This window comes from Geobacillus sp. FJAT-46040, from assembly GCF_002335725.1.
Lineage (GTDB): Bacteria > Bacillota > Bacilli > Bacillales > Anoxybacillaceae > Geobacillus > Geobacillus thermoleovorans.
The window spans coordinates 562,266-615,381 of sequence record NZ_NISS01000001.1; the positions used below are offsets into that span (position 1 = coordinate 562,266).

A 53,116-nucleotide genomic window follows, 5' to 3' on the forward strand; every position below is an offset into this window, starting at 1 on the left:
GTTCGCTTTTCGAGCGATGTCCGGCGAGGTGATTTTCGCTAACTCTCGCACCCATTTTTTCCGCTCCTCGGGGTCAAAGACGTTAATGTCGTTCGTCCGGGCGAGATGAAGAATTTGTTTCGCTTGGCTTGTCGTGATGGGCAAGCCGTACTCTCGGCTGTACGCAACGAGTTCTTCCGGGGTGATCGTTTTTAATTTTTGCTTGACAAGCTGTTGGTAAATGTTCATCGCAGCCGCCTCCTTGCTTCTGTTCCATCATATGACGTGAATGGAAAAGGCGTGTATGGTATAATAGAAAAAACAAAAAGGGAAAGGGTGGTAGTTTGGCGTCAAAACAGCATAAAAAAGAACCGCTAGGCCATGTGTTGTATCGGGTGTTGATGATCGCCATCGGCGCCTCTTTGGCGGCGTTTGCCATCGAGCGGCTGCTCGTTCCGAACAAAATGATCGACGGCGGCATCATTGGCATATCGCTGATTCTGGACTACTTGACTCCGGACGAATGGCGGCTGCTCAATTTCGCCACGCTCGTCATCCTCTTAAACGCCCCGTTCATGTATTTCGGCTACAAGCAAATCGGAAAAACGTTCATGCTGTCAACGATTTTAGGCGTCGTGATCCTCGGCGTCACCGAACGGCTGTTTCACCATCTTTCCCCGCTGACGACCGAGCCGATTTTAGCCACCGTTTTTGGCGGGTTGTCGCTCGGTCTTGGCGTCGGATTGGTCATCCGTCATGGCGGATCGCTCGATGGGACGGAAATTTTGGGGATTTTGATGACGAAAAGAATCCCGTTTTCGGTCGGCGAGTTTGTCATGTTTGTCAACGTTTTTATTTTTAGCTGGGCGGCGTTTGTGTTTGGCCTCGAGCCAGCCATGTATTCGGTGATGACGTACTACATCGCCTCAAAAACGATCGATGCGGTCATTGAAGGGCTTGACGAGACGCGGGCGGCCTTTATTGTGACCGATCATTATGAGGAAATTTCCGACGCCATTTTGCACCGGCTCGGCCGCGGGACGACGAAATTGCTCGGCAAAGGCGGATATACGGACGAGCAAAAGGAAATCATTTATGCAGTCGTCACGCGCTTGGAAGTGACAAAACTAAAATCGATCGTCAATGAAATCGACCCGGATGCGTTCATCACCATTATGCCGACGCATGAAGTGCGCGGCGCCCGCTTTAAATCAGCGATTCATTGAGGTTTACAAAACGCGGATGGTGGGGTATACTTGCATAGTGAAGCAAATCGGAATGATTCTGAATTAGCAAGGGAGAACCGCCATGGAAAATGGGCTTGTTGTGCAAATTGAGGATGTGTCGTTCCGCTATGAAAACGAGAACGTGCTTGAGCATGTTAGTTTAACGGTGCCGAAAGGGGCATTTTTAGGATTGGTCGGCCCGAACGGCTCGGGAAAATCGACGCTGCTCAAATGTGTGCTCGGCTTGTTAAAACCGAACAGCGGCCGCATTTTTTTGTTCGGCGAGCCGATTGAATCGTTTCGCGAATGGCATCGAATCGGTTTCGTGTCGCAAAAAGCGAACAGCTTCAACCGCAGCTTTCCGGCGACGGTTGAGGAAGTGGCGGCGAGCGGATTGACGGCGAAACGCGGCTTGTTCCGCCTGTTGACGAAAGAAGACCGGCGGGCGGTCACGGCGGCGCTTGAGGCTGTTGGGCTGAGCGAGTTGGCGAAGCGCAATATCGCGGAGCTGTCCGGCGGCCAGCAGCAGCGGGTGTTTATCGCCCGGGCACTGGCGAGCCAACCGGATTTGCTCATTTTAGACGAGCCGACGGTCGGCGTGGATGCCCGCCATGTGCACGAGTTTTATGAGCTGCTTGGCGATTTGAACCGCCGCGGTTTGACGCTTATCTTAGTGACGCACGACATCGGGACGATTACGGAGCGGGTCACCCATATCGCCTGTTTGAACAGACGCCTCTATTTCCATGGAAAAGTTCCATGAGCAATTTTTGCTCTCCACCCGGGCATGAAAATCCCCCTTTTCTTCCCATAATGAAGAATAGGCGCAAACAGTTCAACAGGACGTTATGCTTAATGGTGGCTTAGACCCTGTACGGAAAAGTGTTTGAATCCACTGGGTGCACCACCCATTGTCCGCCCTTTCCTGTGATAGAGGAAAGGTGACGACGAACGGAAAACTGCCGCATTTCTCCCGTGGATTCGCTGTTTGCGCACTCGATCATCGAAAAGGAGGATTTTCATCATGGATGTCATCTATCCTCGCTGCGCAGGATTGGATGTTCATGCCGAAACCATCGTCGCCTGCGCGCTATGGGAAGAAGATGGACACATTCAAAAGGACATTCAAACCTTCTCCACGTTCTCGAAAGGACTTGGCGACCTGCTCGAGTGGCTCGAAGAACATGGGGTCACCCATGTCGCCATGGAATCCACCGGCGTGTATTGGAAACCGGTCTTTGCCTTCCTCGAGGGCTATGTCGACTTGACACTGGCCAATCCGCAGCGGATCAAAAATGTCCCGGGAAGAAAAACCGATGTCTCTGACGCCGAGTGGATCGCCAAGCTGCTCCGCCATGGACTCGTTGAAAAAAGTTTCGTCCCCCCAGCGGATATTCGCGAATTGCGGGATTTTACCCGCCTCCGCAAAAAGTGGGTCGGACAGCTGACTTCGGAGAAAAACCGGATTCAAAAAGTGCTCGAGTCTTCCAATGTCAAACTCGGCTCGGTCCTCTCCGATCTCTTCGGCGTTTCCGGAAAAGACATCCTCGCCCGGCTGCTTGAGAAGGGATACGTGGACAAGGACGAGTTGGATCAATGCCTGCGCGGAAGGCTCAAAAAGAAAAAGCAAGCGGTGTACGATTCGCTGCTCGGCACCTTGACCGAACACGAGCTCCGTCTCCTTCGCCTCTTGTGGAAACACGTTGAGGAATTGGAGCGGCTCATCGAAGAAGTCGACCAACACATCGACCGCCTGCTCGAGCCGTATCGCGAGGAAGTGAACCTGTTGATGACCATGCCCGGAGTGAAAAAACAAACCGCCGCCGTCATCATAGCCGAGATGGGAACCGACATGAGCGTCTTTGAAACGCCGGAACGGGCGGCTTCATGGACTGGATTGTCCCCCGGCAACCATGAAAGCGCCGGAAAGCGAAAGAGCACGCGCACGACAAAAGGCAATCCCCATCTCCGATCGGCGTTATGCGAGGCGGCATGGTCAGCAGCTCGATCCAAGACGCATCCCTTGTCCCGAAAGTTTTGGTCGTTGGCGGCCCGGTGCGGGAAGAAAAAAGCCCTCATCGCCACAGCTCGGCGGATGTTGGTGATCATCTTTTGCATGATCTCCCGCAAAGAGCCGTTCCGCCAACCACAACTTATTTAGTCTAGCCAAAAGGCAGACAGGTTATACGAGATGCCTAAAATCGGGCACCTCTGCTTTCCTATTGCCTTTTTTGGCCATTTTCAGTATACCCTCACGGATCAGGAGCGTATACCGCACTCACCAAGTGGTGGGGATTTTCACGGAAAAGCGGAGGAGTTTGAACAGCTTGGCGACGAAGCCATTTCGCAGTTTTACGGGCATCCGCTTCACGTTCTCTCCCACGAGCACTAGAGGGGCCATATAAACGATTGACGTTGGAGGAATGACACGTGTGGGAAGCCTTATGGCAGTACGAGTTTTTGCGCAACGCCTTCTGGGCCGGGGTATTGACCGGATTTGCCGCGCCGCTGCTTGGCGTGTTTATCGTTGTTCGGCGGCTCTCGCTCATCGCGGATGCGTTGAGCCATGTCACGCTTGCCGGCATTGCCGCCGGGCTGCTGCTCGGGAAGTCCGTGCCGGCGGCAGCCGGATGGAACCCGCTGTACATCGGCATGGGCTTTTCCGTCATCGGCTCGCTGTTTATCGAAAAGCTGCGCGCTGTGTATCGGCATTATGAAGAGCTTGCGATTCCAATCGTGTTGTCGTCCGGTCTTGGCTTGAGCGTCATTTTCATTTCGATGGCCAACGGGTTTACGACCGATTTGTTTTCGTATTTATTCGGCAGCGTGAGCGCTGTCAGCCGCTCTGATGTCGGAACGGCGCTCGGCGTCGCGATTGTTGCTGCCGCCGTCATTTTCGCTTTTTACAAGGAATTGTTTCTTCTCTCGTTTGATGAGGAATATGCCCGCGTTTCCGGCGTCCGCGCCAAGCTCATTCATTTTTTGTTTATCGTGCTTGTCGCTCTCGTCATCGCGGCGTCGATGCGCATCGTTGGCGTGCTGCTCGTTTCTTCGCTCATGACGCTGCCGGTGGCGGCGAGCATCCGCATCGCCAAAAGTTTTAAACAGGTAATCGGGCTTTCGATTTTGTTCGGGGAGCTGGCCGTCATCGCCGGGCTTTGGGCGGCGTATGAGCTAGACTGGGCGCCGGGTGGAACGATCGTCATCGCAGCGGTTGTCATTTTGCTTTTCGCACTCGGATGGAAAAGGGGGCGGCAGCGATGAATATCGACGAAGCGTTGCAGTTGATGAAAGAGAAAGGATTTAAATATACGGAAAAACGGAGACAAATGCTTGAGTTGTTTGCCGAAAGCGACAAATATTTGACGGCAAGAGAAGTGCTTGAGGCGCTTCGTCCCGCTTATCCGGGCTTAAGCGTTGACACGGTGTACCGCAATTTGTCGCTCTTTGCTGCGCTCGGCATTTTGGAGATGACCGAGTTGTCAGGAGAGAAACGGTTTCGGTTCGCCTGCGACGCCCGCCGCCATCACCATCATTTCATTTGCACCGAGTGCGGGAAAACAAAAGAAATCGATATATGTCCAATGGAAAGGCTGGCCACGCAGCTCGACGGCTACGAAATCGCCGACCATAAGTTTGAAATTTACGGCACATGTCCGCAATGTCAACAGAGGGGCTGATCCCAAAACGCATTCGCGTTTTGGATCAGCCCCTTGTTTATGGCCGGAGGCGCTGTTCGATTTCTCGCTTTGCTTCAAGCCAGTTATTGACGCGGATGACGTTTTCGGGGAGCGGGCCTTGGTTGTACGGAGTGTCAAACAAAATGACGGGAATGCCGCATGTTTCGGCGATTTCGCAGGCATTATCGTACTTGTCTTCAAAGAAGGCCGACAGCTTATATTGGCGGACGGCGGCGATTTTGTCGTGCGACCCAATCAGATCAATATGGTGGTAATGGACGCCGTGCCGCCGGAACCAGCGCTCGGTGAGATCGTACAAATGGCGGCCACGGGCGCTGATGTAATACAGCTCGTATTTGTCTTTCCAGCTGTCAATCACCTCAAGCGCATAGCGGGCAAGCGGAGCCCTCTCATAAATATCCGCTTCGTTTTCCTCAAGCCAGCGGTCCATTTCTTCCTCCGCCACGCCGTATAACGGCGCCAAATTGTATTGCGTAATGTCGTTTAATGCGAGCTCTTTGCCGAATGCTTCGTTTAAATACGGAATGAACGTGCTCGGACATGTCACCGTGCCGTCAATGTCGATGCCAAGCCGTTTTTTCACCGCTTCATCCTCCTGTTAGAAAATATTCACACTGATAAAATAACGCCGGTTTCTCATACTAATAATGCTTCTTACTTTAGGAAAGCGAGGGAAGCATATGGCAGACGACCGCGAGCGCACGTATAACGGAAGTTACGTGCAATCGATCGGAAAAGAGGAACCAGAACGCAATTTTATGGAAGAAACAGCGGCGGAAGTCGCTGAACCGATTCGCCGCGGCGACGAACGGGACGAAGAACGCGCGGACGGCGCCGGGCTCGGCTGGCTCGCTTTGGCCCTGTCCATCATCGCCTTGTTTATTTGGCCGATTTTGTTAGGGGCGGCCGGCATTATTGTCGGGTTTATCGCGCGCCGGCGCGGCGCAGAGACGCTCGGTGCGTGGGCCATCGGCATCGGCGTCATCGCTATTCTCGTCCGCCTGTTTATTATGCCGTTTTATACGTAAAAAGCGAGGGTGTCCCCAAGCGGGGACGCCCTTTCTCGTTGTGCAGGAACCTTCCGCTCATTGGGCGGCGTTGCCTTTCAGAGCGGCTTTGTTTTCCTTTTGCTTTGCAAAGTATTCTTCCGCCAGCTTGTCGATTTCTTTTTTCAGCTCTTCCACCATTTGCTCTTCGGGTACTTTTCGGACGATTTTGCCGTGGCGGAACAACAAGCCTTCGCCACGGGCGCCGGCAATGCCGATGTCGGCTTCCCGTGCTTCCCCTGGTCCATTGACGGCGCATCCGAGCACAGCGACTTTGATCGGCGCTTGAATTTTGGCGATATAGTCTTCGATTTCATTGGCGATGCTGATCAAATCGATCTCAATCCGCCCGCACGTCGGGCAGGAAATGAGCGTCGCCGCATTGGAAGCGAGTCCGAACGTTTTTAAAATTTCGCGCGCCACTTTTACCTCTTCAACCGGGTCGGCGCTTAACGAAACGCGGATCGTATTGCCGATGCCTTTGCTTAAAATGGCGCCGAGTCCAACCGCGCTTTTGATCGTGCCGGAAAAAAGCGTTCCCGCTTCGGTGATGCCGACATGGAGCGGGTAGTCGAACGTGCGCGCCGCTTTTTCGTACGCTTCAATGGCGAGGCGTACGTCGGACGCCTTTAACGAAACGATAATATCGTGAAAATCAAGTTCTTCTAAAATGCGGATATGATATAAGGCGCTCTCAACCATGCCGTCGGCTGTTGGATATCCATATTTTTCTAAAATGCGTTTTTCCAGCGATCCGGCGTTGACGCCGATGCGAATCGGTACGCCGCGCTCTTTCGCCGCTTTCACGACCGCTTCGACTTTTTCGCGGCGCCCGATGTTGCCTGGATTGATGCGGATTTTATCGACGCCGCCTTCGATCGCTTTCAGCGCCAATTTATAGTCAAAGTGGATGTCGGCGACAAGCGGGATGTTGATTCGCTTTTTTATTTCCGGTATGGCCTCAGCCGCCCGCTCGTCCGGGCAGGCGACGCGGACGATTTGGCACCCCGCTTCCTCGAGGCGGTGGATTTGCGCCACCGTCGCTTCGACATCGTGCGTTTTTGTCGTCGTCATGCTTTGAATGATGACTTCGTTGCTGCCGCCGATTGTCAGCGGACCGACGCGGACCGGCCGCGTTTTTGAACGATGGATTATGTCACCCACGAACATTCGCTCCTTTAAACCAAATGCTGTCCTGCCCTAAGTTTATCAGTAGTGACAACACGTTAGCAAGAAATACACTACGCTTATTTTTTATATACTGGGATTTTATATGCTTTTCCAATTTGAAGAGCGTTCGCCTTTGTGCCGGGATTCAGCTTCTCAAAGTCGCGGATCAACGTGTCGATTGAAACGGGAAGCGGCCCTTGCTGTTCACGCTCGGCAATGGACAAAAGGGTGTCTCCGGCTTTGATTTTGACCGTCTTGTACACGGGACTGCTGATCCCTTCTTCAGCGATCAGCGGCTCCGATGACGCCGGAAGTGTTCCAGTTGTCAGATCCCGGTAGGCGATATAGCCGACAAGGACAGCTATGCAAACAAGCAGCCACTTTTTCATGATTCCTCCACCGCTTTTTTTATGAAATGTATGCTTGTCCGCGTGAAATATGAGAACAATTCAAAAAAATTACAAAGTATTTACACGGGCTTAATAGTTGGCTGACATAATGGGAGAAGGAGGGGGACGAGCATGAAAAAAACACGAAGAGAGATGAAGTTGCAAAACCAGTTAATCATTTTATTTGTCGGCATTGTAGCCATCTCAGTTGGACTGGTTGGCGCAGTATCGTATGCGAAAGCCAAAAAGGAGACAATGCAAGCGATTGAGCAACGTCTTGAGCGGGAAACGGATATGATGTATGAACTGGTGCAAAACCTTTTATTTATGTACATAGGGGATCAAGAACAGTTTATGGAGCGGGTGAACGAGGGCGTCCGCAAGCAACAAGCCGAATTGATGCAAGATGGGGTGCCGGCTGAATTTTTTCTCGTTGCTGAAACGGTTCGCCCATTCTACATAAGCCGGCGCTCACAGCTTTTGCTTCCGGAGACGCTCACCGAACATATGAAAAAGAAAAGAAATGGGATTTCCTATGCCGTTATAAATGGAAAAGATTATACACTTGTTTACCGGAATATACAGGAATTAAAAGGAATCTATGTTATTGCTGTGCCTACAAGTTCATACATGACGGCTGTGCGCCAAATGGCTGTTTTTATTTTGGCGGCAACATTGATCAGCGCATGTGCGGCCTCATTGGTCATCATCGCGTTTGTCCGAACGGTGATAGCACCTATCGTCAGCCTTCAGCGAGCGATGAAAAAGGTGGCGAATGGAGATTTGAGCAGCGACCTGTCCATCATTTCCCGCACCCGGGAAATTCAATCGTTGTCCGCCAGTTTCCAACAGATGGTTCGCAATATGCGGGAGATGATTTATCGCATATCGGTTACAACAGAACAGCTTTCGGATAAAGGCGAGCAATTAAAAACAGTATCTAAAAAGACAGTGGAGAGTAATCAGGAATTAATGGAAGCAGTCGGAATGGTGAAAAGCGGTGCTGCGGAAACGGCATCTTCTTCAGACGCAACGATTACCTTCTTTCAGCGAATGAAAGAGGATATGGTGCGAGTCACTGACCAGATGGAGATGATCCAAGAAAGCTCCCAACATATGAATACGGCTGCTTTGGAAGGGGGAAGACAAATTAAGCAACTGACGCAGTCCATTCAGGCACTCGAGCAGGAAATTGCCCAAATGGCCGGCGCCGTCAAAAAGGTTGAGAGCTACTCATCGTCCGTTGCCAACATCGTGCAAGTGATTCGCACGATCGCCGAGCAAACGAAATATCTTTCTTTGAACGCAACGATTGAAGCGGCGAGAGCAGGAGAAGCTGGAAAAGGGTTTGCTGTCGTGGCGAAAGAAATAAGGCGGTTAGCGGAGCAATCAGGAAAAGCGGTTGAGTCGATTGCGAAAACAACGGAAGAGATGGTCGATGTCATCATCGCGACAACGAAGCAAGGCATGCTCGTTTCCGAACGTTTTTCTACGTATATGCAGACAGCGTACCGCTCGAAATGTTCCCTCGAGGAATTGCTAAGGGAGATTGCAGTTGTGACAGAGAAGATCGAGGGTATGAAACGACATATGGGAGAGTTGGCAAATTCGGTTCCTCCGATGGAACAGGCAACCATTTCGTTCGTATCAACGGCCCAACAAACATTGGCAAGCGCTGAACAGATGCTTCATTCTTCCCACACACAAACAACAGATATGAAGGCGATGTATCGAATCGGGCTTGAGCTTATTGAGCTCGGCCAAACGTTGAGGCAAAGCGTGAAACAGTTTGAAACGGCCGGATAAAAAGCCGCCAAGGAACTCCTTGGCGGCTAGCTGTTTCGCTGGGCTGAGGCAGGAACTTCCTTCACCGCCAAAAAGAGAACGGCGAGCGAAACGAACCAATGAATAAACATGCCGTATGGCACGATCGTTTGGACGGCTTCCATCAAAGCAAAAAAGACGGTCGATAACGTAATGCCATAGGCTGACATGATCCATGTATGACGGTAGCGAAGCTTTTTGTCCAACATGCCGGCAAAAATAAGGCCGAAAAAAGCGAGCAGGCACACACTAATAAATTTTCCTGCACATGCGAGCACGTATAACACGAGCCCAAAAAGCGGAATGAGCACCGGCAGAAGCGACTGCAAGCTGGTGATAAACGCACGCACGTCTTCGTCAGTAATGACCACATCTGGAAATGCGGCATAGCTGTAATGTTGCGCCTGGTGGCTGGCAACGAGCACCGCTTCATTTTTCAACAACGCGATGGCGTTCGGAAACCGTTCCACTTCTTCTCTCGTCACTTCACCCGTGCTGTCAAAAATGATCGTAAACCCGCCTTGGTCAATATGGATCGGTTCAGCCGCCGCTGAGCGAAGCTCGCCGTTTTCAATCGAAAAAGGCGGCAAGTCGTCGCGCAACAATGCGCCTGTTGTGCGGACACCTTCAACGAGCGATACGGAAGCATAGGACAAGGTTGGAAGGATGGATAAAAATGTAAGTAAAAACACATAGCCGATCGTTTTGCCGATTCCTTGAAAGCGGAAGCGGGCAATATCTTTGGGGGAGTACAAACTTTTCCAAATTTGGGTGAATACATTCATCATGGACACACCTTTCTTTTTCTCCATTTCCATTGTATATGCGGCGTCAACGGAATTCAACTTTGAGCGTTTTTTGGAAACCAGCAGGCAAGCAAATACATTGAAACATTGTGGTAATTTTGGTAAGCTAATTTTGGACGGGTGGTCAGCGCCCGCTTACATAATGAGGATAAAAGGAGGAGATTTAGATGCCATTTGAATTGCCAGCATTGCCGTATCCGTACGATGCCCTGGAGCCGCACATCGACAAAGAAACGATGAACATTCACCACACGAAGCACCATAACACATACGTTACAAATTTGAATGCGGCGCTTGAAGGGCATCCGGATTTGCAAAACAAATCGCTCGAAGAATTGCTCAGCAATTTGGAAGCCCTTCCGGAAAGCATTCGCACGGCGGTGCGCAACAACGGCGGCGGTCATGCAAACCACTCGCTTTTCTGGACGATTTTGTCGCCAAATGGCGGCGGTGAGCCGACGGGTGAGCTGGCTGAGGCGATCAACAAAAAATTCGGCAGCTTCACCGCGTTTAAAGACGAGTTTTCGAAAGCAGCGGCCGGCCGTTTCGGTTCTGGCTGGGCATGGCTTGTCGTGAACAACGGCGAGCTGGAAATTACGAGCACGCCGAACCAAGACTCGCCGATCATGGAAGGCAAAACGCCGATTCTCGGCTTGGACGTTTGGGAGCATGCGTACTACTTGAAATACCAAAACCGCCGTCCGGAATACATTGCCGCATTCTGGAACATTGTCAACTGGGACGAAGTGGCGAAACGGTACAGCGAAGCGAAAGCGAAGTAATCAACAAAGCGGGGCGAAACAAAACGCCCCGCTTTTTTTAGCGACGGAGGGTGCAGGCAAAGGAAGCGGTTTTCTTCGCGCCGGGTGCATAGAGGCTGCGGAAATGGCCACACTACCGGATAGATGAAAAGGGGAGTTTGCAATGGCATTTTTCCAAAAACTAACCGGCCAAGAACAAGTGGACCGCGACCTGTTGCTTTTGCTTTGCATCGGCGGGTTTTACGCGCTCGGTGTTTCCCTGTCGAACACGTTTGTCAACATTTATTTATGGAAACAGACCGGCGATTTCCGCGACTTGGCGCTATACAATTTGGCGGTCGTCACGATGCAGCCGCTGACGTTTATTTTCGCCGGACGGCTGGCGAAACAAATTGACCGCATCCTCGTTTTGCGGCTTGGCGTGTCGTGTTTAGCCGTTTTTTTTGTCACCGTTTTATTGGTCGGCTCTCGCGCTCATCAATATTTGCTTTTTCTCGGCGCGCTGCTCGGCGTCGGCTATGGTTTTTATTGGTTGGCGTTTAACGTGTTGACATTTGAAATTACCGAACCGGAGACGCGCGACTTTTTTAACGGTTTTTTCGGGGTGTTGACCTCATCAGCCGGCATGATCGGGCCGATTGCCGCCGGTTATATCATCTCATCGCTTCATGGAGCGAAAGGGTATACGTTCGTTTTCTCGCTGTCGCTCGGCTTGTTTCTTGTCGCTGTGCTGCTCAGCTTTTTCTTGAAGCGCCGCGCGGCCGCGGGGAAATATTTGTTCGTCCGCATTTTAAAGGAGCGAAATGAAAACCGGAACTGGCGGCTCATTACGAATGCCCACTTTTTTCAAGGATTGCGCGAAGGCACGTTTGTGTTTATCATTTCCGTGCTTGTGTATGTCACTTCTGGAAGTGAATGGGCGCTCGGCAAATTCGGGCTTGTCAACTCGTTTACATCGTTTGTCGCCTATTATGCCGTCTCCCGGCTGATCAAGCATGAATATCGGAAGAAAGCGATTTTGCTGGGAGGAGCGTTGCTATACGGAGCGATTTTTTTGATCGTCTTCCATCCAACCTATCCGCGCCTCATTCTTTATGCCATCACGATCGCCATTGCGTATCCATTGCTGCTTGTTCCGTATTCCTCCTTGACGTTTGACGTCATCGGAAAGAGCTGGAAATCGGCCGAGGCGCGCGTCGAATACATTGTTGTCCGGGAATTGTTTTTAAACGCCGGACGGGTGGCATCGATTTTAGCCTTTTTGACGGCTATGGCGCTCTTTGGTGAAGAGGCTGGCATTCGGGTGCTTATGTTTGTGTGCGGGGCCGGGCATTTGGTGATTTATTGGTTTGTCCGCCGCATTCGCTTGACTGATGGCCATCCGGAGCGGGAGCGGCAAGGGCGGCTTTTGCTTCGGCCGAAGCTGGCCGGCGAACGAGGCCGTTCGCCGGTGTGAGGGGCCAAGTTTTTCCCTAGCCATGACCGACTTTTTCTTTTACAATAGGGGGAGGAGAAGGAGGACCGGGGGATGAAACGGAAAAAGCGAGCACAAGTGCCGATTCGGTTAAACATTTTGTTTTTCTTTGTTTTTTTGTTGTTTTCAGCACTGATTTTACGCCTTGGCGTCGTACAAATCGTCTACGGTGAAGATTATCGGCGCGAAGTGGAGCGAACGCAGGATGAAATCGTCAGCACGCCGGTGCCGCGCGGCAAAATTTACGATCGATTCGGCCGCGTGATCGTCGACAACACGCCGAAAAAGACGATTACGTATACGCGCTCAAAATCGACCCAACCAGAAGAAATATTGGAAGTAGCCAAAAAGCTCGCCCAATATATCGATATCCCGGATGCAGAGAAAAAAGTGACGGAGCGCGATATGAAAGATTATTGGATTTTGACCCATCCGGAAGAAGCCAAAAAGAAAGTGAGCGAACAAGAACGGAAAAAGCTCGCTGACCAAGGGCTGACACAAAAAGAGATCGACAAAAAAGTGTACGAGTGGACGCTCGATCGCATCACCAAGCAAGATTTGGCGCAAATTTCGAAAGCAGAGCTTGAAGTGATCGCCATTAAACATGAGATGGAGAGCGGCTACGCCTTGACGCCGCAAACGGTCAAAAGCAAAGGGGTGACTGACCGCGAATATGCGGTCGTCAGCGAGCATTTGAGCGAGCTGCCCGGCGTCAATACGACGGTGGATTGGGACCGGAAATACGTCTATGACAACACATTCCGCTCTGTGCTCGGCAGTGTGACTGAAGAAGACGAAGGCGTCCCGCGCGAACGGCTCGATTACTTTTTAGCCCGCGACTACAGCCGCAATGACCGCGTCGGCAAAAGCTATTTGGAGATGCAGTATGAAGAAGTGCTGCACGGCAAAAAGGCAAAAGTGAAAAACGTTGTTGACAAATCGGGCAATGTCATCTCGGTTGAGCAAGTGTATCCAGGCGAGCGCGGCAAAGATCTCGTGTTGACCATCGATGCTGAATTGCAGCAAAAAGTCGAAGAGATCGTTCAGCAGGAGATTCTGGCGACGAAGCGCAAAGGCCGATCGCCGCTCTTGGACCGGGCGTTTGTCGTCATGATGAACCCGAAGACGGGCGAAGTGTTGGCGATGGCTGGAAAACTGCTTCGCGATGGCGAGTTTGTCGACTTTGCCATCGGCAACATTACGTCTGCTTATGCGATGGGATCGGCGGTGAAGGGGGCGACCATCCTTACCGGTTTTCAAACGGGAGTGCTCCATCCGAATACGTATATCAAGGACGAGCCGCTGTATATTAAAGATACCCCGGTGAAAAAATCGTGGAAAACGATGGGGACGATCAATGAACTGACGGCGCTCAAGCAGTCGTCGAACGTCTATATGTTCCAAACAGCGATCGCCATCGGGGACGGTGTGTATCGTCCGCACGCGCCGCTTCGCATCAATCCAGAGGCATTTGCGACGATTCGCCACTATTTCAGCCAATTCGGCCTTGGCGTGAAAACAGGCATCGATTTGCCGAACGAACTTAGCGGCTTCCAAGGCCAAGGCACGCTCGGCGGATTTTTGCTTGACTTAGCCATCGGCCAGTATGATATGTATACGCCGATGCAGCTGGCGCAGTACGTCTCGACGATCGCCAACGGCGGCTATCGGATGAAGCCGCAGCTCGTCAAAGAAATTCGTGAGCCGTCCATTGACGGAAAAGAACCTAGCCGCGTCATCAAACGGTTCGAGCCGGTCGTGTTAAACCGCGTCGATATGAAGACGGAATACATTGAGCGCGTGCAGGAAGGGTTCCGCCGCGTTATGCAAGAGCCGGGCGGAACGGCGTATGCGTATTTCGCCGGCGCTCCGTACAAGCCGGCCGGGAAAACAGGGACGGCTGAAGCGTTTTACGACGGGCCGATCAAAAGCCGCCGCAATGACTCGACCTACAATTTGACGCTTGTCGGCTATGCGCCGTACAACGATCCAGAAGTGTCGTTCGCCGTTGTGGTCCCATGGGCGACGCAAGGGGAAAGCGACGGCATTAACAACCGCATCGGCCGCCGTATTTTGGACGCCTATTTTGAATTGAAGGCGAAACGAATGGCTGGAGAGCCTGTTCAACCGCCAGCCGACGGCACCGAAACAACAGAACAATCTTGATGCTGAAGCTGATTCGATAGGGAGAGCTCCTTTTGTCGGATCAGCTCTTTTTATTTTTTAGAGGAAAGAGAAGCTATTGATGAAAAATAATGGATATTGGATATCTGGAGTTTACACAATCTTAACATTCTGTTTAAACCTTATTAACAGCGTCCGTTTATGATAGGGCATGTAAGGAAAAACTAGGACATGTAAAAGAAAACAGTCAGGGGGAAAAGCGATGAGCAAATGGAAACGGCTGATGTTGTCGAGTTTGCTTGGCGGAACAATGATGATTGCTGCCGCCTGTGGAGGAGGAAATGGAGCGCAGGAAAACGAGGCGGACAGTGGATCCGCAACGAAAGAGCTGTCCGGTGAAGTGATCATGGACGGTTCCTCGACGGTATATCCAATTGCGGAAGCAGCTGCTGAAGAATATATGATGGAACAGCCAAACGTCAAAGTTTCCGTCGGTGCTTCTGGAACGGGAGGGGGATTTGAGAAGTTCACGAAAGGGGAAACCGATTTTTCGAACGCCTCTCGTCCAATCAAAGAGGAAGAAAAACAGGCAGCTGCCGACAACGGCATCGAGTTCCAAGAGTTTCAGCTTGCCTATGACGGTCTTTCTGTTGTGGTCAATAAAGAAAACGATTGGGTTGATTACTTGACGGTGGATGAGTTGAAAAAAATGTGGACGGAAGACGGCACGGTGAAAAAATGGTCGGATATCCGTCCGGGCTGGCCGGATGAGGAAATCAAGTTTTTCTCGCCTGGTCATGATTCTGGGACATATGACTACTTTGATGAAGTGATTCTGGAAGGAAAAGAACTGGTCAAAACGGCTCAACTTTCGGAAGACGACAATATCCTCGTTCGTGGGGTTGAAGGGGATCAATATGCGATCGGCTACTTCGGTTATGCGTATTACTTGGAAAATAAAGATAAGCTGAAAGTGGTTCCGATCGATGGCGGCAACGGGCCAGTCGAGCCGACAAACGAGACGATTGAAACCGGGAAATACACCCCGCTTTCGCGGCCGCTGTTTACGTATGTGAACGTCAAATCGTTGAAAGAAAAGCCGCAAGTGTATGACTATATGGAGTTTTTGCTGGAAACAGCCGGGGACTTGGCGGAAGAGGTCGGTTACGTCCGCCTGCCGGAGGAAAAGTATAAAGAACAGCTTGAAACATTGGAAGGATTGAAATAGGTTTCGTTAGGCCGACGACAAGGGATGTCTGTCGGCCTAGACTTGTGACTGCGGTTGGAATAAGTCGGAAAGGAGTTTTCGTTTTATGGGGGTTCCAACGAAGAAAGAACAGCAGTTCTCGGTGCGGGAGATGATCGTTGAAAACCAAGCGCGGCAACATTGGACGAAAAGGATGGAAAAGCTCGCGCCGAAGTTCCTTTTTACATTGGCGGCACTCTCCGTGCTCGTAATGCTCGGCATTTTGTTTACCCTTCTTTTTGAGACGATCGAATTTTTCCGCCGTGTATCGATTGTTGAGTTTGTCACAAGCAAAGAGTGGCTTCCGTGGAATGAGGAACACGGATCGTTCGGAGTCGCTCCGCTTGTGACCGGCACGCTGCTGACGACCGGTATCGCTATGCTTTTGGCTATTCCGATTGGGCTCGCTTCGGCCATTTACTTGAGCGAGTATGCGTCGGAGCGGACGCGCCGAATCATCAAGCCGGCGCTCGAAGTGCTTGCCGGCATTCCGACGATCGTGTACGGGTTTTTTGCGTTGACGATCGTGACGCCGTTATTGCAAAAGGTCATCCCGGATCTAGAGATTTTTAATGCGCTCAGCCCGGGGCTCGTCATGGGGATTATGATCATTCCGATGATCGCCTCGCTGTCAGAAGACGCGATGAGCGCAGTGCCAAACTCCATTCGCGAAGGCGCCTTGGCCCTTGGCGCGACAAAGTTTGAAGTAGCGCTTAAGGTCGTGCTTCCTGCCGCCGCTTCCGGAGTGATTGCCTCATTTATTTTAGGCATTTCCCGGGCGGTCGGTGAAACGATGATCGTCGCGGTGGCTGGCGGATCATCGCCGGAGTTTACGTTTGATGTTACGCAATCGATTCAAACATTGACCGCTTACATCGTCCAGGTGACAACCGGCGACGCCGGCTATGGGACGACGATTTATTACAGCATTTACGCTGTCGGGATGACGCTCTTTATTTTCACGCTGCTGATGAATATATTGGCGCAATACATTTCCCGCCGATTGAGGGAGGAGTATTGAACACATGGAAAACAAATTGGACAAACCGCTCGTTTGGAGACGAATGAAAGGAAGGCTGGTGCAAAACGCCGTCTTGCAAGCCATTTTTTTTGCTGCTACGATTTTTGGACTCATTGTTCTCGCGTTATTATTATCCCGTGTCATCATGCAGGCGATCGGCTGGCTCGATGGTGATTTCTTAAACAGCTTTCCTTCGCGCCGTCCGGAGGAAGCTGGGATTAAATCCGGACTGGTTGGCTCCCTTTGGCTGATGATGATTGTCGCACCGGTTTCGTTTATTTTGGGGGTTGGGACGGCCATTTATTTGGAAGAATACGCGCGCAAAAACCGTTTCACCGCGTTGATTCAAACGAATATTTCCAATCTGGCCGGCGTGCCGTCGATCGTGTTTGGCCTGCTGGGGCTTACGGTTTTTGTCCGTGAGCTTGGGCTTGGGCGCAGTGTCTTGGCGGCCGGGTTGACGATGAGCTTGCTCGTTCTTCCGGTGATCGTCGTCGCGGCCCAAGAAGCGATTCGTGCGGTTCCTCAGCAGTTGCGGGAAGCGTCGTATGCCATGGGGGCGACGAAATGGCAAACGATTTGTCGGGTGGTGTTGCCGGCGGCGCTGCCGGGAATGCTGACGGGGGCCATTTTGGCGTTTTCCCGCGCTATTGGGGAGACAGCTCCGCTTGTGGTGCTCGGCATCCCGACGTTTATCGCCTACCTGCCGGGCAGCGTACTTGATACGTTTACCGCTATGCCGTTGCAAATTTACAACTGGACAGGGCGGCCGCAAGAGGAGTTTCAGCATGTAGCGGCTGCCGGGATTGTCGTCCTGCTCGTCTTTTTAATTTTGATGAATTCGGTCGCGGTATTGATTCGCAACAAGTTTCAAAAGCGGTTTTAACGCAAAAATTTCGGGGAAGAGCGAAAGGAGACCAATCAGATGATGGCAACAAAAACAAAGAAAACAAAACTCTCACCGTTGGTCGAACCGTCTGCGGCAACGCCGGCGGTCGAAGATGTTGCAACAAAAGGCGTTGTGTACGAGACAACAGATTTAAACTTATGGTATGGTGAACATCATGCGCTGAAGCACATTCATTTAACAATTTATGAAAATGAGGTGACGGCAATTATCGGGCCGTCAGGATGTGGAAAATCGACCTATATTAAAACGTTGAACCGAATGGTCGAGCTCGTGCCGAACGTCCGCATTGCCGGCCAGCTCGTCTACCGCGGGCGCAACATTTTTGACCCTTCCTATCCGGTTGAACAATTGCGGACACAAGTCGGCATGGTGTTTCAAAAGCCGAACCCGTTCCCGAAATCGATTTACGACAATATTGCGTACGGTCCCCGCATTCATGGCATCCGCAATAAAAAAGTGCTCGACGAAATTGTCGAAAAAAGTTTGCGAGGGGCGGCGCTTTGGGATGAGGTAAAAGATCGGCTGCACGATCATGCCTACGGGTTATCAGGCGGACAGCAGCAGCGATTGTGCATCGCCCGCTGTTTGGCGATTGAGCCGGACGTTATTTTAATGGATGAACCGACGTCGGCGCTCGATCCGATTTCCACGTTGAAAATCGAGGAACTTATTCAAGAATTGAAAAAACAATACAGCATCATTATCGTGACCCATAACATGCAGCAAGCGGCCCGCATTTCGGACAAAACAGCGTTTTTCTTGAACGGAGAAGTGATTGAATACGCAGAGACGAACAAGCTGTTTTCCAATCCGGCCGACCAGCGTACAGAAGACTACATTACCGGCCGTTTCGGATAAAAAACAAGGGAGGAAAGCCTGAAATGCGTGAAACGTTTGCTGATGACTTACGAGCGCTGCACAACAAGCTGGTTGAGATGGGGCGGTTAACAGAAGTGGCATTGCAACAGGCGATTGACGCGTTTCAAACACAAAACAAACATTTGGCGATGGCCGTCATTGACGGAGACGGCTTGATTGACAAGCTCGAAGAAGAAGTGAACGACTTTGCGTTGTGGCTCATTGCGAAACAGCAGCCGGTCGCGACCGACTTGCGCCGCATCATCGCCGCGATCAAAATCGCGGGCGATATCGAGCGGATCGCTGATTTTGCCGTTAATGTCGCCAAGGCGTGCATCCGCATCGGCGGCGAGCCGTTCGTCATCGACATCCGCCCGCTAGTGTCGATGCACCAATTGGCGGCAGACATGGTATCGGCGGCTATAACGGCGTACGATCGGGAAGATGCATCGCTGGCTGCACAAATTGCCGATATGGATCGTCAGGTTGACGAGCGGTACGGGGAGATGATGAGAGCGCTGCTTGAGATGGAGAAAACAGATAAAGAGGCGTTGGCGCAAATGAACGTGCTGGCTCTCGTCGCCCGGTATATTGAACGGACGGCGGATCATGCGACCAACATCGCCGAGCATCTCCTTTATCTCGTCAAAGGGAAGCATTATGATTTGAATGATTGATGCAAATACAAAGAAGGAGGCAGTCTTTTCATCATTTGCCTCCTTCTTTCCGTTATGGTTTAGCAATCAAGCGGCCGATTGCCGCGTAGTCCATATCGCTTCGCACGTTATAGGCGCCGGGGCGGATCGAGCGCGTCAGCCCGTGCTGCTGCAAGTACTCGCGAAACGTGCGAGCGCTTTGAATAATGCCGGCAGCCTCAAGCTCTTTGGCGAACGTTTCCGGAGTGTCGCCTTTTTGGATGACAAGGCGGTATATGTATACTGTTTTCGCCGGTTGCGCAGCCGGCTGTTCAGCCGACGTTTGCCGGTCGCGGCGAAGTTGATCGTATTCGCTTTTCGCAATGGCAACAAGCCCGCGTTGTTCGAGAAACGCCTGCACTTCCGCTTCCGTCGGCGCATCGGGGGCGGAATGATAATACGAGACACCGATGAATGACGTGGCAACAAGCAGGCCGAGAGCAAAGGCGCGCATCGTCCGTTTCTTCATCGCAGCAATCTCCTCACGATCCGCTCGACCTCGGCAACCGTCAAACCGGTCTCTTGCGCAATCTCTTCGGGCGGAAATCCTTGTTTATGCAAAAAGAAGATGCGCCGCTCGGTGTCGGAAAAAGGACCGCGGCGGGGCGGGCGCCGGCGCTCAGGGATGAGCAGTTCCTCCTCGATGACTTGCAGCCGTTTTTTCATTTGATACGTTTCTTGCGCCAACGAGACAGCCAGCTGGTCAATTTGTTCTTCGAGCGGTTTCAGTTCATCTTTCGCAAAAAAGGAAAGAACAAGGAGAATAATGGCTAGAGCTGCCAAAGCGATGATTGCGTATTCCACCACATGCATCCCTCCCCTTTTCACTATACCATACCATTCTCTGCTTGTGGCGCTCTTATTGAACAAAGATGAAATTTAGAGGTGGAAATCGCCGAAGAAAAATGGTATCATAGAAAGGTCTGATTATATATAAAGTATAAAGCTCGTTTGGAGGGAAAAAAGATGCGCGTGAACATTACATTGGCATGCACAGAATGCGGCGAACGCAACTATATTACATCGAAAAATAAACGCAACAACCCAGAGCGTTTGGAATTGAAAAAATATTGCCCGCGGGACCGCAAAGTTACGTTGCATCGCGAAACGAAGTAAGCAGTAGGAACGCCATTCCTGCTGCTTTTTTATCTTTCGGGCAGAGAGGGGAGCGACGATGGACCGCAAACGGGAACTGCGCCGTCATATGCTCAGCCGGCTTCGGCAGCTTCCGGCGCCTGAAAAACGAGTTTGCGACCGGCAAATTGCCGGTTATTTATATCAATGGACGCCGTGGAAACAAGCCCGGGCGATCGCCATCACGGTGGCGCGGGAGACGGAAGTGGATACGGCGCCGATCATTGAACAAGCTTGGAGGGAAGGAAAAAAAGTCGGCGTGCCAAAATGCGACCCAGCGGCGAAAACGATGACGTTTCGGCGGATCGTGTCGTTTGCCCAGCTTGAAGAGGCGTATGCCGGGCTGCTTGAGCCGATCGAGGAACAAACGACGGCGATGGATCGCGAGGAGTTTGATCTCATTATTGTTCCAGGAGTGTGTTTTGCCAAAAATGGCTTTCGGATCGGCTACGGCGGCGGGTATTATGACCGGTACTTGCCGGGGGCGGCGGCAGTGACGGCGGCGCTTGCCTATTCGTTTCAAGTGGTGGACGACATCCCAGCAGAAGAACATGACGTGCCGGTAGAGTTCATTATTACCGATAAAGGGGTCATTCGCTGTGAGCGGTGAATGGGCGTATATTGCTGCATCCGCCATCGCAGCCGGCGGCGGGTGGCTGCTGCGCTTGCTGTCCGCCTCGGGAGCGGCGGCGACCGTTGTTGTCGGCGCCTTGGTTGGGTATGGTTTTTCATGGAGCGGGCTATGGTTGCTGGGATTATTTTTTGCCAGCTCCAGCTTTTTCAGCCATATCGGGAGGCGGAAAAAGGAGAAACTCGCCGAAAAGGTGGCAAAAGGGGGGCGGCGCGATGCGGTCCAAGTGCTGGCCAACGGTGGAGTGCCGGCTGCGCTCGGACTGCTGGCGGCGCTGCTCCCTGACCCGGTTTGGAACGAGCTGTTCGTCGTCGCGGTCGCGGCGGCGAACGCCGATACATGGGCGTCGGAAATCGGTGCCTTGAGCCGGCGTCCGCCGCGGACATGGCCGAGTTTTCAGCCGGTCGAGGCCGGCACTTCCGGAGCGGTGACGCTCCTTGGCACGGCCGCTTCCCTTGCTGGGGCGCTGTTCATCGCCGCCAGCGGCGCGTTGCTCCTTCCCGCTGCACCGTGGCTCCCCCTTGCACTGTTCGGCTGGTTTGGCAGCTGGCTGGATACATGGCTTGGCGCCGCCTGGCAGACCGTTTACCGCTGTCCGGTATGCGGGATCGCCACCGAGCGAAAACAGCATTGCGGGCGGATGACCGTTCAGGTGAAAGGATGGCGCTGGCTTGACAACGATGCCGTCAACGTCTTGTCGGCTGCCGGTGCGGTGCTTGCCGCCGCCCTTGTGCTGGGGCGTTAGGCCGTCTGCTTCATAATTAAGGGGAAAAAGGGAAAAAGAATAACGAGCATGTCATATGATGAAGGGGGAACACCAATGAACAAATGGTCGTACTCGCTGTTGGCGGTCGCAGCCGGATGGCTCGCCTATCGTTATCGTTACCGAATGGCTGACTGGGCGTTGCGCATTCCGCCGCTGCGAAAGCAGCTTGTTCGCTTTGCGCTCAACATTCCGGCGGTGCGCAACGCGGTTGTGTCGCAAATGTTGCGCTAGAGAGGCGGTGGCCGGCTGGCCGTTTTATGATGCCGCGAACGGGAAGCTGGCCACCCTTATCGTCGATTTCAAAGCGGGCGGGTGGAAAAAGCGCGCCTGGGGCGGGAACGGCACAGCCTCCCTCTGGATTGCGCTGGATCATCCAGACAGCCGGAGCTTTGCTGTCCGCCAGGTTCGGCCTGCTGGAGAAAGGGAGAGGAGAACATGGTTGGAACGATGGATGTATTGTTTTGGCAGCTTGTTCATCTTTTGCTTCGCGGCGGTTACCGCATCGCGCGGATGGCCGAACGCGGGGATGAAGTATGGCTCGAATCGGCCCGCTGGCGGCGGCCGACACTCATCCGCCTCGTCCGCGCCGATTTCGACTGGAGTCGGTCGCTGCGTCTTGATATGGAATATACGTGGCAATTCATTCGGCGGATGGACGGACGGGCAACCGGCAGAGGAGGCCAGGTTGTCAACGTATACATCATGGCGTATCCGCCGGTTGATGACTGGGAGTTTCTCATTGACGAACCGCTGCCGCTTTTAGGGACGGGCGATGGCGCGTTTCATACGCTTCTCATTCATAGCGGCAACATCAATGACATGCTGCCGCGGCTCGAGGAGATGACCGGGGCGGCGCTCCGCCCGGCTCCATCTGCGGAAGAGGAAGACCCGTTCGCCGCCGCCGAGCGTTTCAAACATCAAGTGCTGACGGAATGGCGCCGCCAACGGGAGGAAGAGCGGCGCATTTTTGAATACGGCAGGCCGGTGTTCACTCGGCTGCTGATGATCGTGCAAGTCGCTATGTTTTTTGTTCTCGAGTGGAGCGGCGGCAGCACGGACCCCAACGTCTTGATCCGGTATGGCGCCAAATTCAATCCGCTCATTGAGGCGGGGGAATGGTGGCGATTTTTGACGCCGATGTTTTTGCATATCGGGTTTTTGCATTTGTTGACGAACACGTTTGCGCTGTATTATTTAGGGACGATGACAGAGCGGTTATACGGTTCGCTTCGCTTTTTGATCATTTATGCAACGGCTGGTTTTTTCGGAACGCTGTCGAGCTTTTTGTTCACTCCATCGATTTCGGCCGGGGCGTCCGGCGCCATTTTCGGATTGTTTGGGGCGCTTCTTTATTTTGGGACGGTTTACCGGCATCTATTTTTTCGGACGATGGGCATGAACGTAATCAGCTTAATCGTCGTCAACCTGCTGTTTGGCCTGCTTGTTCCCGGCATTGACAACGCCGGCCATATCGGCGGGCTTGTCGGCGGCTTTCTGGCAGCGGGTGCTGTCCATTTGCCGAAGCAGACCGCTTCGGGGCGGCAGGCCGGCGCATTGGCCGCCGCGTTGTTATTGGCAGCGTCCGGCTTATGGCTTGGTTTCCGCTAAGGAACTTGGATGAGCATGACTTTGTCTCCATTTTTCGCTTCAAGCAAAACAAGGATTTGACCGTAATCTTTCCGGATCAAAATAAGGGGCACCGTGCTGCCGATCGGCGAGAGGATGGAGCCATCCTCTTTTTTTATGCCGAGAACGTACGACTTATAGATCCCCTCCCATAGGCGGCCGATGATCGTCTGTGTTTTTGTCATCGACAAGCCGGGCAGCGGTTGTTCCGTATAAGCGACAAGCTCCGGCAAATAAAGGGCGTAGTAGTCTTCTTTCGATAGCGAAAAATGGGAAAGCAGCTCGTCCGCCTTATGGCGGAGAAATTCGTTCGTTGCCTTGTTCAAGACGCGCTGCCATTCGCGCTCGGCGTCCGTTTTCGGCCGGCGGAATGATGCGAGCGGATGGTATGGCGAGTCGATGACATACAAATACGCGCTTGACATCGTTTGGCTGCTTGTGATCGTTTCGCCCCTGTGCAGTTCACCATGATGGAACGAAATGGCTTGGAAAAAACGGCTGTCATGCATAATTACTGTTTTTTCCATGGCGATCGTTCCGGTGTTCGTCTCCCATCGGGACAATACATCCACCAATCGGCCGTCAGCAAACAGCAATGAAACGTCTTGCCGCAAATAGGCGCGGCGGTTCAGCGTGGAGACAGTGGACCAACGCAGCGAATAGCGCCCGCGCTCTTTGTTTGTTGCAAGCGCAAGAGAGGTTTTCGCTTCGGTGAACACCGCCTCGCGGTCAAGCGGGAAAAATTTAATCGTTTCCTCGGTGCGCTGACGCTCCCACCACGAAAACAGCGCAGCTATAGCGGCGAGAAAAAACGCTGCTCCTACGGCGGCCAACAACCATCGTCTCATGGCATCCTCCCTGAGCGGACAAGTTTCCACCAATATATGCATAGAAAGGGACATTTATGTATGAATTTCCTGCTGGTTGTCTATGATGGGGAGTATACAGTGACACGAGATGCAGGAGGATGGCGATGGACAAACGTGTGCCGAAACGGCCAGCTTCATGCCGTCTCAAAGACAATGCGGCTTACTTAGCCGAACGGCTTGGAGTCGGGAAGAGCTTCGATGTCATTCGCCTTGACGTCGAATATGGCGGCCGGGCGATGGCGTTGTTTATGATTGACGGATTTGTCAAAGACGATATTTTGCATTATTTGATGAGATATTTGTCCCGGCTTGAGGAACACGAACTGGACGTTCACCCGCTTGAGAAGCTCCTGAAAAAATATCTTCCGTACGTCGAGATCGGACAGACAGACGACTTGGAAGAAGCGGTCGCGATGGTGCTTGCTGGGCCGACGGCATTAGTCGTTGACGGCGTTGAGCGGATCATTTTGATTGACGCCCGCACGTATCCGGTGCGCGGGCCGCAAGAGCCGGATACGGAACGGGTCGTACGCGGGGCGCGCGACGGTTTTGTCGAGACGATCGTCTTTAACACCGCGCTCATCCGCCGCCGCGTCCGCGACCCGTCGCTGCGGATGGAATATGTACAGGTGGCGCGCCGCTCGAAAACGGACATTTGCATTTGCTATATTGAAGAAATTGCCGACCCGGAACTTGTCCGCCGCGTTCGGGAATCGATTACCGCCATTGACACAGACGGGCTGGTTATGGCTGAGAAAACGGTGGAAGAGTTTATTTCCGGACGGCATTGGAATCCGTACCCGGTTGTCCGCTATACGGAACGCCCTGATACGGCAGCGGCCCATTTGTATGAAGGCCATGTGCTTGTGATCGTCGATGGATCGCCAAGTGTCATTATTACCCCGGCAACGTTTTGGCATCATTTGCAGCACGCTGAAGAGTACCGGAATAAGCCGATCGTCGGGGCGTATTTGCGGCTCGTTCGCTTTTTGGCTGTCTGGGCGTCGGTGTTTTTGCTGCCGCTTTGGTATTTGCTCATGATCGAGCCGGAACTGCTGCCGGATCCACTCCAGTTTTTGGGAAAGGCCAAATTGGGAGACATTCCGCTGTTTGCACAAATTTTGATGATTGAAATCGGGATGGATATGCTGCGAATGGCCGCCATTCATACACCGTCTTCGCTGGCGACCGCGCTCGGCCTCGTCGCCGCGCTTATGATCGGCGGCATTGCCGTGGAGGTCGGCCTCTTTTCCAACGAAGTGATTTTATATTTCTCGGTTGCCGCCATCGGCACGTTTGCGACGCCCAGCTATGAAATGAGCTTGGCGAACCGGCTCGTCCGCATTGCCTTGCTCATTTTGTCGGGCCTGTTCGGCCTGTACGGTTATGTCATCGGCATCACCGTTTGGATTCTTGCCTTGGCGCGGATGACGTCATTTGGCGTTCCGTACTTATGGCCGTTCATCCCGTTCTCCTACCGAGCGATGCGCGACGTGCTCATCCGGTCGCCGATGCCGCTCAAAAACCGGCGGCCGGCGATTCTTCACCCGCGCGACCCTGACCGCTGACGCAGGTGCTGATTTTTAGCGCCTGCGTTTTTTTTGTCTTGACGGCCGCGGCCGTTTGCCGCTACATTAAAAGAGGAAAAAAGGAGCATGAATGATGATGAAGACGGTATACGATGTTCAGCAGCTGTTGAAACGGTTTGGCACGATCATTTACGTGGGCGACCGGCTCGCTGATCTGGAGCTGATGGAAGAGGAAGTGAAAGAGCTGTACCAGTCCCAGCTGATCGATGCGAAACAGCTGCAAGCCGCTTTGTTTATTTTGCGGCAGGAAGCGCAAATGGAGCGGGAAAAACGGATGAAAAAAGGATGAGGATGCAATGGAACCATGGTTGGTAGGCATTGACCTCGGGGGCACGACAATCAAAATGGCGTTTGTCACCACCGAGGGTGACATCGTGCACAAATGGGAAATTCCGACGAACACCGCCAATCGCGGTGAGCATATCGTCGCTGACATTGCCCGATCGCTTGAAAAGACGCTCGCCCAGCTCGGCGGAGCGAAAGAGAGGCTGCTTGCCGCCGGCATCGGCGCCCCCGGACCGGTCGAAGAGGAAACCGGCATGTTGTATGAGACGGTCAATATAGGGTGGACGAATTATCCATTGAAGCAACGGCTGGAAGAGGCGACGGGGCTGCCCGTTTCGGTCGATAATGACGCCAATCTCGCCGCGCTTGGCGAAATGTGGAAAGGAGCAGGGGGAGGAGCGCGCCATTTGTTGTTTGTGACGCTTGGCACCGGCGTTGGCGGCGGTGTGATTGCCAACGGAGCCATTGTGCGCGGCATAAACGGCGCCGGCGGAGAGATCGGACATATGACGATGATCCCTGATGGCGGCGCCCGTTGCAACTGCGGCAAAACCGGATGTTTGGAAACGATTGCGTCCGCCACCGGCATCGTGCGGATCGCCAAGGAGAAATTGACCGCAGATGAGCGTCCGAGTGAGCTTCGCAATGGGGATGTGACGGCTAAAGCGGTGTTTGACGCCGCCAAAGCGGGCGATGCGCTGGCATTGGAAGTGGTCGATGAAGCAACGTACTATCTTGGTTGGGCGTTGGCGAATGCCGCCAATGTGACGAACCCGGAGAAAATCGTGATCGGCGGCGGCGTGTCCAAGGCGGGTGACATGCTTGTCGAGCGCGTGGCCGCCCATTTCCGCCGCTTCGCGTTCCCGCGCGTCGCCGCTGGGGCGAAGCTTGTTTTAGCGACGCTTGGCAACGATGCCGGCGTCATCGGCGCCGCCTGGCTGGCGAAAGAGCTTGTCGGCGCGTAAACAACGGAAGGTGTCCCAAAAAGGTTGGGGCGCCTTTTCTTATTGTTGGATGATATGAGATTGGAACGAACTTTAAAGAAGGAGATGTTTGCGAACATTCGTGCACTGCCGCCTGCCAGGCGCTCATTTTTTGCCGTCTGCCGACATATGTTAAGGTAAAGAAATGGGAAGGGGAGACGGCGCATGCACCTTCAAGCATGGCCCGGCGATACGTTTGAAACATATGGACGATGGTTTTCGGTGCCGACTGAACTGATCATCGATTCGAATCCGCATGTGGAAGAGGGATTGCGCCCTGGGCAGACCGTTGCCATCCCGGGATACGCGCCGATCGATACGTGGGAAGCGCTCGCTGACCGCCTATCGCTGCCGACGGAGGTGCTGCGGCGGCTGCCGGGGGCGATGGCGGTCATCAACGGAACAGCGCCGCTGCCGAAGCGGATTTCGTCCCCGGTCGTCCGCAGCGTCCGTCCGTACGATTTTGCCGCTTTGATGGAGGATATCACCGCCCTCGTCTGTCGCTATCCGTTTGTGCGCCAGCGGACGATCGGCCATAGCGTTCTCGGCTTGCCGCTCGTTGAACTGCAAATCGGCCGCGGGCCGGTGCGCGTGCATATGAACGGATCATTCCACGCGAATGAGTGGATCACGACGGCCGTAATCATGGCGCTCATCGACGAGTACGCGAGGGCGTTGGTTAACGATGACGAGCTTGCTGGCCATCGGGTGCTTGATTATTACCGTAAAGTGACTCTTTCCGTTGTGCCGATGGTCAATCCCGACGGCGTCAACCTTGTGCTGAACGGCCCGCCGGAAGAAGAGCCGCATCGGAGCGAAGTCGTCTGCATCAACGGTGGATCGCTCGACTTTTCGCAATGGAAAGCGAACATCCGCGGCGTTGATTTAAACAATCAATTCCCAGCTAACTGGGAAATAGAACAGACCCGCAAACCGCCGAAAGCGCCGGCACCGCGTGATTTTCCAGGATTCGCCCCGCTTACGGAGCCGGAGGCGAAAGCGATGGCGGCGCTCGCCGAGTCGGGCGATTTTGCGATGGTCGTCGCGTTTCATACACAAGGCAAGGAAATTTATTGGGGATATGAAGGGTTCGAGCCGCCGGAGGCGAAGGCAACGGTTCAGGCGATGGCTGAAGCAAGCGGCTACCAGGCTGTTCGCTACATTGACAGCCATGCCGGCTACCGCGATTGGTTCATTCAAACGTGGAGACGGCGCGGTTACACGGTGGAGCTCGGCGAGGGTGTCAATCCATTGCCGCTCTCGCAGTTTGCGCGAATATATCGCGACAGCCTCGGCCTGTTTTTAGCAGCGCTCAAAATGGCATAAAAAAACGCAAGAGGCATGATTCGCCTCTTGCGTTTTCAGAGCGTGCCGGTTGGAATGCCATGATGTAAAATGGTCATGATGGTAAACCAGCCGAATACGGCGGTAGTGGCAAGTCCAAACAAAAATCCGAGCACGTTTTTCTCGCGCAATGTACGGAGCATTCCATAAAGGGCAAGCAGCGTTACAAGTGCAAAAATAATGACCGTACCCATCGTTTTACCCCCTCATGAAACAGTATGTACAAACGTGTCCATTCTTTTTCATTGTAATCTTTTTTCCTCCATTTGTCGAGGTCCCTTTCTCTTTTCTCTTCCATCGCTTGAAAAAAAGCAGTAAAATAAAGTTAAATATTGGACATGTCAAGGAAAGGAGGAGATGGCCATGGAATGGACGCGCATCCCTGTCGGCCCGATTCAGGCCAACGCTTACTTGTTGTCGTCTGCAGATCGACAATGCCTAATCGTTGACCCCGGCGCGGAAGGCGCGGCGCTCGTCCGCCGGATCGAGGAAAAAGGGCTGACCCCGTTGGCGATTTTGCTGACGCATGCGCATTTTGACCATATTGGCGGCATCCCGGACGTGCTTGCCCGCTGGGACATTCCAGTGTATGTGCACGAAAAGGAAAAACAATGGCTGCAAGATCCGGCATTGAATGGCTCGCTTTATTTCGGCGGTCCGGTCGCTGTCCGCTGCGAACCGACATGCCTGAAAGGACCGACGGTGCTGAACATTGGTCCGTTTGCGTTGGATGTCCGCGAAACGCCGGGTCATTCCCCGGGCAGCGTCTCGTATTATTGCAAACAAGCCAATATTGTGTTTTCCGGCGATGCGCTGTTTGCCGGCAGCATCGGACGCACGGATTTGCCAGGCGGCAACCATCAGCAGCTGTTGAAAAGCATTCATGACGAACTGCTTACGCTGCCGGAGGAAACGATCGTTCTTTCAGGCCATGGGCCAGAGACGACGATCGCCGCGGAGATGGATGCAAATCCGTTTTTGCATGGGTTTTCGTAAGAAAAAAAGCCGTCTACGTCGGCTTCACACAAGCAATTCCCTCGGGCAAACGCAGGCGGCTCCTTTGGGCAAGGAAAAGCGCAACGGAAGGCCTCCTGGCGCCGGAACACACAAAAAAACCCTTCTTAGCCGCGCCAAGAAGGGTTTTTGGGGGATGTTCTATCCACAATAATGGGAGGGGATATAGTTAAGCTGCTACTATAACAATATATGATTATTTTCACTATGTCAACAGTAAAAAAGTGAACGACTCCCACTTCACTTTGCTTGAGGCGGGAGCTTCTTTCGGAATGATGATGAAGACGGGGTAGAGAAATGGTGATGGGTCGATTGTATGAACAGATTGCCGCAGCGCCGGGTGGGCGGGTGTCGTACGCCGATTACATGCAGACGGTTCTTTACGACGAACGATTCGGCTACTATATGCGAGAGCGGGCGAAAATCGGCAAGGAAGGCGATTTTTTTACGAACAGCTCATTCGCGCCGGTGTTTGGCAAAGCGCTTGCTTCGTTTTTCATTCGGATTGTTGAGCGGGGCGGCCTGCCGCCGGCGATTTGCGAGTGGGGGGGCGGGGATGGACGTTTGGCGCTGGCGATATTGGAAGAATGGGAGAAAAAAAGCCCTGATACATACCGTGAGTTGTCGTATACGATCATCGATCAAAGCCTGTTCCACCGTCAAAGGCAGCGGGAAACGCTTCGCGCGGCTGCCGATAAAGTGGAGCAATATGACAACGTCTCCCGCTGGCTCGCCGAGCGTGGGCCGTTTTCTGGGATCGTATTCAGCAATGAATTTTTTGACGCACTCCCGGTTCATGTGATTGCAAAGGAACAAGGGATTCTTTATGAATGTTTCGTCGCCGCCCGTGACGGCCGGCTCGTCGAGGAAAAGGAGCCGCTTTGCAATTTGGATATTGCCCGCTACTTGGCTGAGCGCGGCCTCTCGCTTGCCGAAGGGCAGCGCTTGGAAGTGCCGCTCGCGGCAAGATCATTTTGGCTTGACATCGGGCCGCAGTTTCGCCAGGCGGTGATGGTGACGATTGATTATGGTTATACGGACGAACAGCTGCGGGCGCCGGCGCGGCGGCACGGCAGCTTGCGGGGTTATTTCCGCCATCAGCTCGTCCCCGACCCGCTTCACCGTCCTGGGGAGATGGATTTGACGGCCCATGTACAATGGGATGCCATCCGCTTGTACGCCCGGCAGACCGGGTGGGAGGAGGTGGCGTTTCTCCGCCAAGATCGGTTTTTGCTTGCTGCCGGTCTCTTGGACGAATGGGCAGTTTCCAAAAGCGCGGAGTTGTTTGCCCCGCCGAGCCGGGAAGACCGGATGCTTCGCGCGTTGGTCGCCGATGACGGCATCAGCCGTTTTTTCGATGTGCTCATCGGACAAAAAGGCGTGAAGCTTCCCATCCCGGACATTTGGGCGGCGCCGGAATTTTTGCCATAAAGACAAACAGGCAGAGAACGGGCTCTGCCTGTTTTCATTCGCCCATGCCGGGCACCATCATGAACGTCGTCCAGTATGTAAAAGCGGCAAAGAAAATCGTCAAATACGCCCCGAAAATGTAAATGTACATTCGCTCGGTCAGTTTCAAAAAGCCGACGAAAAGGAAAAACACGGTTTGGCCAAAGAAGATGAGCGATGTCGTATGCATATGGCCAAGATAAAACATGACGGCAAAAATGCCAGTCCAAAAAGCCAAGACGCGGAACATGCGATCCATTATGTATCCCTCCTTTTTGAGCAATCCATTGGTCTTTACTTATTATAATGTACAATGATTGGGAATGTAAATAACGCTTTCGGACAAGTGGTAAGAAATGATGCCAATGCCGGCCGTTGCTTGCTTCAGACAAAAAAGAAGGAAGGAGGGACGCTGTCACGGACGGATGATGATGCGGTAGGCGCAGCGGTGGCTGCCTTCCATCATATTTTCCGTTTCCGTTACTTCAGCACCGGCAAACAGCGTCTCGACCATTCCCTCCAAAAAAGCGTGGTGCATGCCGCAGACGGTATCAGGTGCTTGCGCGGCGATTTCTTTGAACGGGCAGTTGAAAATATCGAGGTATAGCACTCCTTTTTCTTCATCATAGTGCAATTGCGGCAAAAATCCAGCCGCTTCGGCCGCCTCTTCCATTATGGCGATTTTGTCCGCTATGGTGAGCGCGCTCGCTGTGCCGTTATGCGGCAAACGGCTGGCGATGAGCTCACGGCCGAACCGCTTTCCTGTTTCACGCAACGCCTCGCTTCCAATGGGACCGAGTTTGGCCATCGTTTGAATGGCGATGCGGGCGAGGAGTTGATAATCGCGGAACGGAAAATACAGCCCGATCACTTCGTCGGACAGGCGGTACAGCCGGCTCGGCCGCCCGCCTTTTCCCGTTTTTTGCGTATCCGATACGACCATGCGAACGTCTTCAAGCTTCGTTAAATGCAAGCGGGCAACGTTTGGATGGATATGAAATTTTTCTGCGATTTCTTGAACAGAAACTTCGCGATGCACTTTTGCCATATATTCATAAATATGAAATCTTGTCGGGTCAGACAATACGCTTGTGATTTTCAGCGTTTGTTCCATTGGTTTCCCTCCTAAATGAATCATTGATATGGTTATTATGTTACTGTAGATGAGCATTTTTCATTACAATAATTTCCATGGTTAGAGAGACAAACAGGGTACCCCTTACGCGATACGGAGCTGTTTTTTGATCACATCAATGGGAATATCTTGCTTTGCAGCGTCATAAATGAACTCGACGACGCTGTGGTCTTTCCGCGACCGAAGAAGCTCCAGCCCGGTGGAGAGGTTTTGGCGGGATTCGGCGATGCTGTACACGCAGGCCAACAGCACCACCGCCCAATACCGTTTCACCGCCCGAATGTGGCGAACGCGGTATCCATCCAGCTTCAGTTGATCTTTCGCCTGCCGGAAAAAGCACTCGATCGTCCAGCGCTGGGCGTAGTAACGCAAGATGTCTTCGTCCCCGAGTTCCCGGTCGGTGCTCAAGATGCAATGAAGATGTTCCGGCGCCATCGGCTGATCCGCCTTCCAAGCCAGCAGCACCACCGCGTCATCGAGGCCATGGATGGCCCCCTCATAGCGATACACGCGATAACGCTCCTGCCCCACCGTGACGAGGCGGGTGTCTTTGGACTCGATATAGCGGGCAAACTGCTTGGCTTGGATGGCGATGCCTTTCGGGTAGAGAATCCGGTTCGTCTTGAGCATCGCGATGACATGGAATCCCTGTTTCAGACAGGCTTCGATGAGCTTTTTGGACGGATACCACGAATCCATGAGCACATACACCGGCTGAGCCCGCTTCACCTTGAGCGAGGAAAGCATCTCGATCGCCAGGTCGATCTTGCTTTTTCCCGCTTTCTTGTCATACAGGCGGAACGCAAATGGGAACGCCTGCGTGAAGGTGTGCACCATCAGCCAAACGAGCGAATGCCCCCAGACCGATTGATGATCTTTATGCGAGTAGTGCCAGTCGCACCCTTGAATGGCGTGCACAGCCCGTGACGAAGGCTTTGTTTTTTGGCAAATCGTATCATCAATCGAAACAAAAAGGGGTTGATTCTTCCGTTTGGCCAGTCGTTCGACCTGGGAAAGGATCCACTCTTGAAGCTTCCCAAGCAGCCTTTCCTCGTTCCAAGGGCTTTTCGTGAAAAAGTGACTGAGCGTCGTTCGATGATTCGGATGAAAGCTCCAGTAATGAATATCAGTCAATGTTCCCGAGAATCCCTTGGTGGTCAAGGCATCGACAATATGAATGAGATGCTTGATGACCGGTTTGGAAAGCTGCAGCGTCAACCCCAGCGTGAAGAAAAACTTGTGGATTCCTTGGTGATGTGCTAATCTATTCATGAGACATGAACCTCCTTGTGGATAGTTGGTGGTACATCTATTCTAACCAAGGAATCGGGTTCATGTCTCCTTTTTTGTTTAGTTGTCAATTTATGTCAGTGAATTTGCTCATCTACAGTTATGTTATTATAATGAAATCGTCCAAAGCGAGGAATGATTTTTGTCACTATTGGCAGTGAGTGGACTGACATTCAAAAAAATTTCACAAAAAAGCTGCGCCAAAAGCAGGATAACGACTCATGCTCGTCGAAATACAAAGCAGTCTGTCGAAAGGAGGGAATATGTGCTGAACGAGATCGAACAAACGGCAAACCGCCTTCTCGCCGAAGCGGTGCAGCGCCGCGCCTCGGATCTTCACCTCGTTCCGCGCCGCCGCGATGCCGCTGTTCGTCTTCGGCTTGATGGCATGCTTGTCGACGTTGGCGTGCTTTCGAAGGAAACGGCGGAACGTCTCATCGCCCACTTTAAATTTTTAGCCGGCATGGACATCGGGGAACGACGCCGTCCGCAAAGCGGCGCCATGGAAGTGGCTGAGTTTGGGGAAACGGTGTATTTGCGTTTATCGACATTGCCGACGCTCTACGATGAAAGCCTCGTCATTCGGCTTCTGCCGCAGCGCTTCTCGCTGCCGCTTCGCGAACTATCTTTATTCTTCCGCTCCACCGCACGATTATTTTCCTTCATGCAGCATCCGCAAGGGCTTGTGCTGTTGACCGGCCCGACGGGGTCGGGAAAAACGACGACCCTCTACACCCTTCTTGATCTTTGCCAAGCTGAAAGGCAACGCAACATCATCACGCTTGAAGATCCGATCGAAAAACAGAACGAACGATTGTTGCAAGTGCAAATCAATGAAAAAGCAGGCATCACATACGCCGCCGGGTTAAAAGCGGCGCTGCGCCATGACCCGGATGTGTTGATGGTCGGCGAGATCCGCGATCATGATACGGCGGCCATTGCCATCCGTTCAGCGTTGAGCGGCCATTTGGTCATTATAATAAGACCATAAAAATATAAAAAATTATGTGTAGAACTGGATGTCAACGATTTTGACGCAGTCAGCCCTTCGTTCGCCAATTTTGTCAAACGTGATTTCTTTTACGAATGTTTGCAGCAATAGTTTCTTTTCTGTTGGCTCTAAGTGTTCCCAGTTGAGTCGAAGGTTTTTAATCACTTCTTTAATTTCTTCGATAGGTTTTTTTTCAGACGGTTTGATATTCTCGAGTTCTTTTCGCAAAGCCTCCTCTTTTTCATTTTCCTCTTTCATTCGCAAGGCAAAATCCTCGTCGCTAATCATATCGTTAGCCCAAGCGTATTGCCATTTTGTGCGCCGCTTTTCAATGGCTTTTAACTCGGCTTGTATCCGCTCGACGCGTTCTGTCTCGTCTTGCTCTTGCGGAAGCTCTTTTAAAACGTCATCGATAACATCGTGATCCACATCCATGTTTTCAAAATAAGCTAGCAATTGTTGTTCCATGAATCGCTCGGCCATATATGGAAGATCGCACGCACCGAATTTCCTGCTCGTGCAATAGTATGTTTTGGTTTGGTATATTTTGTCCCCACGCTTTGTCGTTCCCCATTTTCCGGCTAAACCAGAGCCGCAACGGGCGCATTTTGCAACCGTCGAGAAGATAAAACCACTTGTCGCGGCGCGTGGGTGGGAGAATTTCCGTCTGTTTAGTATTTGTTGGGCTTTTTCAAACAGTTCTTTAGAGATAATAGCGGGAACAGCATTTTCAATTTCAAAATAACTGTCTTGGTTCACTCGGTAATTGTATCGCATTGTCCCGATATAGACAGGGTTGGTTAATACGTATTTGACGGAATGATCCCGCCAAATTGCACCCGCTTTTGTGAGCAGGCCTAAACGGTTCAATTCATTTGCTATTTTACTCATCCCTTTCCCGGACACATACAGCTCAAAGATTTTCCGCACGACAGCGGCTTCCTTTTCATTAATGACCAACGTGTCGTTTTCTCGATTAATGTCATATCCGAACGGGGCGATATTCGGCACCCATTTCCCTTGACGTGCCTTCTCTTGAAGCCCCATCCGTACTCGTTCAGCTAAGTTTTCACGCTCCCATTGAGCGAGCGCCGCCACAACCGTTATGAACATTCTGCCCATCGCTGTTGTGGTATCGTACACTTCAGTTGCTGATTTGAACTTACAATTATGCTTCTCGAACAATTCAAGCAGCTTATACAAATCAGAGACAGAACGTGTTAGGCGATCGAGACGATATACAAGGACGCAATCAATCAGGCCTTGTTTGATATGCCGGATCATCCGTTTCATTTCCGGTCGTTCCAAATCCTTCGCGCTGTACCCGTCATCTATATACATGTTCACAATGTTCCAGCCTTGTGATACGCAATAAGCAGTGAGCTTTTCTTTTTGAGCCGAGATCGAATACCCCTCCCGCGCTTGGTCTTCCGTGCTCACGCGGATATACAATGCGGTTCGCATACCTGTTCCCTCCTAAAAAAGATGGGCGAGCCGTCGCCCGCCCGTCTAAATTTCTAGCGCTAGAAATTTAGGACTACTTTTTTCAGTTTGCCTATGATCCTTACATTTTTCATATCGTCTTTATGCAGGATGATAGGCTTGTACGCCGGGTTTTCGCTTTGTAGAATAATAGTATCCCCGGATTTATACACTCGCTTTAATACGGCATCGTCGTCGATTAATACGGCGGCGATGTCTCCATTTTCTACATCGTCCTGGCGGCGGATAAGAAGAAGGGAGCCGTCTGTGATATGGGCGTTAATCATGCTGTCGCCTTTCGCGCGCAAGAAAAAGTATTTACCGCCCTTTATCCAGCTTTTCGGAACTTCTTCGTATCCCTCAATCGTTTCATAAGCAACTGTACCGTTTCCACAACTGATCGCCCCGACAATCGGCAGTTTTTCTGTTTCGTCTGTAAATTCGACGACGTCTGTCCCTTCGTAAAGGTCGGCCGGATCGACGTCCAGCGCTTCAGCGATCGCCAAAACTCTGTCGTTAATGATCCGTATTTCTCCCGTTTCGTAACGCCTAATCGTCTTTTTGGTAAGACCCACTCTATTTCCTAACTCTTCGGCACTCAACCCTTTCATTTTTCTGTATTTTTCAATGTTTTGTCCCACTTTTTTATAAAAATCGTTCATTTCGGTTCACCTCCTTCCTGTATTTATTATAGACGTTATAAGACACTTTGAAAATATTTTTTTAAGGAAAAGTGTCTTTTTGTGTTGACTTTGTTTTTTGAGGATGATATGATGAAAGTGTCATATAAAGACACAAGAAAAATGTGGAGGTGATACAATGAAACTTCACTTATCGCCAAAGGCATTAAGGGTGAACAGCGGGTTGACTCAAAAGGAGGTTGCTGATTACCTAAACATGTCTTTGACTCAATATAAAAGACGTGAAAACGGGAAAAGCCGTTGGTATGCCGATGAATTGTACCGATTAGCCAAACTGTACAATGTTGATATTTCAGTTTTTTTTCCTGAAAAAGTGTCGTGATAAGACACTGATTGTGAAAGGTGGACTGATGTATGAACCGACCATCCCGTGAAACGATGAAGCGCATCTACACATTTTTTCTCCGTACATCCGTCCCGCGCATCATCGCTAAAATCGAACGCGGTGAACTGACATGGGAAGAAGTGACTGAAAAGAAGGAGGTGAACGATCATGAAAAAGCTGCCAAGCGCGTATGACTTCGCCAAGCTTGAGGAGGCGATCGCGTTCTACGCAAAAACCGTCGCGGAAGTGATGAAAAACCGCGACCGGAGTATGCACGACGAACTCATGCGATTCAAGCGCGAATTGCACGAGCGCATTGATCGCGAATACGATCCGGCTGCCCTGTGAGGGCATTCTTTTCAGAAGAAAAGTGGACAAGCAGGGGAGGGAAAATGAAATGAATATCGAGCAACGGATTGCCGAATTAGAAGCGCGTGTTTCTCGTCTTGAAAAAGAAGCCACCGAGAAGGAAGTTGTCGTTTCCTTGCAACTCGATGGCAAAGAGATAGCGAACCAATCCGTAGCAGCAAAAATCCAAGATTATTATATCGGACGACAAAGTGATAGATTTAAGCATCTAGGTAATAAACACCAGACGAATCGCAAGTGACGCCAGGTATTAACGAACACACAATTTGACTTGTTTCGACTTCATCGCTGACTGAATAAAAATGATGAACAAACTCTTCAACAATGCAAATTAATTTATACTTGTCATTCAAATCTTCCATGTTTTTATACAACAGAACAGCGGCGTTGAATTGAGAACCATACTGATTGTTATCGGGATATTGAATAGTGATCGAGTTAGCTCTGGTTACAAAAACGACGAGTTTGCGATGTCTACGGTCGTATGTATCGAGTTTCTCGATAATTAAATCCATCGCTTGGTGTATGAGCGATAAAAAACTGTCATCTAAATTAAAATCGGCAAGAAGTTGAAAATACTTTCTCTTGTTTTCTGTTAATTCGATATTTCTAAATCCTAAAGCTATCAAATTGTTCACCTCCTTCCATAGCCTCATTTCGACAAGAAGGAGGGAAATCCTGCAAAAGAGAGGGGAAGCGAAATGAACGATCTAGTTTTCGTCCAAAACGACGAAGTTTTGACGGACAGCTTAACGATTGCTGATACGTTCGGTAAGGAGCACAAAAATGTGAAGCGGGATATTGAGGAAGTAATCAGCAAGATCGGGGAACTGAAAAATGACGAAGAAGCGAAAAGATTAAGGATCAACTTCGATACGCTCAAATTTGAGCGCATTGAATACATCGATGTACGAAATAGAACGCAGACCAAATATCTACTCAATTTCGATGCTTTCATGCTTGTCACGATGGGATATACAACGCAACGCGCAATGCTCGTGAAAGTCGGCTATATTAATGCGTTCAATCGCATGAAAGAAGAGTTGCAACGACAAAAGCAACAAGCCTTCCAACCGAAAACGACGGCAGAAATGCTTCTGATGTACGCGCAACAAATGGTGGAGACGGAACGAAAGCTCAAAGCTTTGGAAGAAGACAATGCGCGTCAAAACAGCCGCATTGAGCAACTGGAAAACAAAATCGAGAAGCGCTTGACGGATGAGTTTGAAATGCAGCTGGTCACACCAACGCAGATCGGCAAGATGTTTGAACCGGCTATCTCCGGGAAAGAGGTCAACAAGCTGTTGCAACGGGCTGGTTTGCAGTGGAGAGTTGGCGGGGAGTGGGTGCCAACAGCCGAAGGCAAAAAATACAGCAGTTCTGAACCGATCCAACTTGAGAATGGGAAAATGGTGTATCAGCTGAAATGGCAACGCCGAGTGAAAGAGATCATCCAAGCTGAAATGGAGGTAGTTGTGAAATGAAACAACCAAACTACCAACCCCGGCAGGACGCCCTCAACGTCCTGCCAGGTGATATGAAACTAGCAGCTACACTGTTGGATTGTTGCGACTACGCCACCTTCCGCGCCCGCACGGCGATGTATTCAAATGACCTCGCGGAAGCGGAACGCTGGGTGAAGGAGTTCCTCCGTTGCAAACACGACTTGGACAAGCTTGTCGAGAGGAAGAAAGAGCATGACAAGCTCGTCCGACTTGTCGAGGAAATGCAGCGGAATGGTATTGACGTCTCTATTGTAGCACGGATGGACAAGTGAATACAACCGGAACTTGTTGGCAGGCCTAGCGCCTGTCGGTGGGTGCAGGAGTTTCCGTTTATCGGCCAAGTTGTCCTGTCCTCCTGCGCCGACTGTATGGCGTTAGAAAGGGGGTGAGACCGTGACAAAAATTGAGAAGCGCGCCATCATCGTTGAGATCGGGAAATGTCTCGATCGGTGTGTCGGGTGTCCCTATCGACGCGAGGAAGTCCATCCGGCTTGCCAATCGTGCAAGGTATACAAGATGATGAGGAGCCTGGCTGAAAGGTTAGAGCCGACACAAATCCCGACAGCTCCGGTCATATCGGAACGAGACGGGAAAGAATTCATCCAGCGGAAGTGGACGGAAGAAGAAGAGAATTTCCTGCGAGAATATGCACACATTGGGCCGATGAAGTTGGCTGAGTTGCTGGGGAGACCTTACTGCTCGGTCAAAGGGAAAATGGCCTACATGCGGAGAAAGGGGGTGCTTTCGGGTGGTCGAAAACGGCATGACCGTCAACGTCAAGTTTGAGGAGCCGCGCGTCATCGGCGAGTGCGCCGGATGCTACGGGGAGATCGTCGAGGGAGAAACCATCGTCGAGTTCCCGGACGGGCTGATGATTCACTATGACCGATACTGCGCGATGGCTTTCTGTTTGGAAGCTGGCGAGAGGAAAACCGTATGGAAATGACAATGCCCCGCTGGACCGCAGGGCAAAACAACAAACTTGGTTTATTCCAGTATACCACGCTCGAAAGGGGAAGGGAACATGAAACTCTATGAACTGACTGAAAATTACGCCAAGCTGTTGGAAATGGCCGAGGAAATGGATACCGATGCGATTGTAGATACATTAGAAGCACTACAGGAGGCGATCGAGGACAAAGCAGAAAACATCGCCAAGCTCATCCGCAATCTTGAGGCGGACGTCAAAGTTATCCGCGACGAAGAAAAGCGATTGGCAGAGCGCCGACAAGTCATCGAAAACAAAGTGGAACGGTTGAAATCGTACCTGCAGGAACAACTGGAAATCGCCGGCATTGAGAAGGTGAAAAGGCCGACGATCACCGTTTCCATCCGAAAAAATCCACCTTCTGTTGATGTGATTGACGAAACGCTGATCCCGGCCGATTTCCTCATCCCACAGCCGGCCAAGGTGGACAAAAGGGCCATCCTTGAACGGCTCAAAAACGGCGAGCACGTGCCTGGCGCGGCACTCAAGCAGACGAAAGGAGTACAGATCCGATGAAACGTTCAGAAAGCATTGCCAACATCGCATCGGCGCTATGCTATTTCCAATCGGAGTGCCCGGCGCCAAAAAAGACGGCGGTCAATCCGCATTTTCAGAGCAAGTACAGCCCGCTAGAGGAAATCGTCACCACGATCAAGCCGTATCTTGCCAAACACGGCCTATCATTCTTCCAGTCTACGACAACAGAAGGGGATTACATTTGTGTGACGACGTTACTCCTGCACACAAGCGGAGAATACATCGAGAGCGAGCCCCTCAAGCTCCCGATGGGCAAAGTCACGGCACAAGGGGCTGGAAGCGCTGTGACGTACGCAAGACGATACTCACTATGCGCGGCGCTTGGTATCGCTGCAGAAGACGATGACGACGCCAACGCGGCCGAAGCGGGCGTGTCACAAAAGGCGAGCGAGAAACAGCTCAACTATATCGACAGCTTGCTCAACAAAAAAGCGTCGGACAAGTATCCGAAACAAGCACTCTATGAACGGCTGAAAGAACAGATGGGCGTCACGCACGATATGGAGGACTGGACGATTGACGAGGCCAGCCGGGCGATTTCGATTCTGACAGGGAAGGGGCAACAAAAATGAAGATTATCTCACATCAAAAACGGCGTGAAGCGTTGAGATCGGTGAAAGAAGACATCGTCGCGATGTTGATTTTATGGGGCGTGCTCATCACGATCATGTTCCTTCAGTACGTGTGGGAGTGGTGGCGTGGCTAAGAAAAAACAAGTCGAAAAAGTGCACAAACCGGGGCTGGAGTATGAAGTCACCATCCCATACTGCTACACATGGCTTGCCCGGACAAAGCAAGAATACATCGGCTACGTGATGGGATATGTCCGGGCGTCCCATCCCGGTTTCAAACCGGTGCGCATTGAGAAAGGGAAAGCAATTTGCATCAAGGAGGAGCAAGACATTGGATTTTAAACAGCAAGTATATGATGTGATAGCTAGCTTTTCAGGACAAAATAACGTCATTGTAATTAACACTGCTTATGTTGATATGCTCGGCGACTTGGAATCAGCTTTATTTCTGTCGCAGGTGATTTATTGGACAGACAAGTCAACAAGGAAAGACGGGTTCTTTTACAAAACCGACGACGAATGGTCACAAGAATTAAGAATTTCTAAATACGCGATACGGAAGGCAAGGAAGAAGTTAGAAGACTTGGGCATCTTAGAAACAAAAGTAAAGAAAGCGAATGGAAATCCTACCGTCCATTATCGCCTGAATAAAGAGCGTTTTATCGAAATGGCAATTTCGTTTTTGCGAAATCGAAAAAACGATCATATCGAAATCGAAAAAACATTAACAGAGATTACTACAGAGATTACTACAAAGATAGATGATGATAAGCCAAACCCGTTCAAAGAGTATGAGCAGGCTTTTGGTCACTTACCACCATCCATCTTACAGCATGAGTTTAGCCAAATCATTTCAAGCGGACAGTTCCAAGAGCCGGAAGCCATTCTATGCGAAGTGATTAAGCGGGCTAGGGAACGGATGCCTCGGAATCCAGCAAAATATATCTCTTCCATCCTTAAAAACTTGGAATATATGGGTTTGTTCACCTTGGAGGCCGTCCGTGAATATAACGAGCTTCATGATCGGAAGACAAAACGGGTGGGAAGAGTCAAGAAATCGGCGGATGAAGTGAACTGGGAGGAGTTATGATGACACGGGACGAGGTAAAAACCATCTTCAAGATCCTTGTCTATGCGTACCCGCAATTTGAGGTTTCGTCTGAAAAGGTGGATATATGGCACGACTTGCTTGCTGACGAATCGTTTGAAACCGTCCTTAGCAACGCAAAAAAACATGTGAAGCAGAAGCCATTTCCGCCGACGATCGCCGACCTTTGCCGCAAGGAAGAAAGACCGCCTTACTACGATGAATATGTTTACGACCCCAACGCCGGGGAGGATTGGCCATGACGATCGCAGCGGAAAAGGCATTATTAGGAACATTTCTTGAGCATCAGTATCTCCTAAGAGACACGATTTTAAACGCTGAACAGCTAGAGGATGAGCGGCACCGCCGGCTATTTGAAACCATGAAGCGATTGGTTGCTCAAAACCAAGCGGTGGACATCGTGACCTTAGCGACCGTGGCGGATGTCGCGGAATTCGGTGGCGTCTCGTACCTAAATGAGTTGGCCGACTACGCCGACGAAAACAAATTCGAGCAATATGAGCAACTTGTCTTAGATGCGTGGAAAGACCGGGAGAAAAAACGCATCTTGACGAAGGCGGCACAGGAAAATTGGCCAATTGACCGCATTACGAAAGAATTGGACAAGCTCAACCAAGCCCGAATAGACGATCACTCATCCATTGTTGACCTGGCGGCCGAGGTTTGCGAGGCGCCGTGGATAGACACACCGCCCCGCCACGGCGTCCCCACCGGCATCAAGAAGCTAGACGAAATGACGAACGGATGGCAGGACGGAGAGGTAACAGTCATCGCGGCTAGACCGTCGATGGGGAAAACGGATGTTATGGACCATTTAGCAAAACAAGCCGGATGGCATGGATATTTGCCAATTATCTTTTCGTTAGAAATGCCTAAATTTCAGTTGCGCGACCGCTTTATAGCTTCAACCGGAGGGTACAACCGGAACAAAATGCGCGACCCATACCGGATGTTGTCGGACGATCAGAAAAAGAAATGGATGGAAGTGATCGGGCGATTGACGAAGACAAACATACAGATATTCGACGGCGCGCGGCAATCAGTAGCTGAAATGCGCGCGAAGGTTCGGAAGCTCATGCACAAGTACCCGGATAAAAAACCTGTCATCTTCATTGACTACTTAACACTGATTCGGCCGGCGCACTTTCATAACGGGAGCGCCCACCAGCAAGTGACAGAAATATCCAGCGATTTGAAGGCGATGGCGAAAGAATTTTCTTGCCCGGTCATCACCTTGGCGCAACTGAACCGATCAGTAGAACAACGGCAGGACAAACGTCCGGTCATGTCGGACATTCGGGAATCGGGAAGTGTGGAACAAGACGCGGACGTCATCATCTTCTTGTACCGCGACAGCTATTACAAGAGGGATTCCGACGATGACACGATGGAACTGATCGTCGCGAAAAACCGCAACGGCGCGACAGGAACGGTACGTGTTCGGTACAACAAGCACACAGGGGCGATAGACGATGTCTACCATACGTGATTTGCTCAAGGATGCAATGAAGGACGAGGTGAAGGTTCTTGTTTATGCGATTCGTCATTTCTTGTCTGCCGGAAAATTACGATATGACGACCCGGCGGACAAATTAGACGAAGTGCTTGCCCAGGCGACAGAAGAGGACAACCGAGCGATCGGTAAGCTGTTTGAGGAAAACCCGTTAAAAATTGATGAAATCCATGTATACGCAATGAAGATTGAAAACGGACGTTTTGCTTTCGTCTTTGCGAGAAACGAAGAAGAAGCTACGCACTTTTTCTGTTGTGTTTTTCAGCAATGGCCGAAAAACTGCCATCAGTACCCGATGGACTTTCCGATGGCCGTGGGGGTTCGTTTCCGATCGTTTCGAGAATTGAAAAGGGAACACGCCGAATTTCCGGCGCTGGCCGGCATTTACGAAAGGGAGGTGAAAGCTTGAACCTATCACACGAATTCCATCCTGCGCCAAAGCCGACCAAGCAAAGGAAGGACAAGCCTAAGCCGCGGGTGCGGGAGAAGAAGCCAAAGAAGCGGAAGGGGAAGGTTCAGACGTATAAAGGCCGCGTTATCCCGAACCGGAAGGCGCGCGGGAGCGTGAGCAAGCGAGAGTACACGCGGATGGTGGAGGAGTTCGGAAGTGCCTGCCTTGTGTGCGGCAGTACATACAACATAGAAGCGCATCACGTCCGGTTCCGCTCGCAAGGCGGACGCGGGAAGTGGCGAAACCTCGCGCCGCTGTGCAAAATCCATCACCAACTTGCGCACCAGGATCGGGATTTTGCGGATTGGCTGCGACGAGAAAGAGAAGCGCGGTACGGCCTGTGGTACTGGGCGGATGAATACGACTTGTTCCAAGCCGGGCTGATACCCAACACAACGAAAGAAGCATTTGAAAAGTTTTTAGAAGAGGAGGAACGCCGTGCGCAAATGGTACGTGATCGTCCGTATCGAGAGAACGGCGGACGGGGAGAAATTGGTGATTGTAGAGACAACGGAGAGCAGGCCGGCAAAAGTGGACTTTGTGATTTTTGAAGAAAAATAGAGAGGAGACCTGAACATGATTAACCGAGTAACAATCGTGGGACGTTTAACCGCAGACGTGGATTTGAAGTATACAGCCAACGGAAATGCAGTCGCTTCCTTCACGCTGGCCGTACAACGTCCATTTGTGAACCAACAAAACGAACGAGAAGTTGACTTCATTAAATGTGTGGCATGGCGGAAAACGGCGGAAAATCTAGGAAACTACACGAAAAGGGGAAGCCTAATCGCCGTGGACGGGCGCATCCAAACCCGCAGCTATGAAAACCAGGAAGGCCGGCGCGTGTATGTGACAGAAGTGGTGGCGGACAGCGTACAATTTCTAAACCGCCAAGAAGGCGCACAGAGCGGCGATAGACAACAGGGGAAGGGTAAAGGTGCGGGTCAACAAAAAAACGCTTCTACGGGCGCGAGAGAGGCCTTCTCGAAGCCGCCGCAAGATGATGACCCGTTTTTCAACGGTGAGCCAATCGAGTTTAACGATGAGGATCTTCCCTTTTGAGTGCCGACACGAATATCGCTATCGCTATGATGACAATTGGTTCGAAATTGGCACGTGTGTGAAATGCGGACATAAAATCCATGTTCCTTTCTGACGGGCTTGCCAAGCGTAAAGGGGGTGAGCGGATTGGCGAAATGCAAAGGTTGTGGAAAAGAAATCGAGTGGATCAAGACACCGGCCGGCAAAGCCATGCCGGTGGATGTCGAGGTCATAACTGTAGTGACTACAAAAGGCGAAGTTGTCAAAGGGCATATCCCTCACTGGGCAACTTGCTCTGCGGCACGGCAATTCAAGAAGAAATAGGGGGTCAACATGAGTCGATACATTTATGGGCGGCGGTCATGGAGCGACCCATCCAGCAAATATGGTCTTGAACCGAACAAACTAGATGAGGACATAAGGTGCAACCTTGAACGATACGAGTCGAAGCAGGCGCGCATACACGAGACGTTAGAGCGCTTCATGACCGAAGATCCGGCGCGACAGGACGAGACGTTCGCGATGATACTCGAATGGGCGCGCGAATGGAAATTGAAAAATGCGCAGTAGACACATACTACTATACAAAAAGGGGGATGAAGTTGTCGGCGGAAAAACCTATTGCCATAAATGCCACTAGGAGGGGGAAAGCAGGTGAAATTATATAGAGCGTGCACATCCAGCGAATATCGAATAGCGCTGCAAAAAGAATTCCTCATCCGCCGACTGCTTGAGATCGGCATTGATGAGTACGAGGGTAGAGGCATACATGAATTGGAATACAGCGAGTTGAAAAAGATTTTGGTGTTGGAAGAAATTAAACGCTCGTGGATCGGAGGGAAAAATGATGAAACTGCAAATTAAAGTGAAACTTGGTGATCGGAGCGCTCAAATTAAAATCGACGACGTGACAAACGAGATTTTGGAACAACTTGTTTCAAAAATGTTCCAAGTGATCGGAGGAAAGTCGATTTTGATTGAACCGAAAATTAAAAAGAAATCGGAAGAAACGACAGTCGCATTCAAAGATAATGGGCAAACAGAAGTGTCATTGGTTGATTTGTTGCCGGAACAGCTTCGGAATTGGTATGAGGAGAAAAAGAAGGAAGCGGAAGAAAAAGGTGTTCCATCCTTCTGGGTCACGGGCATCAAATTTAAACAAGGAGTACCGCACTACAAAGCATTTTACGTCTGCCCGAACTGCGGCTTGCATTCTCGCCATTATGTGGCGGAGGGGACGACAGAAGTTGAATGCCATAACTGCAAAGCGCCTGTTGATATTTTTCCAGCTCAAGACGAACTGTTTAAAACAGATAAACGGGGATCGGCGACACGTTGTATCAGCGGATTGTTGAGCATATCAACACAATTGATGTGAGGAAGGGGTGAGAAGATGTTCAAAAACCTCAAAGGAAAACTACGATTGAAAGTCGCGTTTCTTTTAGATAAACGAAAAGATACTTGCTGGGCTGAATTGGTTTCGTGGGCAATGAAATTAAATTCAGATAATAAATTGCGAGATTGTATTCCGCCTAAAATCGGCGGTTCGAAATGGTATACGGGTGTAAGAAGATGCAGACAAGAAGCAAGGTTATGTGGCAGTTGCTATTGCAGGAAATTCGTTAGTGGACAGTATGCGGAAGACAGTCCAAGAAGCATTGTGGTGACAAGTGAAATCGAAGAAGAAGATGCGCCGGATGTCGTGTATATCACGTTCAAAGATTGATGTTTTCAATATTGTGCGATTGGAGGACTAAACAATGAATCTTCAAAAACTCTTTAAAATGCAACGCCAGCTCGATGAGTACATTGAGCAGGAACACCCGCGGCAAGAAGGTGAGGACAGGCTGGCAAAGAAAATCCTTGCGCTGATGGTGGAACTTGGGGAGTTGGCGAATGAACTGCCGGAAGTGTTCAAGTTTTGGAGCAATAAGAAAAACAATCGTGAAAAAGCCTTGAAAGAATACGTGGACTGCTTGCATTTCCTTTTGAGCATTGGATTGAGCGAAAATATTGGGACGATAGAATGGGAACAGATTGAACCGTATAAATCAAAATCCACTGTTCAACAGTTTATAGTCTTGTTTGAATATGCATCACTTTTACTTGAAGATATCACGGTATATGTCGACATTTGGAGTTCTTTCATCGGACTTGGCGAAATGCTCGGCTTCACATGGGAGCAAGTAGAAGAAGCATACATGCAGAAACACGCGGAAAACATCGCCCGGCAAGAAAGGGGGTACTGAATATGACAGAAGAACGAGTCGTCAGGCGTCTCGCGAGATGGATTTTACTTTGGGCCGAACTGCTAAAAAGAGCGCGTGATAGATCAGCTACATTGAATGAGTATCTAGACGTTGCGTACGATGCCTTGCAACTTGAAATTTTCGAATATGAGAGGAAGGGCCTTGAACAAGCGATAAAACACAGAAAGACGGCGTTGCGGTATACACATCACGATAAAAAAAGACGAGCAAACGAGCGACTACTCAAAACATATTGCGAGCGATTGGATGCTGTCGATGCGGAAATACAGAAAATCTTAGAAAAGTATGTGTGAGGTGGAACCATGAAGGAACGCCTGATCGAGTACCTCACCCGGCGCATCATCATGTACAGCCGGATGATCGAGACGGTTAGAAATGAAGTAGACCGGGAAAAATGCGTCATCGCGCAAAAGGTACTGAAAAGCGTGCTGGATGACGTGAGGGACGGGAAACTATGAGCGGACGGAAATCACGAAACAAAGGCCAACGTCGGGAAAGGGAGTTTGCGAAGTTGATTGAAGGGCGCAGAATTCCCCTTTCCGGCGCCCAAGAAGGCTTCGAGAACGATGTTGAAGGGTTAGGTATTCGGTGGGAGGTAAAGGCGCGGAAAAACGGCTTCCAGACGCTTTATAAGTGGCTCGAAGACGAGAGGGAGAAGCCGGACGCGCTGGCATTAAAGGCAGATCGGAAACCGTGGCTAGTGGTGTTGCCTTTAGATAAGTTTTTGGAGTTGATGAAAAAGTGAAAAGAGGAGGATAAATAATGCAACTATACGACCTAGACAACGTCAACCATCCGAATCACTACACAGTGGGCGGCATTGAGACATACGACTACATCGCAGCCAAGCTGACGCCAGAACAATTAGAAGGCTACCTGACCGGGAACATCATAAAATACATTAGCCGTTATCAGCACAAAAACGGCGTGGAGGACTTGAAAAAAGCGCGGTGGTATCTTGAGAAGCTGATCGCACTGAAAGAGTAGCAATAAAAACGGGCGGTGCATTACGCGCCGTCTGATGGAGGAAAGGGAATGAGCGAGAAGAAGAAGCTGAGCAAGACAGACAGACTCAATCAGCTATATGCCCAAGCAAGTCAACTGAACGACGATTTACCGGCTCAACTCATCAAGAAAATGGAGATATACGGTGACATATTGGAATTGATCGGGAGACTTTGGGCGGAAGCGCAAAACGACTGGCGGCATGCAGAAGCGATGCGACGAGAAACAATTGCAACTGTGTATAGTCTTGACCCGGAGGGGACGGTCAAGGACAAAGAGATGAAGGCGGAGATGGCCGCGGCGGAGTGGAGAAAGAAGGAAGCGCAATATGAGGCAGAGGCGTTGAGGTGGCGCAATGCGTACAATTCAGTGCAAGAACAGATACAGATCATGAAAAAGAAATATGAACACATGGTGAATGTGGCCAAAGGGGGCATTTAATATGCGGCAATATTTGCAGTTATTGGAGGATATTTTGGAAAACGGCGTTGAAAAAGAGGATCGCACGGGCGTCGGCACGCTGTCGGTGTTCGGCCGCCAGCTCCGCTTCAACTTACAAGATGGATTTCCGCTCGTGACAACGAAAAAATTGCATATCCGCTCCATCATTTATGAACTGCTTTGGTTTTTAAAAGGCGATACGAACGTCCGCTATTTGCAGGAGAATGGCGTGACGATTTGGGACGAGTGGGCGGACGAAAACGGCGATCTCGGGCGTATTTACGGCGCGCAATGGCGATCATGGAAAGGGGCGGACGGGAAAACGGTCGACCAAATCGCCTGGGTCGTCGAGGAGATCAAGAGAAATCCGAACTCGCGTCGACTGCTCGTGAACGCCTGGAATGTAGCGGAATTGGACGAGATGAAGCTGCCGCCGTGCCATTATGCCTTTCAGTTTTATGTCGCGAACGGTCGGTTGTCGTGCATGTGGCAGCAGCGCTCCGTTGATACGTTTTTAGGGCTGCCGTTTAACATCGCGAGCTACGCGTTGTTGACGCATATGATCGCCCAGCAGTGCGACCTCGATGTCGGCGAACTCATTTTCACCGGCGGCGACGTCCATTTGTACAAAAATCATCTGGAACAAGCGAAACTGCAGCTGACGCGCGAGCCGCGCCCGCTGCCGAAGCTCGTGATCAAACGGAAGCCGCCGTCTATCTTTGACTATGAATACGACGACTTTGAAATCGTCGGCTACGATCCGCATCCGGCGATTAAAGCACCGGTGGCGGTTTAAAAAGGGGGTTAATCGGTGCGGACAAAATTGCACAAAAATGTAGTACGCTACGTCGAACACAACCTGTACTACTATCATGAGTACATCCGAGAGATACAGCGACTGCGGAACGACATTTTGTACGGCGTCAAGATCACAACGGATGAAAACATTGGCGGCGGGAGAAGTAATCTCCCGTCCAGCCCGACGGAACGCAGGACGATTGAACTGCTGACGCACCGGCGGCTCGATACACTTGAACGGGTGACGGATGCGATCAAAACGGTGTATGAAGCGTTGCCGGAGGAAAAGAAGAAGCTCGTTCGGTTGAAATATTGGACACGGCCGCAGCGGTACACGTGGGACGGGATCGCCGAGCAGCTGCATGTTTCACGGATTACATGTTTGCGGTGGCGCGCCGAGATTGTGTATGCAATCGCCGAGATGTTAGGAGAGACGGACGCCTAAAAAAGGGCGTCTTTTTTTGTTGCAAAAAAAATCTAAAAAAAATTGTTTAATGTATTGAATACGTTACAAAGGTGTGGTATATTATAAGTGTAACGGATACGATACAATGCTTCCTCAAAAAACTTTTTGAAAGGGTGTCAAATATGCTGTTTACAAAACAGGTAAGCGAACCGATAAAAAACGCTGAAGTATTTGCGGACATTTTGGAAGATGTATTCTCTTGCATTCCGGGCGCATATGAATATGATGTTTTGTCTGACGAGCAGATTAACGGCTTGCACAAACGGACGGTTGAGATCACGGACGAATCGGGTGATAAGATAGCGGAAGTGGAAATTTATTGCTATCCAGTTGGCGACGAATATGCAGTTGAGGTGGAACTGCTTGACGGCAAACCGTCGGCGCTGTTTACGGTTTATACAGCGCAGGAGGCGGCAGAGAAATGGGGACTGGCAGAGGTAACAGTGCGGCAGTGGATTTATCGCGGAAAATTCCGGGCCAACGAAGCAAGAAAAAGTGCCGGGACATGGTTGGTGACGCATGATGGAATGGTTAGGGTGGCCGGAAAACTAAAAACCGAGGAGGAGATGAACATGTATTTGAGCGACAACCCGGTAGTGGATAAATATTTGCGGCTGGCATTACAAAACCCGGAAACGCCATTCATATACGATAATGCAAAGGTGTTCAACATTAAACGATTGTATGATTTTGTTGCCGATCATGCCAAGACTGAAAACATTGTGTTCGAGGAAGTGTTAAAAGAGGCGATCAACAGCGAGGGGTGCTATGAGATGCCTAGCTGGATGACAAGAAGTGGGAAGCCTGAATGTATCTACTTTGATCGGGAGGACGAAATTGACAACGAAACGTATGATGTGACCACAATAATCAAGTTTCGGTAAGCGTTAGAAAATGATACTATCATGATACTTTTGACGTGTTTTTCCATTGTATAATGATATTGAAGATGTCCATAGCCGATTCCTCCTTCTCCTGCTTGTCACCATCTTTCCTGCGGTGGCAGGCGGGGTAAAACTGAACTCTAGCTGTTTCCTCTCCACTCCGCCCGTTACCCACCGGACGATAAGTCCCTTTGCTATCGGGGTAGCGGGCGGTGCGATAACTACAATTGCCATTTACTTATAGTTTGTGGCTTGCAAAGGTTTAACGTTGTGCCCGGAAAACAACGTATTTCTACGTTTCCTGTCTCGTCGCAGGCCGAACAACGTCACTCCAAATGGGGTGGCGTTTTATTATTGCTCCAAATATGTGTTCTAACGAAAATATGTGTTAAATCAGAAAGCGAGGTGACAGGCATGGAACGATACGATGAGGAAGAAGAAAGAGCGAAAGAGGAATATGAGAAACATCCATGCAAAGGATGCTTATGGTCAAAATGGCAAGGGAAACAGATCGTGTCATGCCTGTTTCCTCGGTGCGTGAAGAAGGATGAACGCAAATGAGTGATTTTCTTATAGGTGTAGTAGTAGGTTGGTTATGCTCGTTAGCAGGAGTATTGATGGGGGTTATGCTGAACAGGAGGAATTAAGCAGCAATGAATGGATACGGTAAATAGAGTATCCGAATATCGGGTGTTTTTTTATTTGGAGTGATTTTATGCCGAGCAGACCGAAAAAGCCTTGCTCCGTTCCAGGTTGTCCGCACTTAACGCAAGGACGATACTGTGAGCAGCATAAGCATAAAGAACAACAAAGTAAAGCAGAACGACATCGGTATTATGATGAACATATTCGCGATCAGAAATCGCGTGAGTTTTACCACGGCAAAGAATGGCAGCGTGTTCGACGTGCGGCGTTGGTCCGCGATCACTATCTTTGCCAGCACTGTCTCACCAAGAAGCACATCACGCCGGCCGATGTCGTAGACCATATTGTGCCAGTGCGTGTAGATTGGAGTAAACGACTATCGCTCGATAACTTGCAATCGTTGTGTCACGCCTGTCACAACAGAAAAACAGCTGAAGACAAGAGAAAATACGGATAGGGGGCGGGGTAAAAAGTTATCCACAGGCTCGTGGATACCGCGCGCCCCCCTCAGCGTGCACAAAGTTCCCTTTTTGGCGTAAAAGGGGGTTAACAGTTTTTAGGGAAATTCCAAGCGAAAGGTGGTGTTGAACATGGGCCGACGTGCGAAGCCGGTTGACTTGATTTTAATTCAGGGGACAAAGCATTTGACGAAAAAGGAAATCGACGCCCGAAAGGAGGCCGAGGCGAAGCTCCGGCCTAATGATGACAAGGTGAGACCTCCAGGCTGGCTCGACGATGTGGCCAAGAAGGAGTTCAAGCGGATCGTGAAGGAGCTGAAAGAGATCGGGCTGGTCACGAACGTCGATGTAAATGCTCTTGCCTTGTACTGTGACGCCTATGCTAACTACGTTAAGTGCTCGCAGATTATTGAGGAAGAGGGGCTGATGGTGGAGTATACGAACAAGGCGGCTGAAACGAACAAGGTGCCTCACCCTCTCCTCACGAAGAAAAAGCAGTTGCACGAGCAAATGAAATCGCTGGCCGTTGAATTTGGATTGACGCCAAGCTCTCGGGCAAAACTTGCTTTACCAAAGGAAGAACCAAAGCAGCCGACTCCGTTTGAACAGGAGTTTGGCGAAGTATGAGTCTGAAGCAATGGCTTATTGATTACTCACATGACGTCATTGATGGTCGTGTGATTGCCTGTCAGAAACATAAATGGGCGTGCATGCGGTTCTTAAGAGATATTGAACGCGAGGGAACAGAAGATTTCCCTTACATTTTTAGTGAAACGAAAGCGATGCGCTTCCTCAAGTGGATGACGCTTTTTAAACATACAAAAGGAGTCTTGAAAGGGCAGCATATTCGACCTCACGAAATCCAAGTGTTTGTGTTCGGCAATATCTATGGCTGGGTGCATAAGGACACGGACTATCGGCGTTTTAAAAAGGCATATTGGCAGGTAGGAAGGAAAAACGCCAAGTCGCAAAGCTTGGCTTGTGTAGCCTCCTATGAGGCGATGGCGTTCGGAGAAAATATGTCAGAGGTGTACATTGGCGCGACGAAAACGGAGCAGGCGAGAATTGTATGGAAAGAAACAGAGGCGATGCTGGCCGGCTGCCCGGAATTGAAAGGGAAATATGAAGTGAAATACGGGGCGATCCATCACCTGAAAAGTCGGTCTATTATTCGGCCACTGTCCAAAGAGGACCGGAAGACCGGCGACGGTTTGAACCCTC

Annotated in this window: 74 protein-coding genes and 3 pseudogenes (2 of these 77 only partly in view); 62 read left to right on the forward strand and 15 right to left on the reverse strand. The window is 51.0% G+C overall.

Annotated features, from left to right (window positions below; translation table 11 throughout):
- Positions 1-228, reverse strand: the 5' portion of a protein-coding gene (locus CD000_RS02970) for a DUF2624 domain-containing protein (RefSeq protein WP_011231953.1). The gene continues 33 nt to the left of window position 1, outside the view; the window shows 228 of its 261 coding nt (coding positions 1-228); it begins with the start codon at positions 226-228; its stop codon lies beyond the left edge, outside the window.
- Between the two features lie 95 nt (positions 229-323).
- Here CD000_RS02970 and CD000_RS02975 point away from each other — a divergent pair, with 95 nt between their 5' ends.
- The 6 genes and pseudogenes from CD000_RS02975 to CD000_RS03000 all read left to right on the forward strand — a co-directional run bounded on the left by CD000_RS02975 (position 324) and on the right by CD000_RS03000 (position 4,885).
- A complete protein-coding gene (locus tag CD000_RS02975) occupies positions 324-1,205 on the forward strand; it encodes a YitT family protein (RefSeq protein WP_096224840.1) in 882 nt (293 codons plus the stop codon).
- Between the two features lie 82 nt (positions 1,206-1,287).
- Positions 1,288-1,959 (forward strand): annotated as a pseudogene (locus CD000_RS02980) (metal ABC transporter ATP-binding protein); the annotation flags it as partial.
- Positions 1,960-2,229: 270 nt separating this feature from the next.
- Entirely contained in the window at positions 2,230-3,366 is a 1,137-nt protein-coding gene (locus CD000_RS02985) for an IS110-like element ISGka2 family transposase (RefSeq protein WP_096224841.1), read from the forward strand.
- A 135-nt stretch (positions 3,367-3,501) separates the two neighbouring features.
- A pseudogene (locus CD000_RS18985) lies at positions 3,502-3,597 on the forward strand (zinc ABC transporter ATP-binding protein); the annotation flags it as partial.
- 38 nt (positions 3,598-3,635) lie between these two features.
- The gene (locus tag CD000_RS02995; protein WP_096224843.1) at positions 3,636-4,469 is read left to right on the forward strand and encodes a metal ABC transporter permease; all 834 of its coding nucleotides are present in this window, start codon (positions 3,636-3,638) and stop codon (positions 4,467-4,469) included.
- On the forward strand, positions 4,466-4,885 hold the full coding sequence (locus CD000_RS03000) for a Fur family transcriptional regulator (protein ID WP_096224844.1): 420 nt from the start codon (positions 4,466-4,468) through the stop codon (positions 4,883-4,885). The genes CD000_RS02995 and CD000_RS03000 overlap by 4 nt, the downstream gene beginning before the upstream one ends.
- Positions 4,886-4,922: 37 nt before the next feature.
- On the opposite strand, the gene CD000_RS03005 is transcribed toward CD000_RS03000, so the two are convergent.
- Complete coding sequence (locus CD000_RS03005; RefSeq protein ID WP_011231948.1) at positions 4,923-5,489, reverse strand: nucleotidase; 567 nt, start codon at positions 5,487-5,489, stop codon at positions 4,923-4,925.
- 97 nt (positions 5,490-5,586) lie between these two features.
- Between CD000_RS03005 and CD000_RS03010 the strand changes: the two genes are divergently transcribed.
- Positions 5,587-5,934, forward strand: a complete 348-nt coding sequence (locus tag CD000_RS03010; RefSeq protein WP_011231947.1) for a hypothetical protein — start codon at positions 5,587-5,589, stop codon at positions 5,932-5,934.
- 57 nt (positions 5,935-5,991) lie between these two features.
- Here CD000_RS03010 and ispG read toward each other — a convergent pair whose 3' ends face one another.
- Both ispG and CD000_RS03020 read right to left on the reverse strand, forming a co-directional pair.
- Positions 5,992-7,116, reverse strand: coding sequence for a flavodoxin-dependent (E)-4-hydroxy-3-methylbut-2-enyl-diphosphate synthase (ispG, locus tag CD000_RS03015; protein WP_096224845.1), 1,125 nt, complete (start codon positions 7,114-7,116; stop codon positions 5,992-5,994).
- A gap of 83 nt (positions 7,117-7,199) precedes the next feature.
- The gene (locus CD000_RS03020; protein ID WP_096224846.1) at positions 7,200-7,511 is read right to left on the reverse strand and encodes a LysM peptidoglycan-binding domain-containing protein; all 312 of its coding nucleotides are present in this window, start codon (positions 7,509-7,511) and stop codon (positions 7,200-7,202) included.
- A gap of 132 nt (positions 7,512-7,643) precedes the next feature.
- Here CD000_RS03020 and CD000_RS03025 point away from each other — a divergent pair, with 132 nt between their 5' ends.
- Positions 7,644-9,317 carry a methyl-accepting chemotaxis protein gene (locus tag CD000_RS03025; RefSeq protein ID WP_096224847.1) on the forward strand — a complete coding sequence of 558 codons (1,674 nt, stop codon included), beginning with the start codon at positions 7,644-7,646 and terminating at the stop codon, positions 9,315-9,317.
- 26 nt (positions 9,318-9,343) lie between these two features.
- Here CD000_RS03025 and CD000_RS03030 read toward each other — a convergent pair whose 3' ends face one another.
- Complete coding sequence (locus CD000_RS03030; RefSeq protein ID WP_096224848.1) at positions 9,344-10,120, reverse strand: DUF1189 domain-containing protein; 777 nt, start codon at positions 10,118-10,120, stop codon at positions 9,344-9,346.
- 188 nt (positions 10,121-10,308) lie between these two features.
- On the opposite strand from CD000_RS03030, the gene sodA reads away from it, so the two are divergent.
- The 8 genes from sodA (at position 10,309) to phoU (ending at position 19,212) form a co-directional block, all read left to right on the forward strand.
- Positions 10,309-10,923 (forward strand): superoxide dismutase SodA, encoded by a 615-nt coding sequence (sodA, locus tag CD000_RS03040; protein WP_011231937.1) that lies wholly within the window; start codon positions 10,309-10,311, stop codon positions 10,921-10,923.
- A gap of 142 nt (positions 10,924-11,065) precedes the next feature.
- Positions 11,066-12,358, forward strand: coding sequence for an MFS transporter (locus CD000_RS03045; protein ID WP_096224849.1), 1,293 nt, complete (start codon positions 11,066-11,068; stop codon positions 12,356-12,358).
- A 72-nt stretch (positions 12,359-12,430) separates the two neighbouring features.
- Entirely contained in the window at positions 12,431-14,542 is a 2,112-nt protein-coding gene (locus tag CD000_RS03050; protein WP_096224850.1) for a peptidoglycan D,D-transpeptidase FtsI family protein, read from the forward strand.
- A gap of 220 nt (positions 14,543-14,762) precedes the next feature.
- A complete protein-coding gene (locus CD000_RS03055) occupies positions 14,763-15,728 on the forward strand; it encodes a PstS family phosphate ABC transporter substrate-binding protein (protein ID WP_033010220.1) in 966 nt (321 codons plus the stop codon).
- An 85-nt stretch (positions 15,729-15,813) separates the two neighbouring features.
- Entirely contained in the window at positions 15,814-16,767 is a 954-nt protein-coding gene (gene pstC, locus CD000_RS03060; protein WP_096224851.1) for a phosphate ABC transporter permease subunit PstC, read from the forward strand.
- Positions 16,768-16,771: 4 nt separating this feature from the next.
- Positions 16,772-17,653 (forward strand): phosphate ABC transporter permease PstA, encoded by an 882-nt coding sequence (pstA, locus tag CD000_RS03065; protein ID WP_096224852.1) that lies wholly within the window; start codon positions 16,772-16,774, stop codon positions 17,651-17,653.
- A 39-nt stretch (positions 17,654-17,692) separates the two neighbouring features.
- Positions 17,693-18,535 carry a phosphate ABC transporter ATP-binding protein PstB gene (gene pstB / locus CD000_RS03070; RefSeq protein ID WP_044743156.1) on the forward strand — a complete coding sequence of 281 codons (843 nt, stop codon included), beginning with the start codon at positions 17,693-17,695 and terminating at the stop codon, positions 18,533-18,535.
- Between the two features lie 23 nt (positions 18,536-18,558).
- On the forward strand, positions 18,559-19,212 hold the full coding sequence (gene phoU / locus CD000_RS03075) for a phosphate signaling complex protein PhoU (protein ID WP_096224853.1): 654 nt from the start codon (positions 18,559-18,561) through the stop codon (positions 19,210-19,212).
- Between the two features lie 52 nt (positions 19,213-19,264).
- Here phoU and CD000_RS03080 read toward each other — a convergent pair whose 3' ends face one another.
- Together CD000_RS03080 and CD000_RS03085 are read right to left on the reverse strand one after the other, a co-directional pair.
- Positions 19,265-19,699, reverse strand: coding sequence for an MltG/YceG/YrrL family protein (locus CD000_RS03080; protein ID WP_033010213.1), 435 nt, complete (start codon positions 19,697-19,699; stop codon positions 19,265-19,267).
- Positions 19,696-20,037, reverse strand: coding sequence for a hypothetical protein (locus CD000_RS03085; protein ID WP_096224854.1), 342 nt, complete (start codon positions 20,035-20,037; stop codon positions 19,696-19,698). Before CD000_RS03085 ends, CD000_RS03080 begins: the two co-directional genes overlap by 4 nt.
- Positions 20,038-20,196: 159 nt before the next feature.
- Here CD000_RS03085 and rpmG point away from each other — a divergent pair, with 159 nt between their 5' ends.
- The 5 genes from rpmG to CD000_RS03105 all read left to right on the forward strand — a co-directional run bounded on the left by rpmG (position 20,197) and on the right by CD000_RS03105 (position 23,369).
- Entirely contained in the window at positions 20,197-20,346 is a 150-nt protein-coding gene (gene rpmG / locus CD000_RS03090; RefSeq protein WP_011231931.1) for a 50S ribosomal protein L33, read from the forward strand.
- Between the two features lie 58 nt (positions 20,347-20,404).
- The gene (locus CD000_RS03095; protein WP_033010210.1) at positions 20,405-20,974 is read left to right on the forward strand and encodes a 5-formyltetrahydrofolate cyclo-ligase; all 570 of its coding nucleotides are present in this window, start codon (positions 20,405-20,407) and stop codon (positions 20,972-20,974) included.
- Positions 20,964-21,740: a DUF92 domain-containing protein gene (locus CD000_RS03100; RefSeq protein ID WP_033010209.1), complete on the forward strand. Its 777-nt coding sequence runs from the start codon at positions 20,964-20,966 to the stop codon at positions 21,738-21,740. The genes CD000_RS03095 and CD000_RS03100 overlap by 11 nt, the downstream gene beginning before the upstream one ends.
- A gap of 75 nt (positions 21,741-21,815) precedes the next feature.
- On the forward strand, positions 21,816-21,992 hold the full coding sequence (locus CD000_RS18640) for a hypothetical protein (RefSeq protein WP_167438915.1): 177 nt from the start codon (positions 21,816-21,818) through the stop codon (positions 21,990-21,992).
- 204 nt (positions 21,993-22,196) lie between these two features.
- Positions 22,197-23,369 (forward strand): rhomboid family intramembrane serine protease, encoded by a 1,173-nt coding sequence (locus CD000_RS03105; RefSeq protein WP_063211702.1) that lies wholly within the window; start codon positions 22,197-22,199, stop codon positions 23,367-23,369.
- On the opposite strand, the gene CD000_RS03110 is transcribed toward CD000_RS03105, so the two are convergent.
- Positions 23,366-24,235 (reverse strand): hypothetical protein, encoded by an 870-nt coding sequence (locus CD000_RS03110; protein ID WP_096224855.1) that lies wholly within the window; start codon positions 24,233-24,235, stop codon positions 23,366-23,368. The two genes, CD000_RS03105 and CD000_RS03110, sit on opposite strands and share 4 nt — an antisense overlap.
- Positions 24,236-24,360: 125 nt before the next feature.
- Here CD000_RS03110 and CD000_RS03115 point away from each other — a divergent pair, with 125 nt between their 5' ends.
- The 4 genes from CD000_RS03115 (at position 24,361) to CD000_RS03130 (ending at position 28,439) form a co-directional block, all read left to right on the forward strand.
- Positions 24,361-25,824, forward strand: a complete 1,464-nt coding sequence (locus tag CD000_RS03115) for a spore germination protein (protein WP_096224856.1) — start codon at positions 24,361-24,363, stop codon at positions 25,822-25,824.
- A gap of 97 nt (positions 25,825-25,921) precedes the next feature.
- Positions 25,922-26,134: a YqgQ family protein gene (locus CD000_RS03120; RefSeq protein WP_011231924.1), complete on the forward strand. Its 213-nt coding sequence runs from the start codon at positions 25,922-25,924 to the stop codon at positions 26,132-26,134.
- A 7-nt stretch (positions 26,135-26,141) separates the two neighbouring features.
- On the forward strand, positions 26,142-27,095 hold the full coding sequence (locus tag CD000_RS03125; protein WP_011231923.1) for an ROK family glucokinase: 954 nt from the start codon (positions 26,142-26,144) through the stop codon (positions 27,093-27,095).
- A gap of 183 nt (positions 27,096-27,278) precedes the next feature.
- On the forward strand, positions 27,279-28,439 hold the full coding sequence (locus CD000_RS03130) for a M14 family metallopeptidase (RefSeq protein ID WP_062898811.1): 1,161 nt from the start codon (positions 27,279-27,281) through the stop codon (positions 28,437-28,439).
- Positions 28,440-28,474: 35 nt separating this feature from the next.
- Here CD000_RS03130 and CD000_RS03135 read toward each other — a convergent pair whose 3' ends face one another.
- On the reverse strand, positions 28,475-28,651 hold the full coding sequence (locus CD000_RS03135) for a DUF2759 domain-containing protein (RefSeq protein ID WP_096224857.1): 177 nt from the start codon (positions 28,649-28,651) through the stop codon (positions 28,475-28,477).
- A gap of 169 nt (positions 28,652-28,820) precedes the next feature.
- On the opposite strand from CD000_RS03135, the gene CD000_RS03140 reads away from it, so the two are divergent.
- Positions 28,821-29,453, forward strand: coding sequence for an MBL fold metallo-hydrolase (locus tag CD000_RS03140; protein WP_011231920.1), 633 nt, complete (start codon positions 28,821-28,823; stop codon positions 29,451-29,453).
- A 321-nt stretch (positions 29,454-29,774) separates the two neighbouring features.
- Positions 29,775-30,902: a class I SAM-dependent methyltransferase gene (locus CD000_RS03145; RefSeq protein ID WP_096224858.1), complete on the forward strand. Its 1,128-nt coding sequence runs from the start codon at positions 29,775-29,777 to the stop codon at positions 30,900-30,902.
- 34 nt (positions 30,903-30,936) lie between these two features.
- Here CD000_RS03145 and CD000_RS03150 read toward each other — a convergent pair whose 3' ends face one another.
- From CD000_RS03150 to CD000_RS03160, 3 genes are all read right to left on the reverse strand, one after another.
- The gene (locus tag CD000_RS03150) at positions 30,937-31,179 is read right to left on the reverse strand and encodes a DUF2626 domain-containing protein (protein WP_033010198.1); all 243 of its coding nucleotides are present in this window, start codon (positions 31,177-31,179) and stop codon (positions 30,937-30,939) included.
- Positions 31,180-31,335: 156 nt separating this feature from the next.
- The gene (locus tag CD000_RS03155; protein WP_096224859.1) at positions 31,336-32,034 is read right to left on the reverse strand and encodes a helix-turn-helix transcriptional regulator; all 699 of its coding nucleotides are present in this window, start codon (positions 32,032-32,034) and stop codon (positions 31,336-31,338) included.
- A 105-nt stretch (positions 32,035-32,139) separates the two neighbouring features.
- Positions 32,140-33,327 carry an IS701 family transposase gene (locus CD000_RS03160; RefSeq protein WP_012748853.1) on the reverse strand — a complete coding sequence of 396 codons (1,188 nt, stop codon included), beginning with the start codon at positions 33,325-33,327 and terminating at the stop codon, positions 32,140-32,142.
- A 283-nt stretch (positions 33,328-33,610) separates the two neighbouring features.
- Here CD000_RS03160 and CD000_RS03165 point away from each other — a divergent pair.
- Positions 33,611-34,321: pseudogene (locus CD000_RS03165) on the forward strand (ATPase, T2SS/T4P/T4SS family); the annotation flags it as partial.
- A gap of 27 nt (positions 34,322-34,348) precedes the next feature.
- Here the strand turns inward: CD000_RS03165 and CD000_RS03170 are convergent.
- Together CD000_RS03170 and lexA are read right to left on the reverse strand one after the other, a co-directional pair.
- Positions 34,349-35,800 (reverse strand): recombinase family protein, encoded by a 1,452-nt coding sequence (locus CD000_RS03170; protein ID WP_096224860.1) that lies wholly within the window; start codon positions 35,798-35,800, stop codon positions 34,349-34,351.
- A gap of 59 nt (positions 35,801-35,859) precedes the next feature.
- Positions 35,860-36,480 carry a transcriptional repressor LexA gene (gene lexA, locus CD000_RS03175; protein WP_016062780.1) on the reverse strand — a complete coding sequence of 207 codons (621 nt, stop codon included), beginning with the start codon at positions 36,478-36,480 and terminating at the stop codon, positions 35,860-35,862.
- A 157-nt stretch (positions 36,481-36,637) separates the two neighbouring features.
- Between lexA and CD000_RS03180 the strand changes: the two genes are divergently transcribed.
- The 4 genes from CD000_RS03180 to CD000_RS17995 are packed head-to-tail and all read left to right on the forward strand — an operon-like array spanning position 36,638 to position 37,454.
- Positions 36,638-36,841: a helix-turn-helix domain-containing protein gene (locus CD000_RS03180; RefSeq protein ID WP_016062781.1), complete on the forward strand. Its 204-nt coding sequence runs from the start codon at positions 36,638-36,640 to the stop codon at positions 36,839-36,841.
- A gap of 32 nt (positions 36,842-36,873) precedes the next feature.
- A complete protein-coding gene (locus tag CD000_RS18385) occupies positions 36,874-37,038 on the forward strand; it encodes a hypothetical protein (RefSeq protein ID WP_158225532.1) in 165 nt (54 codons plus the stop codon).
- Complete coding sequence (locus CD000_RS03185; RefSeq protein ID WP_096224861.1) at positions 37,013-37,192, forward strand: hypothetical protein; 180 nt, start codon at positions 37,013-37,015, stop codon at positions 37,190-37,192. Before CD000_RS18385 ends, CD000_RS03185 begins: the two co-directional genes overlap by 26 nt.
- Positions 37,193-37,241: 49 nt before the next feature.
- The gene (locus tag CD000_RS17995; RefSeq protein WP_143425220.1) at positions 37,242-37,454 is read left to right on the forward strand and encodes a hypothetical protein; all 213 of its coding nucleotides are present in this window, start codon (positions 37,242-37,244) and stop codon (positions 37,452-37,454) included.
- Here CD000_RS17995 and CD000_RS03190 read toward each other — a convergent pair.
- Entirely contained in the window at positions 37,414-37,842 is a 429-nt protein-coding gene (locus CD000_RS03190; RefSeq protein WP_096224862.1) for a hypothetical protein, read from the reverse strand. The two genes, CD000_RS17995 and CD000_RS03190, sit on opposite strands and share 41 nt — an antisense overlap.
- 72 nt (positions 37,843-37,914) lie before the next feature.
- Here CD000_RS03190 and CD000_RS03195 point away from each other — a divergent pair, with 72 nt between their 5' ends.
- From CD000_RS03195 to CD000_RS03330, 30 genes are all read left to right on the forward strand, one after another.
- On the forward strand, positions 37,915-38,697 hold the full coding sequence (locus tag CD000_RS03195; protein ID WP_096224863.1) for a Rha family transcriptional regulator: 783 nt from the start codon (positions 37,915-37,917) through the stop codon (positions 38,695-38,697).
- Positions 38,694-38,990: a hypothetical protein gene (locus CD000_RS03200; RefSeq protein ID WP_096224864.1), complete on the forward strand. Its 297-nt coding sequence runs from the start codon at positions 38,694-38,696 to the stop codon at positions 38,988-38,990. The genes CD000_RS03195 and CD000_RS03200 overlap by 4 nt, the downstream gene beginning before the upstream one ends.
- 476 nt (positions 38,991-39,466) lie before the next feature.
- Positions 39,467-39,664, forward strand: coding sequence for a hypothetical protein (locus tag CD000_RS03210; RefSeq protein WP_233130383.1), 198 nt, complete (start codon positions 39,467-39,469; stop codon positions 39,662-39,664).
- A 78-nt stretch (positions 39,665-39,742) separates the two neighbouring features.
- On the forward strand, positions 39,743-40,222 hold the full coding sequence (locus tag CD000_RS03215) for a siphovirus Gp157 family protein (protein ID WP_096224866.1): 480 nt from the start codon (positions 39,743-39,745) through the stop codon (positions 40,220-40,222).
- Positions 40,219-40,815, forward strand: coding sequence for an ERF family protein (locus tag CD000_RS03220; protein WP_096224867.1), 597 nt, complete (start codon positions 40,219-40,221; stop codon positions 40,813-40,815). The genes CD000_RS03215 and CD000_RS03220 overlap by 4 nt, the downstream gene beginning before the upstream one ends.
- Complete coding sequence (locus CD000_RS18390; protein ID WP_158225534.1) at positions 40,812-40,949, forward strand: hypothetical protein; 138 nt, start codon at positions 40,812-40,814, stop codon at positions 40,947-40,949. Before CD000_RS03220 ends, CD000_RS18390 begins: the two co-directional genes overlap by 4 nt.
- Complete coding sequence (locus CD000_RS03225; protein WP_096224868.1) at positions 40,942-41,157, forward strand: hypothetical protein; 216 nt, start codon at positions 40,942-40,944, stop codon at positions 41,155-41,157. Before CD000_RS18390 ends, CD000_RS03225 begins: the two co-directional genes overlap by 8 nt.
- The gene (locus tag CD000_RS03230; RefSeq protein WP_096224869.1) at positions 41,147-41,905 is read left to right on the forward strand and encodes a DnaD domain protein; all 759 of its coding nucleotides are present in this window, start codon (positions 41,147-41,149) and stop codon (positions 41,903-41,905) included. Before CD000_RS03225 ends, CD000_RS03230 begins: the two co-directional genes overlap by 11 nt.
- A complete protein-coding gene (locus CD000_RS03235) occupies positions 41,905-42,165 on the forward strand; it encodes a replicative helicase loader/inhibitor (protein ID WP_096224870.1) in 261 nt (86 codons plus the stop codon). The genes CD000_RS03230 and CD000_RS03235 overlap by 1 nt, the downstream gene beginning before the upstream one ends.
- On the forward strand, positions 42,162-43,412 hold the full coding sequence (locus tag CD000_RS03240) for a replicative DNA helicase (RefSeq protein ID WP_096224871.1): 1,251 nt from the start codon (positions 42,162-42,164) through the stop codon (positions 43,410-43,412). The genes CD000_RS03235 and CD000_RS03240 overlap by 4 nt, the downstream gene beginning before the upstream one ends.
- Positions 43,396-43,845 carry a hypothetical protein gene (locus tag CD000_RS03245; RefSeq protein WP_096224872.1) on the forward strand — a complete coding sequence of 150 codons (450 nt, stop codon included), beginning with the start codon at positions 43,396-43,398 and terminating at the stop codon, positions 43,843-43,845. The genes CD000_RS03240 and CD000_RS03245 overlap by 17 nt, the downstream gene beginning before the upstream one ends.
- A 179-nt stretch (positions 43,846-44,024) precedes the next feature.
- The gene (locus CD000_RS03250; RefSeq protein ID WP_233130384.1) at positions 44,025-44,438 is read left to right on the forward strand and encodes an HNH endonuclease; all 414 of its coding nucleotides are present in this window, start codon (positions 44,025-44,027) and stop codon (positions 44,436-44,438) included.
- Between the two features lie 25 nt (positions 44,439-44,463).
- Positions 44,464-44,949: a single-stranded DNA-binding protein gene (gene ssb / locus CD000_RS03255; RefSeq protein WP_096224874.1), complete on the forward strand. Its 486-nt coding sequence runs from the start codon at positions 44,464-44,466 to the stop codon at positions 44,947-44,949.
- 117 nt (positions 44,950-45,066) lie between these two features.
- Complete coding sequence (locus CD000_RS18645) at positions 45,067-45,252, forward strand: hypothetical protein (RefSeq protein WP_233130385.1); 186 nt, start codon at positions 45,067-45,069, stop codon at positions 45,250-45,252.
- Between the two features lie 9 nt (positions 45,253-45,261).
- Positions 45,262-45,498 (forward strand): hypothetical protein, encoded by a 237-nt coding sequence (locus CD000_RS03260; RefSeq protein WP_096224875.1) that lies wholly within the window; start codon positions 45,262-45,264, stop codon positions 45,496-45,498.
- Positions 45,499-45,582: 84 nt separating this feature from the next.
- A complete protein-coding gene (locus tag CD000_RS03265) occupies positions 45,583-45,792 on the forward strand; it encodes a hypothetical protein (protein ID WP_096224876.1) in 210 nt (69 codons plus the stop codon).
- Positions 45,776-46,306, forward strand: a complete 531-nt coding sequence (locus CD000_RS03270) for a hypothetical protein (protein ID WP_198962477.1) — start codon at positions 45,776-45,778, stop codon at positions 46,304-46,306. Before CD000_RS03265 ends, CD000_RS03270 begins: the two co-directional genes overlap by 17 nt.
- A gap of 15 nt (positions 46,307-46,321) precedes the next feature.
- Positions 46,322-46,654: a hypothetical protein gene (locus tag CD000_RS03275; protein ID WP_096224877.1), complete on the forward strand. Its 333-nt coding sequence runs from the start codon at positions 46,322-46,324 to the stop codon at positions 46,652-46,654.
- A gap of 34 nt (positions 46,655-46,688) precedes the next feature.
- On the forward strand, positions 46,689-47,177 hold the full coding sequence (locus CD000_RS03280; RefSeq protein WP_096224878.1) for a dUTP diphosphatase: 489 nt from the start codon (positions 46,689-46,691) through the stop codon (positions 47,175-47,177).
- A 2-nt stretch (positions 47,178-47,179) separates the two neighbouring features.
- Positions 47,180-47,491 carry a hypothetical protein gene (locus tag CD000_RS03285; RefSeq protein WP_096224879.1) on the forward strand — a complete coding sequence of 104 codons (312 nt, stop codon included), beginning with the start codon at positions 47,180-47,182 and terminating at the stop codon, positions 47,489-47,491.
- Positions 47,492-47,500: 9 nt separating this feature from the next.
- A complete protein-coding gene (locus CD000_RS18395) occupies positions 47,501-47,656 on the forward strand; it encodes a hypothetical protein (protein ID WP_158225535.1) in 156 nt (51 codons plus the stop codon).
- The gene (locus tag CD000_RS03290) at positions 47,653-47,943 is read left to right on the forward strand and encodes a hypothetical protein (RefSeq protein WP_096224880.1); all 291 of its coding nucleotides are present in this window, start codon (positions 47,653-47,655) and stop codon (positions 47,941-47,943) included. Before CD000_RS18395 ends, CD000_RS03290 begins: the two co-directional genes overlap by 4 nt.
- Positions 47,944-47,960: 17 nt before the next feature.
- Complete coding sequence (locus CD000_RS03295) at positions 47,961-48,185, forward strand: DUF3310 domain-containing protein (protein ID WP_096224881.1); 225 nt, start codon at positions 47,961-47,963, stop codon at positions 48,183-48,185.
- A 48-nt stretch (positions 48,186-48,233) separates the two neighbouring features.
- A complete protein-coding gene (locus tag CD000_RS03300; RefSeq protein WP_096224882.1) occupies positions 48,234-48,644 on the forward strand; it encodes a hypothetical protein in 411 nt (136 codons plus the stop codon).
- A gap of 1 nt (position 48,645) precedes the next feature.
- Entirely contained in the window at positions 48,646-49,440 is a 795-nt protein-coding gene (gene thyA / locus CD000_RS03305) for a thymidylate synthase (protein ID WP_096224883.1), read from the forward strand.
- A gap of 15 nt (positions 49,441-49,455) precedes the next feature.
- Entirely contained in the window at positions 49,456-49,887 is a 432-nt protein-coding gene (locus CD000_RS03310; RefSeq protein ID WP_096224884.1) for a transcriptional regulator, read from the forward strand.
- 143 nt (positions 49,888-50,030) lie between these two features.
- Positions 50,031-50,792, forward strand: coding sequence for a helix-turn-helix domain-containing protein (locus CD000_RS18990; RefSeq protein WP_233130386.1), 762 nt, complete (start codon positions 50,031-50,033; stop codon positions 50,790-50,792).
- A 715-nt stretch (positions 50,793-51,507) separates the two neighbouring features.
- Complete coding sequence (locus CD000_RS03320; protein ID WP_096224885.1) at positions 51,508-51,894, forward strand: HNH endonuclease; 387 nt, start codon at positions 51,508-51,510, stop codon at positions 51,892-51,894.
- Positions 51,895-52,027: 133 nt separating this feature from the next.
- Entirely contained in the window at positions 52,028-52,522 is a 495-nt protein-coding gene (locus CD000_RS03325) for a phage terminase small subunit P27 family (protein ID WP_096224886.1), read from the forward strand.
- The coding region annotated (locus tag CD000_RS03330; protein WP_198962478.1) for a terminase large subunit crosses the window boundary (this coding region is incomplete at its 3' end): on the forward strand, positions 52,519-53,116 show 598 of its 1,282 nt. The annotated region continues 684 nt past the right edge of the window. The genes CD000_RS03325 and CD000_RS03330, both read left to right, overlap by 4 nt.

Excerpts from the sequence above, each read along its gene's own strand:
- CD000_RS02985 (WP_096224841.1), top strand. The coding sequence starts at position 2,230 with ATGGATGTCATCTATCCTCGCTGCGCAGGATTGGATGTTCATGCCGAA.
- CD000_RS03000 (WP_096224844.1), top strand. The coding sequence starts at position 4,466 with ATGAATATCGACGAAGCGTTGCAGTTGATGAAAGAGAAAGGATTTAAA.
- CD000_RS03010 (WP_011231947.1), top strand. The coding sequence starts at position 5,587 with ATGGCAGACGACCGCGAGCGCACGTATAACGGAAGTTACGTGCAATCG.
- CD000_RS03020 (WP_096224846.1), bottom strand. The coding sequence starts at position 7,511 with ATGAAAAAGTGGCTGCTTGTTTGCATAGCTGTCCTTGTCGGCTATATC.
- CD000_RS03025 (WP_096224847.1), top strand. The coding sequence starts at position 7,644 with ATGAAAAAAACACGAAGAGAGATGAAGTTGCAAAACCAGTTAATCATT.
- CD000_RS03030 (WP_096224848.1), bottom strand. The coding sequence starts at position 10,120 with ATGAATGTATTCACCCAAATTTGGAAAAGTTTGTACTCCCCCAAAGAT.
- sodA (WP_011231937.1), top strand. The coding sequence starts at position 10,309 with ATGCCATTTGAATTGCCAGCATTGCCGTATCCGTACGATGCCCTGGAG.
- CD000_RS03045 (WP_096224849.1), top strand. The coding sequence starts at position 11,066 with ATGGCATTTTTCCAAAAACTAACCGGCCAAGAACAAGTGGACCGCGAC.
- CD000_RS03050 (WP_096224850.1), top strand. The coding sequence starts at position 12,431 with ATGAAACGGAAAAAGCGAGCACAAGTGCCGATTCGGTTAAACATTTTG.
- CD000_RS03055 (WP_033010220.1), top strand. The coding sequence starts at position 14,763 with ATGAGCAAATGGAAACGGCTGATGTTGTCGAGTTTGCTTGGCGGAACA.
- pstC (WP_096224851.1), top strand. The coding sequence starts at position 15,814 with ATGGGGGTTCCAACGAAGAAAGAACAGCAGTTCTCGGTGCGGGAGATG.
- pstA (WP_096224852.1), top strand. The coding sequence starts at position 16,772 with ATGGAAAACAAATTGGACAAACCGCTCGTTTGGAGACGAATGAAAGGA.
- pstB (WP_044743156.1), top strand. The coding sequence starts at position 17,693 with ATGATGGCAACAAAAACAAAGAAAACAAAACTCTCACCGTTGGTCGAA.
- phoU (WP_096224853.1), top strand. The coding sequence starts at position 18,559 with ATGCGTGAAACGTTTGCTGATGACTTACGAGCGCTGCACAACAAGCTG.
- CD000_RS03080 (WP_033010213.1), bottom strand. The coding sequence starts at position 19,699 with ATGAAGAAACGGACGATGCGCGCCTTTGCTCTCGGCCTGCTTGTTGCC.
- rpmG (WP_011231931.1), top strand. The coding sequence starts at position 20,197 with ATGCGCGTGAACATTACATTGGCATGCACAGAATGCGGCGAACGCAAC.
- CD000_RS03095 (WP_033010210.1), top strand. The coding sequence starts at position 20,405 with ATGGACCGCAAACGGGAACTGCGCCGTCATATGCTCAGCCGGCTTCGG.
- CD000_RS18640 (WP_167438915.1), top strand. The coding sequence starts at position 21,816 with ATGAACAAATGGTCGTACTCGCTGTTGGCGGTCGCAGCCGGATGGCTC.
- CD000_RS03105 (WP_063211702.1), top strand. The coding sequence starts at position 22,197 with ATGGTTGGAACGATGGATGTATTGTTTTGGCAGCTTGTTCATCTTTTG.
- CD000_RS03110 (WP_096224855.1), bottom strand. The coding sequence starts at position 24,235 with ATGAGACGATGGTTGTTGGCCGCCGTAGGAGCAGCGTTTTTTCTCGCC.
- CD000_RS03115 (WP_096224856.1), top strand. The coding sequence starts at position 24,361 with ATGGACAAACGTGTGCCGAAACGGCCAGCTTCATGCCGTCTCAAAGAC.
- CD000_RS03120 (WP_011231924.1), top strand. The coding sequence starts at position 25,922 with ATGAAGACGGTATACGATGTTCAGCAGCTGTTGAAACGGTTTGGCACG.
- CD000_RS03125 (WP_011231923.1), top strand. The coding sequence starts at position 26,142 with ATGGAACCATGGTTGGTAGGCATTGACCTCGGGGGCACGACAATCAAA.
- CD000_RS03130 (WP_062898811.1), top strand. The coding sequence starts at position 27,279 with ATGCACCTTCAAGCATGGCCCGGCGATACGTTTGAAACATATGGACGA.
- CD000_RS03135 (WP_096224857.1), bottom strand. The coding sequence starts at position 28,651 with ATGGGTACGGTCATTATTTTTGCACTTGTAACGCTGCTTGCCCTTTAT.
- CD000_RS03140 (WP_011231920.1), top strand. The coding sequence starts at position 28,821 with ATGGAATGGACGCGCATCCCTGTCGGCCCGATTCAGGCCAACGCTTAC.
- CD000_RS03145 (WP_096224858.1), top strand. The coding sequence starts at position 29,775 with ATGGGTCGATTGTATGAACAGATTGCCGCAGCGCCGGGTGGGCGGGTG.
- CD000_RS03150 (WP_033010198.1), bottom strand. The coding sequence starts at position 31,179 with ATGGATCGCATGTTCCGCGTCTTGGCTTTTTGGACTGGCATTTTTGCC.
- CD000_RS03155 (WP_096224859.1), bottom strand. The coding sequence starts at position 32,034 with ATGGAACAAACGCTGAAAATCACAAGCGTATTGTCTGACCCGACAAGA.
- CD000_RS03160 (WP_012748853.1), bottom strand. The coding sequence starts at position 33,327 with ATGAATAGATTAGCACATCACCAAGGAATCCACAAGTTTTTCTTCACG.
- CD000_RS03170 (WP_096224860.1), bottom strand. The coding sequence starts at position 35,800 with ATGCGAACCGCATTGTATATCCGCGTGAGCACGGAAGACCAAGCGCGG.
- lexA (WP_016062780.1), bottom strand. The coding sequence starts at position 36,480 with ATGAACGATTTTTATAAAAAAGTGGGACAAAACATTGAAAAATACAGA.
- CD000_RS03180 (WP_016062781.1), top strand. The coding sequence starts at position 36,638 with ATGAAACTTCACTTATCGCCAAAGGCATTAAGGGTGAACAGCGGGTTG.
- CD000_RS18385 (WP_158225532.1), top strand. The coding sequence starts at position 36,874 with ATGAACCGACCATCCCGTGAAACGATGAAGCGCATCTACACATTTTTT.
- CD000_RS03185 (WP_096224861.1), top strand. The coding sequence starts at position 37,013 with ATGAAAAAGCTGCCAAGCGCGTATGACTTCGCCAAGCTTGAGGAGGCG.
- CD000_RS17995 (WP_143425220.1), top strand. The coding sequence starts at position 37,242 with ATGAATATCGAGCAACGGATTGCCGAATTAGAAGCGCGTGTTTCTCGT.
- CD000_RS03195 (WP_096224863.1), top strand. The coding sequence starts at position 37,915 with ATGAACGATCTAGTTTTCGTCCAAAACGACGAAGTTTTGACGGACAGC.
- CD000_RS03200 (WP_096224864.1), top strand. The coding sequence starts at position 38,694 with ATGAAACAACCAAACTACCAACCCCGGCAGGACGCCCTCAACGTCCTG.
- CD000_RS03215 (WP_096224866.1), top strand. The coding sequence starts at position 39,743 with ATGAAACTCTATGAACTGACTGAAAATTACGCCAAGCTGTTGGAAATG.
- CD000_RS03220 (WP_096224867.1), top strand. The coding sequence starts at position 40,219 with ATGAAACGTTCAGAAAGCATTGCCAACATCGCATCGGCGCTATGCTAT.
- CD000_RS18390 (WP_158225534.1), top strand. The coding sequence starts at position 40,812 with ATGAAGATTATCTCACATCAAAAACGGCGTGAAGCGTTGAGATCGGTG.
- CD000_RS03235 (WP_096224870.1), top strand. The coding sequence starts at position 41,905 with ATGACACGGGACGAGGTAAAAACCATCTTCAAGATCCTTGTCTATGCG.
- CD000_RS03240 (WP_096224871.1), top strand. The coding sequence starts at position 42,162 with ATGACGATCGCAGCGGAAAAGGCATTATTAGGAACATTTCTTGAGCAT.
- CD000_RS03245 (WP_096224872.1), top strand. The coding sequence starts at position 43,396 with ATGTCTACCATACGTGATTTGCTCAAGGATGCAATGAAGGACGAGGTG.
- CD000_RS03250 (WP_233130384.1), top strand. The coding sequence starts at position 44,025 with ATGGTGGAGGAGTTCGGAAGTGCCTGCCTTGTGTGCGGCAGTACATAC.
- ssb (WP_096224874.1), top strand. The coding sequence starts at position 44,464 with ATGATTAACCGAGTAACAATCGTGGGACGTTTAACCGCAGACGTGGAT.
- CD000_RS03260 (WP_096224875.1), top strand. The coding sequence starts at position 45,262 with ATGAGTCGATACATTTATGGGCGGCGGTCATGGAGCGACCCATCCAGC.
- CD000_RS03270 (WP_198962477.1), top strand. The coding sequence starts at position 45,776 with ATGAAACTGCAAATTAAAGTGAAACTTGGTGATCGGAGCGCTCAAATT.
- CD000_RS03275 (WP_096224877.1), top strand. The coding sequence starts at position 46,322 with ATGTTCAAAAACCTCAAAGGAAAACTACGATTGAAAGTCGCGTTTCTT.
- CD000_RS03280 (WP_096224878.1), top strand. The coding sequence starts at position 46,689 with ATGAATCTTCAAAAACTCTTTAAAATGCAACGCCAGCTCGATGAGTAC.
- CD000_RS03285 (WP_096224879.1), top strand. The coding sequence starts at position 47,180 with ATGACAGAAGAACGAGTCGTCAGGCGTCTCGCGAGATGGATTTTACTT.
- CD000_RS18395 (WP_158225535.1), top strand. The coding sequence starts at position 47,501 with ATGAAGGAACGCCTGATCGAGTACCTCACCCGGCGCATCATCATGTAC.
- CD000_RS03290 (WP_096224880.1), top strand. The coding sequence starts at position 47,653 with ATGAGCGGACGGAAATCACGAAACAAAGGCCAACGTCGGGAAAGGGAG.
- CD000_RS03295 (WP_096224881.1), top strand. The coding sequence starts at position 47,961 with ATGCAACTATACGACCTAGACAACGTCAACCATCCGAATCACTACACA.
- CD000_RS03300 (WP_096224882.1), top strand. The coding sequence starts at position 48,234 with ATGAGCGAGAAGAAGAAGCTGAGCAAGACAGACAGACTCAATCAGCTA.
- thyA (WP_096224883.1), top strand. The coding sequence starts at position 48,646 with ATGCGGCAATATTTGCAGTTATTGGAGGATATTTTGGAAAACGGCGTT.
- CD000_RS18990 (WP_233130386.1), top strand. The coding sequence starts at position 50,031 with ATGCTGTTTACAAAACAGGTAAGCGAACCGATAAAAAACGCTGAAGTA.
- CD000_RS03320 (WP_096224885.1), top strand. The coding sequence starts at position 51,508 with ATGCCGAGCAGACCGAAAAAGCCTTGCTCCGTTCCAGGTTGTCCGCAC.
- CD000_RS03325 (WP_096224886.1), top strand. The coding sequence starts at position 52,028 with ATGGGCCGACGTGCGAAGCCGGTTGACTTGATTTTAATTCAGGGGACA.